The 57,671-nt window shown below is 38.6% G+C and carries 54 protein-coding genes and 6 tRNA genes (2 of these 60 cut by a window edge); 28 read left to right on the forward strand and 32 right to left on the reverse strand.

What is annotated here, in order from left to right; translation table 11 throughout:
* From WBW42_RS03760 to WBW42_RS03780, 5 genes are all read right to left on the reverse strand, one after another.
* Positions 1-119, reverse strand: the beginning of a protein-coding gene (locus WBW42_RS03760; protein WP_005064397.1) for a threonine ammonia-lyase. The gene continues 1,117 nt to the left of window position 1, outside the view; only the first 119 of its 1,236 coding nucleotides appear in the window; it begins with the start codon at positions 117-119; the stop codon falls past the left edge of the window.
* Between the two features lie 203 nt (positions 120-322).
* On the reverse strand, positions 323-1,297 hold the full coding sequence (locus WBW42_RS03765; RefSeq protein WP_032056665.1) for a patatin-like phospholipase family protein: 975 nt from the start codon (positions 1,295-1,297) through the stop codon (positions 323-325).
* Positions 1,298-1,467: 170 nt separating this feature from the next.
* Positions 1,468-2,943, reverse strand: a complete 1,476-nt coding sequence (locus WBW42_RS03770; RefSeq protein ID WP_017482134.1) for an alanine/glycine:cation symporter family protein — start codon at positions 2,941-2,943, stop codon at positions 1,468-1,470.
* Positions 2,944-3,042: 99 nt separating this feature from the next.
* Positions 3,043-3,183, reverse strand: coding sequence for a hypothetical protein (locus WBW42_RS03775; protein WP_014207545.1), 141 nt, complete (start codon positions 3,181-3,183; stop codon positions 3,043-3,045).
* Between the two features lie 183 nt (positions 3,184-3,366).
* Complete coding sequence (locus tag WBW42_RS03780; protein WP_005064392.1) at positions 3,367-3,570, reverse strand: hypothetical protein; 204 nt, start codon at positions 3,568-3,570, stop codon at positions 3,367-3,369.
* Positions 3,571-4,079: 509 nt separating this feature from the next.
* Between WBW42_RS03780 and WBW42_RS03785 the strand changes: the two genes are divergently transcribed.
* Positions 4,080-4,787, forward strand: a complete 708-nt coding sequence (locus tag WBW42_RS03785) for a nitroreductase (RefSeq protein ID WP_032056666.1) — start codon at positions 4,080-4,082, stop codon at positions 4,785-4,787.
* Between the two features lie 25 nt (positions 4,788-4,812).
* Here WBW42_RS03785 and WBW42_RS03790 read toward each other — a convergent pair whose 3' ends face one another.
* Entirely contained in the window at positions 4,813-6,027 is a 1,215-nt protein-coding gene (locus WBW42_RS03790; RefSeq protein WP_014207547.1) for a multidrug effflux MFS transporter, read from the reverse strand.
* A gap of 127 nt (positions 6,028-6,154) precedes the next feature.
* Here WBW42_RS03790 and yccS point away from each other — a divergent pair, with 127 nt between their 5' ends.
* The 4 genes from yccS to WBW42_RS03810 all read left to right on the forward strand — a co-directional run bounded on the left by yccS (position 6,155) and on the right by WBW42_RS03810 (position 12,649).
* Positions 6,155-8,329: a YccS family putative transporter gene (yccS, locus tag WBW42_RS03795; RefSeq protein ID WP_032070540.1), complete on the forward strand. Its 2,175-nt coding sequence runs from the start codon at positions 6,155-6,157 to the stop codon at positions 8,327-8,329.
* 100 nt (positions 8,330-8,429) lie between these two features.
* A complete protein-coding gene (locus tag WBW42_RS03800; RefSeq protein WP_002116136.1) occupies positions 8,430-9,005 on the forward strand; it encodes an SdpI family protein in 576 nt (191 codons plus the stop codon).
* Between the two features lie 155 nt (positions 9,006-9,160).
* Entirely contained in the window at positions 9,161-11,749 is a 2,589-nt protein-coding gene (locus WBW42_RS03805) for a PepSY domain-containing protein (RefSeq protein WP_032056669.1), read from the forward strand.
* 114 nt (positions 11,750-11,863) lie between these two features.
* On the forward strand, positions 11,864-12,649 hold the full coding sequence (locus tag WBW42_RS03810; RefSeq protein WP_032056670.1) for a YdcF family protein: 786 nt from the start codon (positions 11,864-11,866) through the stop codon (positions 12,647-12,649).
* 286 nt (positions 12,650-12,935) lie between these two features.
* Here WBW42_RS03810 and WBW42_RS03815 read toward each other — a convergent pair.
* The 8 genes from WBW42_RS03815 to WBW42_RS03850 all read right to left on the reverse strand — a co-directional run bounded on the left by WBW42_RS03815 (position 12,936) and on the right by WBW42_RS03850 (position 14,947).
* A tRNA-Val gene (locus WBW42_RS03815) sits at positions 12,936-13,011 on the reverse strand.
* Between the two features lie 66 nt (positions 13,012-13,077).
* A tRNA-Asp gene (locus WBW42_RS03820) sits at positions 13,078-13,154 on the reverse strand.
* 36 nt (positions 13,155-13,190) lie between these two features.
* Positions 13,191-13,266 (reverse strand) — tRNA-Val (locus WBW42_RS03825).
* 89 nt (positions 13,267-13,355) lie between these two features.
* Positions 13,356-13,432 (reverse strand) — tRNA-Asp (locus WBW42_RS03830).
* A 47-nt stretch (positions 13,433-13,479) separates the two neighbouring features.
* A tRNA-Asp gene (locus WBW42_RS03835) sits at positions 13,480-13,556 on the reverse strand.
* 24 nt (positions 13,557-13,580) lie between these two features.
* Positions 13,581-13,656: transfer RNA gene (locus WBW42_RS03840), tRNA-Val, on the reverse strand.
* A gap of 206 nt (positions 13,657-13,862) precedes the next feature.
* Positions 13,863-14,366 (reverse strand): cell wall-recycling L,D-carboxypeptidase ElsL, encoded by a 504-nt coding sequence (elsL, locus tag WBW42_RS03845; protein WP_032056671.1) that lies wholly within the window; start codon positions 14,364-14,366, stop codon positions 13,863-13,865.
* Positions 14,367-14,578: 212 nt separating this feature from the next.
* The gene (locus WBW42_RS03850; protein WP_017400240.1) at positions 14,579-14,947 is read right to left on the reverse strand and encodes a YbaN family protein; all 369 of its coding nucleotides are present in this window, start codon (positions 14,945-14,947) and stop codon (positions 14,579-14,581) included.
* Between the two features lie 103 nt (positions 14,948-15,050).
* On the opposite strand from WBW42_RS03850, the gene WBW42_RS03855 reads away from it, so the two are divergent.
* The 3 genes from WBW42_RS03855 to dapE all read left to right on the forward strand — a co-directional run bounded on the left by WBW42_RS03855 (position 15,051) and on the right by dapE (position 17,462).
* Positions 15,051-15,932, forward strand: a complete 882-nt coding sequence (locus tag WBW42_RS03855; RefSeq protein ID WP_032056672.1) for a DUF1853 family protein — start codon at positions 15,051-15,053, stop codon at positions 15,930-15,932.
* A gap of 123 nt (positions 15,933-16,055) precedes the next feature.
* On the forward strand, positions 16,056-16,199 hold the full coding sequence (locus tag WBW42_RS03860; protein WP_014207555.1) for an entericidin A/B family lipoprotein: 144 nt from the start codon (positions 16,056-16,058) through the stop codon (positions 16,197-16,199).
* A gap of 126 nt (positions 16,200-16,325) precedes the next feature.
* Positions 16,326-17,462, forward strand: coding sequence for a succinyl-diaminopimelate desuccinylase (gene dapE / locus WBW42_RS03865; protein WP_032056673.1), 1,137 nt, complete (start codon positions 16,326-16,328; stop codon positions 17,460-17,462).
* Between the two features lie 34 nt (positions 17,463-17,496).
* Here the strand turns inward: dapE and WBW42_RS03870 are convergent, their stop codons facing one another.
* The 6 genes from WBW42_RS03870 to pilG form a co-directional block, all read right to left on the reverse strand.
* Positions 17,497-17,964: a hypothetical protein gene (locus tag WBW42_RS03870; protein WP_002116250.1), complete on the reverse strand. Its 468-nt coding sequence runs from the start codon at positions 17,962-17,964 to the stop codon at positions 17,497-17,499.
* Positions 17,964-22,469: a hybrid sensor histidine kinase/response regulator gene (locus WBW42_RS03875; RefSeq protein WP_032070562.1), complete on the reverse strand. Its 4,506-nt coding sequence runs from the start codon at positions 22,467-22,469 to the stop codon at positions 17,964-17,966. The genes WBW42_RS03870 and WBW42_RS03875 overlap by 1 nt, the downstream gene beginning before the upstream one ends.
* Before the next feature lie 147 nt (positions 22,470-22,616).
* Positions 22,617-24,695, reverse strand: a complete 2,079-nt coding sequence (locus WBW42_RS03880) for a methyl-accepting chemotaxis protein (protein WP_005072794.1) — start codon at positions 24,693-24,695, stop codon at positions 22,617-22,619.
* 42 nt (positions 24,696-24,737) lie between these two features.
* Positions 24,738-25,274 (reverse strand): chemotaxis protein CheW, encoded by a 537-nt coding sequence (locus WBW42_RS03885; protein ID WP_002116439.1) that lies wholly within the window; start codon positions 25,272-25,274, stop codon positions 24,738-24,740.
* 60 nt (positions 25,275-25,334) lie between these two features.
* On the reverse strand, positions 25,335-25,697 hold the full coding sequence (locus WBW42_RS03890; RefSeq protein ID WP_002116220.1) for a response regulator: 363 nt from the start codon (positions 25,695-25,697) through the stop codon (positions 25,335-25,337).
* Positions 25,698-25,719: 22 nt separating this feature from the next.
* Entirely contained in the window at positions 25,720-26,103 is a 384-nt protein-coding gene (gene pilG / locus WBW42_RS03895) for a twitching motility response regulator PilG (RefSeq protein ID WP_000389061.1), read from the reverse strand.
* Between the two features lie 284 nt (positions 26,104-26,387).
* Between pilG and WBW42_RS03900 the strand changes: the two genes are divergently transcribed.
* The 4 genes from WBW42_RS03900 to WBW42_RS03915 all read left to right on the forward strand — a co-directional run bounded on the left by WBW42_RS03900 (position 26,388) and on the right by WBW42_RS03915 (position 33,095).
* Positions 26,388-27,026 (forward strand): hypothetical protein, encoded by a 639-nt coding sequence (locus WBW42_RS03900; RefSeq protein WP_017400247.1) that lies wholly within the window; start codon positions 26,388-26,390, stop codon positions 27,024-27,026.
* 68 nt (positions 27,027-27,094) lie between these two features.
* On the forward strand, positions 27,095-28,204 hold the full coding sequence (locus WBW42_RS03905; RefSeq protein ID WP_080776822.1) for an efflux RND transporter periplasmic adaptor subunit: 1,110 nt from the start codon (positions 27,095-27,097) through the stop codon (positions 28,202-28,204).
* 15 nt (positions 28,205-28,219) lie between these two features.
* Positions 28,220-31,318 (forward strand): efflux RND transporter permease subunit, encoded by a 3,099-nt coding sequence (locus WBW42_RS03910; RefSeq protein ID WP_284105243.1) that lies wholly within the window; start codon positions 28,220-28,222, stop codon positions 31,316-31,318.
* A gap of 58 nt (positions 31,319-31,376) precedes the next feature.
* Positions 31,377-33,095 (forward strand): proline--tRNA ligase, encoded by a 1,719-nt coding sequence (locus WBW42_RS03915; RefSeq protein WP_032056677.1) that lies wholly within the window; start codon positions 31,377-31,379, stop codon positions 33,093-33,095.
* A 50-nt stretch (positions 33,096-33,145) separates the two neighbouring features.
* Here WBW42_RS03915 and WBW42_RS03920 read toward each other — a convergent pair whose 3' ends face one another.
* From WBW42_RS03920 to WBW42_RS03930, 3 genes are all read right to left on the reverse strand, one after another.
* Positions 33,146-33,487 (reverse strand): YegP family protein, encoded by a 342-nt coding sequence (locus WBW42_RS03920; protein ID WP_002116533.1) that lies wholly within the window; start codon positions 33,485-33,487, stop codon positions 33,146-33,148.
* A gap of 211 nt (positions 33,488-33,698) precedes the next feature.
* Positions 33,699-34,043 carry a zinc ribbon domain-containing protein YjdM gene (locus WBW42_RS03925; protein ID WP_002116259.1) on the reverse strand — a complete coding sequence of 115 codons (345 nt, stop codon included), beginning with the start codon at positions 34,041-34,043 and terminating at the stop codon, positions 33,699-33,701.
* A 91-nt stretch (positions 34,044-34,134) separates the two neighbouring features.
* Positions 34,135-34,491, reverse strand: a complete 357-nt coding sequence (locus WBW42_RS03930; RefSeq protein ID WP_014207564.1) for a DUF488 domain-containing protein — start codon at positions 34,489-34,491, stop codon at positions 34,135-34,137.
* Positions 34,492-34,665: 174 nt separating this feature from the next.
* Between WBW42_RS03930 and rutD the strand changes: the two genes are divergently transcribed.
* The 8 genes from rutD to WBW42_RS03970 all read left to right on the forward strand — a co-directional run bounded on the left by rutD (position 34,666) and on the right by WBW42_RS03970 (position 41,640).
* Positions 34,666-35,472 (forward strand): pyrimidine utilization protein D, encoded by an 807-nt coding sequence (gene rutD, locus WBW42_RS03935; protein ID WP_032056678.1) that lies wholly within the window; start codon positions 34,666-34,668, stop codon positions 35,470-35,472.
* On the forward strand, positions 35,469-36,056 hold the full coding sequence (locus WBW42_RS03940) for a malonic semialdehyde reductase (protein WP_032005458.1): 588 nt from the start codon (positions 35,469-35,471) through the stop codon (positions 36,054-36,056). Before rutD ends, WBW42_RS03940 begins: the two co-directional genes overlap by 4 nt.
* 359 nt (positions 36,057-36,415) lie before the next feature.
* On the forward strand, positions 36,416-37,534 hold the full coding sequence (rutA, locus tag WBW42_RS03945; protein ID WP_004705762.1) for a pyrimidine utilization protein A: 1,119 nt from the start codon (positions 36,416-36,418) through the stop codon (positions 37,532-37,534).
* Complete coding sequence (rutB, locus tag WBW42_RS03950) at positions 37,531-38,283, forward strand: pyrimidine utilization protein B (protein WP_032056679.1); 753 nt, start codon at positions 37,531-37,533, stop codon at positions 38,281-38,283. The genes rutA and rutB overlap by 4 nt, the downstream gene beginning before the upstream one ends.
* A gap of 45 nt (positions 38,284-38,328) precedes the next feature.
* Positions 38,329-38,712: a pyrimidine utilization protein C gene (rutC, locus tag WBW42_RS03955; protein WP_032052667.1), complete on the forward strand. Its 384-nt coding sequence runs from the start codon at positions 38,329-38,331 to the stop codon at positions 38,710-38,712.
* Between the two features lie 66 nt (positions 38,713-38,778).
* Positions 38,779-39,369, forward strand: coding sequence for an NADH-dependent FMN reductase RutF (rutF, locus tag WBW42_RS03960; protein ID WP_078210294.1), 591 nt, complete (start codon positions 38,779-38,781; stop codon positions 39,367-39,369).
* A gap of 30 nt (positions 39,370-39,399) precedes the next feature.
* Positions 39,400-40,752 carry a pyrimidine utilization transport protein G gene (gene rutG, locus WBW42_RS03965; protein ID WP_032056680.1) on the forward strand — a complete coding sequence of 451 codons (1,353 nt, stop codon included), beginning with the start codon at positions 39,400-39,402 and terminating at the stop codon, positions 40,750-40,752.
* Positions 40,753-40,767: 15 nt separating this feature from the next.
* A complete protein-coding gene (locus tag WBW42_RS03970; protein ID WP_080776809.1) occupies positions 40,768-41,640 on the forward strand; it encodes an NAD(P)-dependent oxidoreductase in 873 nt (290 codons plus the stop codon).
* A 45-nt stretch (positions 41,641-41,685) separates the two neighbouring features.
* Here WBW42_RS03970 and WBW42_RS03975 read toward each other — a convergent pair whose 3' ends face one another.
* A complete protein-coding gene (locus WBW42_RS03975) occupies positions 41,686-42,138 on the reverse strand; it encodes an SRPBCC family protein (protein WP_014207573.1) in 453 nt (150 codons plus the stop codon).
* 38 nt (positions 42,139-42,176) lie between these two features.
* On the opposite strand from WBW42_RS03975, the gene WBW42_RS03980 reads away from it, so the two are divergent.
* The 4 genes from WBW42_RS03980 to WBW42_RS03995 all read left to right on the forward strand — a co-directional run bounded on the left by WBW42_RS03980 (position 42,177) and on the right by WBW42_RS03995 (position 44,941).
* Positions 42,177-42,293: a hypothetical protein gene (locus WBW42_RS03980; RefSeq protein WP_002116161.1), complete on the forward strand. Its 117-nt coding sequence runs from the start codon at positions 42,177-42,179 to the stop codon at positions 42,291-42,293.
* Positions 42,294-42,352: 59 nt separating this feature from the next.
* Positions 42,353-43,075, forward strand: a complete 723-nt coding sequence (ygfZ, locus tag WBW42_RS03985) for a CAF17-like 4Fe-4S cluster assembly/insertion protein YgfZ (protein ID WP_032056682.1) — start codon at positions 42,353-42,355, stop codon at positions 43,073-43,075.
* A gap of 146 nt (positions 43,076-43,221) precedes the next feature.
* Positions 43,222-43,932, forward strand: coding sequence for a DsbC family protein (locus tag WBW42_RS03990; protein WP_014207575.1), 711 nt, complete (start codon positions 43,222-43,224; stop codon positions 43,930-43,932).
* Between the two features lie 184 nt (positions 43,933-44,116).
* Positions 44,117-44,941: a tetratricopeptide repeat protein gene (locus WBW42_RS03995; protein ID WP_032056683.1), complete on the forward strand. Its 825-nt coding sequence runs from the start codon at positions 44,117-44,119 to the stop codon at positions 44,939-44,941.
* A 31-nt stretch (positions 44,942-44,972) separates the two neighbouring features.
* Here the strand turns inward: WBW42_RS03995 and WBW42_RS04000 are convergent, their stop codons facing one another.
* The 4 genes from WBW42_RS04000 to WBW42_RS04015 all read right to left on the reverse strand — a co-directional run bounded on the left by WBW42_RS04000 (position 44,973) and on the right by WBW42_RS04015 (position 49,902).
* Entirely contained in the window at positions 44,973-45,896 is a 924-nt protein-coding gene (locus tag WBW42_RS04000) for an AEC family transporter (protein WP_032056684.1), read from the reverse strand.
* 56 nt (positions 45,897-45,952) lie between these two features.
* Positions 45,953-47,062 (reverse strand): NADH:flavin oxidoreductase/NADH oxidase, encoded by a 1,110-nt coding sequence (locus tag WBW42_RS04005; protein WP_032056685.1) that lies wholly within the window; start codon positions 47,060-47,062, stop codon positions 45,953-45,955.
* 9 nt (positions 47,063-47,071) lie between these two features.
* Entirely contained in the window at positions 47,072-49,201 is a 2,130-nt protein-coding gene (locus WBW42_RS04010) for a TonB-dependent receptor family protein (protein ID WP_032056686.1), read from the reverse strand.
* A 134-nt stretch (positions 49,202-49,335) separates the two neighbouring features.
* Complete coding sequence (locus tag WBW42_RS04015) at positions 49,336-49,902, reverse strand: DNA-3-methyladenine glycosylase (RefSeq protein WP_032056687.1); 567 nt, start codon at positions 49,900-49,902, stop codon at positions 49,336-49,338.
* A 75-nt stretch (positions 49,903-49,977) separates the two neighbouring features.
* Between WBW42_RS04015 and mutM the strand changes: the two genes are divergently transcribed.
* Both mutM and WBW42_RS04025 read left to right on the forward strand, forming a co-directional pair.
* Positions 49,978-50,802 carry a bifunctional DNA-formamidopyrimidine glycosylase/DNA-(apurinic or apyrimidinic site) lyase gene (mutM, locus tag WBW42_RS04020; RefSeq protein WP_032056688.1) on the forward strand — a complete coding sequence of 275 codons (825 nt, stop codon included), beginning with the start codon at positions 49,978-49,980 and terminating at the stop codon, positions 50,800-50,802.
* A gap of 19 nt (positions 50,803-50,821) precedes the next feature.
* A complete protein-coding gene (locus tag WBW42_RS04025) occupies positions 50,822-51,112 on the forward strand; it encodes a peptidylprolyl isomerase (protein WP_032056689.1) in 291 nt (96 codons plus the stop codon).
* 88 nt (positions 51,113-51,200) lie between these two features.
* Here WBW42_RS04025 and WBW42_RS04030 read toward each other — a convergent pair whose 3' ends face one another.
* The 4 genes from WBW42_RS04030 to typA all read right to left on the reverse strand — a co-directional run bounded on the left by WBW42_RS04030 (position 51,201) and on the right by typA (position 55,579).
* Entirely contained in the window at positions 51,201-52,382 is a 1,182-nt protein-coding gene (locus tag WBW42_RS04030; RefSeq protein ID WP_032056690.1) for a maltoporin, read from the reverse strand.
* 197 nt (positions 52,383-52,579) lie between these two features.
* Positions 52,580-52,921 (reverse strand): gamma-glutamylcyclotransferase family protein, encoded by a 342-nt coding sequence (locus tag WBW42_RS04035; RefSeq protein ID WP_032036936.1) that lies wholly within the window; start codon positions 52,919-52,921, stop codon positions 52,580-52,582.
* 135 nt (positions 52,922-53,056) lie between these two features.
* Positions 53,057-53,488: a large conductance mechanosensitive channel protein MscL gene (mscL, locus tag WBW42_RS04040; RefSeq protein WP_002116334.1), complete on the reverse strand. Its 432-nt coding sequence runs from the start codon at positions 53,486-53,488 to the stop codon at positions 53,057-53,059.
* Between the two features lie 255 nt (positions 53,489-53,743).
* Positions 53,744-55,579 (reverse strand): translational GTPase TypA, encoded by a 1,836-nt coding sequence (gene typA, locus WBW42_RS04045; protein ID WP_002116501.1) that lies wholly within the window; start codon positions 55,577-55,579, stop codon positions 53,744-53,746.
* A 178-nt stretch (positions 55,580-55,757) separates the two neighbouring features.
* Here typA and WBW42_RS04050 point away from each other — a divergent pair, with 178 nt between their 5' ends.
* On the forward strand, positions 55,758-57,116 hold the full coding sequence (locus WBW42_RS04050) for a uracil-xanthine permease family protein (protein ID WP_032056691.1): 1,359 nt from the start codon (positions 55,758-55,760) through the stop codon (positions 57,114-57,116).
* 64 nt (positions 57,117-57,180) lie between these two features.
* Positions 57,181-57,671: the 5' portion of a methyltransferase gene (locus tag WBW42_RS04055; RefSeq protein WP_002116028.1), read on the forward strand. 523 nt of this gene lie beyond the right edge of the window; 491 of the gene's 1,014 nt are visible here — the first part of the coding sequence; its start codon is at positions 57,181-57,183; its stop codon lies beyond the right edge, outside the window.

Here is a 57,671-nt window from a genome sequence, read left to right on the forward strand (position 1 = left end):
TTAGAAATGGTCTCTGAGAAAACAAAGGGAGTTTTTACAACTAAACCCTCCAAACGCTCTGCGGCAGCATGAACATCATCTAATGTTGGAAAGCCATTTTTAACCTGTTGCTGTATCATTTATCCAGTCAGCCTCAATACACTACAAATCAATTATTTTTAAAAAACGGCAACAATATTTCATATTAACCATTAGAGTTTTCAGCATATCCAACATATCTCTAATATACAAAAAATTTTATTCCAAAAATTGAAGGTTTAGACTTCCATAAAAAAATCCCTATGTGGGCTTTTTTTATAATTTTCAGAATATTAACGTTTATTTATTGGCTTTGAGCACTCAAGCCTTCCGTAGACATATTTTGTTCAGCTATTTTTTCATCAATAGCAAACTGAATATCAGAAAGCTTGGCATTAGCTGCATCTATACCAGATTTCATAGTAGCTTCACGGCCTTTGACATCAAAAATATGTGCTTTTTCTCTTAAATCTGGCTGAATAACAACATCTGCATATTGCAATTCTTCTGCTGCCAAACGCCCTTGCATGATATTAATATTCTGATTAAATAGTCCCCAGACATTCGAAGTTTCTGTGTAAATAGGTTGAGCTAGAATATCAACTGCAATAATGACATCAGCACCTAAATCACGAGCCACTTCAACTGGCACAGGACTCACCAACCCACCATCTACATATTCAGATTTACCAATTTTAGTCGGCACAAACATACTCGGAATCGAAGCAGAGGCTCTTACGGCTTGACCGGTATTGCCGTAGTTAAATACGGTCTTAGTGCCATGCTTTAGTTCAGTTGCCACCACATACATTGGAATCTTCATTTTTTCGAGTGGCATGTTATTTACTTGCTGGTTAACGTAGTTCTCTACTTTTTTACCATCAAAAAAACCTTTTAATCCGATACTAATATCACGGACGTCACCAGCTTTCATTTTTAAAGCAGTATCACGCAGCTCAGCAGGTGTTTTACCACTCGCATAAATTGCCCCAACAATACTACCGGCACTCGTACCTACAATAAAATCCGGGCGAATACCATGTTGTTCTAAAACTTCAATCACCCCAATATGAGCATAACCTCGTGCTCCACCGCTACCCAATACAAGCGCAACAACAGGACGTTTTTGCATTTTTTTAATTCTTGCAAAAGGTTGATCGACAGGACGAGCATAAGCTTCTGTCATTTGCGGTTTTAGAGCAGCAGACAAGTGTGTGGTGGTCTGGCATCCCGCCAACACCATAGAGAGTCCGAGAACCCACAATTTAAGCTGTTTCATGGCCCATCTTCGTACTATGAGGTTTAAGTTCGGATTGCAATTTTAGTTGCTACTTTCGTGAAAAGCTGTAGTGAATTTATTTAATTTGTCATGTTTAAAATTTAGACTCAAGTATTTTATTTATCGCCTATATGAAAAAGGCCCCTTATGTATAAGAGGCCTTTTGAAACTTACCAGATATCTGAATCAACTTTTTTCTTCAATTCCGGATACTTGTCAATTTTAAACTCAGGCTCTTTAATGCCTCGTTTCAATTGCTCGCGGTAATCTTTTAACAAAGTGCGTGCCATTGGCGTTAATAGTAAAATTGCAATCAAGTTAATGGTTGCCATGATACCCATAAACAAGTCAGCCATTGACCAAACGAGTGGAACACTACCGATTGCACCGAAGTACACCATCACCAATACGAAAATTCGGAAGATGAACATGACTTTCGGGTTGTTATTAATAAACTGTACATTACCTTCTGCATAAGCATAGTTACCTAATACAGCTGAATAACAGAATAAGAATAATAGAACTGCAAGGAAATCAGATCCCCAATGCCCAACTTGAGTTTCTAAGGCACGTTGTGTTAATTCAACACCAACAAAGCCTGCGTCTTGGTATACGCCAGAAACTAAGATGATGATTGCAGTACTCGTACATACAATGAACGTATCTACGAATACACCAAGCATTTGTACTAAACCTTGGTTTACAGGGTGTTTTACATCAGATGCAGCAGCTGCGTTTGGCGCAGACCCCATACCTGCTTCGTTTGAGAACAAACCACGTTTAATACCTTGCATCATTGCCATTGACACTGCCGCACCGAAGAAACCACCTGCCGCAGCATTGAAGTGGAAAGCTTCAGTCACAATCAGCTTTAAAATATCAGGCAAAATTGCATAGTTGCTTAATGCGATATATAGAGCAACGGCTAGATAAAGACCTGCTTTTAAAGGTACAAACATCTCTGCAAATTTAGCGATACGTTTAATACCACCAAAAATTGCCAATGCAACCATAACAACAAGCGCAAGGCCAACCCATGAAATTTCTAGATCAACACCACCTAAATGAGCAATAAGATTAGCTTTGTCCCAACCCCAAGCATGTGAAGAAGCATTCGCAATCGCATTAATTTGGACTGAGTTGAATACGAAACCGTAGGTAAAGATGAGTGCTAGTGCGAAAACCACACCAAAGGTTTTACTGCGTAAGCCTTGGGTAATATAGTAAGCTGGTCCACCGCGGAACTGTTTAGTCTTGTTATCTCGAACTTTAAAAAGCTGAGCAAGTGTAGACTCAATAAAAGCAGAGCTCATACCAAGTACAGCAGTTACCCACATCCAGAACACAGCGCCAGGGCCACCAATTGCAATCGCAATTGCCACACCTGCAATGTTACCCACCCCAACACGGCTCGCAAGACCCGTTACAAAAGCTTGGAAAGGTGTAAGTCCATGCTCATCTTCGCCTTCTGTACGGCTGCTTTTCATGACACGGATACTTTGCAAGAACATGCGGATCTGCACTGCCCCTGTTAAGACCGTATAAAAAATACCGACAGCCAGCAAGAAAATAACCAGAAAATCCCATAAAGGATCATTAAAAAATTGTACCCACGACATCAGTGTGGCATTGAGTTGTTCATTCATACTCGGTCCGCTTACGTTCTTGCTAATGTGCTAATAGCACAAGCCAAAATACTGCAATAAACAAAAAAGCCCCTCAAAATAGGGACTTCTTCAGTACATTTAAGGAAAAACTTTTAATGTCACTTGAATAGCAATTAACGTCACAAGTTTAAGCAACATAATGCCCAGCACTAAGCCTTTGAAGGTCGCATGAGAGAAAGCACCCTTCAGATAAAATGAATTCATCGCACCACTGAACATATTCCCATTTGGGTGAACAGAATGCATCGACTCGGCTACAAACTTGGAAACTAACAAATGACCACCGCTAAATCAGCTCGTTTAATGATTCCCATCAATTAATCGAGTTATAAAAATCTGGATTTAAGCCAATAAGCATATTTACATATACTTGAGAGCGAATGTCTAAAATGGATATGAATTTCAAAGACTGTAACGAGCCATCGCCATAACGCGGCTATCTGCGCCCTTTTCCCTCTGATTGGAGAAGAGTGCATTTAGATCTGTACCAAGCTGTTGTATTTCTTGTGGCTCAGTAGTTGCGTGAGTTACGTTCATTTTCATGGTTGCAATGGTAATCGCCAATCCTTGTTTCATGAACTGCTTGTTGATGAGCGGTAAACTCATGTAAAGCTCCTTATTCCTCGTGTATTTCTCCATTTCTACATTCAAATCCTTTTTGTAAAGGGATTTTGTATGCAGCCATTTCTTTCCTAACATGAGTATGGAGAAATCATACCTGCGTAAAAAAGTCGGTATTATGCAGAAATTTAAAATTTTGTGTATGTTTTTCATTAAAAATTTATGTTATTTCTGATTATTTTTTATCCAAAACCATCTGTTTTGTACTGTTTTTAAACATATTATACTTTTTTTCAATTGAGTGATTTTTAATCCAACTGATGCTATAAATTTATTTTTATAGTCAAAAACATCATACTTTTTTGTCTATTTAGATCTAAAATGGCATATTCACATTAGAGTTAATTAGACATTATATCCAAACTAAACACATCATCATATCTTTAAGGATATCCCTTTTCTAATATTTTTTGCTTATAAATGAAGTACTTTCAAAACATGAAATTAAACTTCAAAAAAGTATTAAGTATTTAAGAAAAGATATAGGAGTACGCATGAATCTGGAACAAGTTCGTCTCGTTGATGAAGCTATCACTTCTCGACATTCTGTCCGCGCTTTTTTAAATACTCCAATTGAGCCAGAAGTCATTAAAGATATATTACGAGTCGCAAGTCGAGCACCTTCTGGAACGAACACCCAACCATGGAAAGTCTATGTGGTCACAGGTAAAAAGCGTGATGAAATGGTTGAACGTGTCTGTGCTGCACAAATTGAAGTTTCAAAAAATCCTGAACTAGCAGAACAATATAAAGAAACTTTTGCCTATTACCCTGAAAAATGGATATCCCCTTTTATTGACCGCCGCCGCGAGAATGGCTGGGGACTCTACGGTTTACTCGAAATCAAAAAGGGCGAAAAAGAAAAAATGGCTGAACAGCAGCTACGTAATTTTAAATTGTTTGATGCACCAGTCGCCCTTTTCTTTACCGTAAATAAAACGATGGGAATCGGCTCTAAAATGGATATCGCAATGATGATCCAAAACGTGATGGTCGCTGCCAAGGCACGTGGTTTAGATACATGCCCACAAGCAGCTTGGAATCATTTTCACCCTATTGTTTTAGATATAGTAGGTGCATCAGATGACGAAGAACTGGTATGTGCAATTGCATTAGGTCATGCCGATCCTAACCACATTGTAAATACCTTTATTACACCTAGAGAACCTGTTGAAAATTTCACAGTTTTTCTAGACGAATAAGCTATAAGTGGCCATTCTCTAAAAGCTATGAGAATGGCTTGGTTTTGACCTGTTGTGTCGCTTTCAATACGACAATAAAACCACTTAGTGTAAATAACACCATCATTACGCCCATATTGAGCGATGCGGACCAAATCAGGAAGTTAAGAAGCACGCCACCTAAAAGGCCACAAGCGAATTGCATACTTCCCATAATTGCACTTGCTGTCCCAGCGCGAGCACCTTGTTTGGACATTGCTAACGCCATAGCATTTGGGCCTGTTAAACCAATGCCTGAAATAGCTAAAAATAACCCTACCATAACAAGCCATAAAGGCGCTGCAGGGATTAAACCAGCAATAAATACAATGATGGCTCCAGTCACTTGCACAAGGGAACCCGATTTTAAGCGTTTGGTAATTTCAACACGTGTTGTTAAATGCTTGTTTAAAGAAGACATCAACATGATGCCAAAAGCATTTAGTCCAAATACGTAAGCAAACTCTTGCTGATTAAGTCCGTACTGGTCCATAAACACTGCAGGTGCTGAACTGATATAGCAAAATAATGCAGCCCCCGTTAAACAGCCTGCAAACATAGGTAAGCGGAAACTCGCATCTTTGAAAATAGCTCCATATAAAGTCACCACTTGATAGAGTGATAGCTTAAGCCTTTTATCATTTGCCAAAGTTTCTTTAAAAAAGAAATGTACGCACAGCCAACACAGCGCACCCACAATTGAAAGCGCAATAAAAATAGCCTGCCACGGAAACCAAATTAAAATCCATGCTCCGATCATAGGAGCCAAAATTGGTGCAAGTCCCATGACAATCATCATGCTTGAGAAAGCTTGTGCAGAGCCTTGAACGTCCAATTTATCGCGTATTGCTGCACGAGCCATGACTACGCCAACACAACCACCTAAAGCTTGTAAAATACGGGCCGCAATTAAGCTCCATTCATTAGTAGCCATTACACAAAATAAGCTTGCGACTGCATAAAGCGCGAGGCCAAAGTAAAGTGGTTTCTTTCTACCGATACGATCGCTTAAAGGACCATAAACCAACTGCCCAATGGCTAAACCAAAAAAATAAGCTGGTAGTGTATTTGCCACCATTTGCGTACTTACCCCAAAATCATGGGCCATTTGTGGTAACGCAGGTAAGTACATATCAATGGATAACGGCCCTAAAGCCGTAAGTAAAGCGAGCAACATAATCCAGCCAATAGAGTATTGACGCTGGGCTGTTTGTTCAGACATAACGATATTTCATTTTTCACTCATTTGCATACAGACAAGCTTACACTGTCTATCGTATGATTTGTGCAACATTGGTGTAGAAATACACAAATCCTTTATCACTCAGGTTGATCAGCAAGGACTTCATTTGAAATCTTGGTTTAAACGCCTAAAAAGAGCGACTTATAACACAACATTTATGTATAACGTGCGAATGCTGATAGCCTTTTCAGGAACTGCTTTCGTGCCTTATTTTTTAGGCTATCAATTAGCAACTATTCCACTCACTTTAGGTGTAGTCGCAGCAGGTTTGAGTGATATTGATGATCGCTTTTCCGTGCGAATCATGAACCTAATTTATACTTATATTGGGTTCTTCGTTACCGCAGCTTCTGTACAACTACTTTTCCCCTACCCAATGGCTTTTGCTTTAGGGTTGATTGCTTCATGTATTGGCTGGATTTTACTAGGTTCATTAGGACGTCGTTACGCCACTATTTCTTATGGCTGTTTGGTTGTTTCGGTCTATACCATGTTGGGTGTTCACCTTTTTGATCACTGGTATATTCAACCTGCTCTTTTAGTTGCAGGTGCTGCTTGGTATGGCGTCATTGCTACTATTAGCTTTTTACTATTTCCGGTTCGCCAACTTCAAGATAAACTCGCAGCGTCTTATGCATCTCTAGGTGATTTTCTATTTGCAAAATCAAATTTATTTGATGTAGATATGACTCCTGCCAGCTATCAGCAAAGTATGATTGAGCTGTCATTAGAAAATGGTAAGTTAATTACGATTTTTAACGACTTAAAAACAGCTTTATTGACTCGTTTAAAAGGTGACCGTGGGCAAAAAGATACACGCCGAAGCTTACATTATTATTTTGTCGCTCAAGACATTCATGAGCGTGCTGACTCAGCCCATATCGACTATCAAAAGTTAGCCAAAATTTTTCAGCACAGTGATATTTTATTTAGATTTCAACGAATTTTGGCGGTTCAAGGCAAAGCTTGCCAAGAGTTAAACGAATGTATTTTACAACGCAAACCTTATAATCATAACAAACGCTTCAAGCAGAGTTTTGAGAACTTAAGACTATCTTTAGAGAAACTAAGACGTGATCAGCATTATGATCTGTTATGGGTAAATGCTCTCTTCGCTTTATACCAAAATTTAAAATCTATCGACTCTCAGTTACTCAACTTAGAAACGGAACAACACATTCAGTCTGATAAAGTTAAACAAGCAGAGAACCAGCTTAAAGATGATGATTTACAAGGATGGAACGATATTGTCATCCGAATAAAGCAAAATCTAACTCCTGAATCTGTACTTTTCCGCCATGCAATTCGCGTCTCAATTGTTCTTTTTATTGGGTATGTGCTGATTCAAATGACCAATATCGAGTACGGCTATTGGATTATGCTTACAGCCCTATTTGTAAGCCAACCTAACTTCAACGCAACCAAACGTCGCTTACGCTTACGAATTGTCGGAACATTAGTCGGAATTATTGTTGGTCTTACCATTGTATTTCTCGTGCCTTCCGTCGAAGGACAACTATTAATGTTGATCTTGAGCGGGGTACTGTTTTTTGAGTTACGCAGTAAGCAATATGCTCAAGCAACCGCATTTATTACAATTTTGGCATTAATTAACTTTAATCTAGATGGCTCGGCAATGGCTGCTGCTATTCCGCGATTTGTAGATACTTTAATTGGATGTGCCCTAGCTTGGTTTGGGGTGACATTTATTTGGCCTGACTGGAAATTCCGACGCTTACCTCGCAACATCAGACGTTCATTACAAGCTCAATGCAATTATTTAGCTGAAGTTGTTAAACAATATCATGAAGGCCGCAATCATGCGTTGAATTACCGTATTGTAAGACGAGCTGCTCATAATACAGATGCCGAGGTTGCTTCACTTATTTCAACTTTAGCAACAGAGCCAGACTTTGACCCTACCCGTAAGTCGGATATCTTTGAATTTTTATGTTTAAACCATACATTTTTAAGTTATATCGCCGCACTTGGAGCACATCGAGAAAGCATTCAAGATCAAGCTGTTCTTAAACTCTTAGACCAAGCGCTAGATGATATTCAGGGTGCATTATTAAGAGATGAGATGCCTGATCTTACAGCACAAAATATGCTCCAGACGATACGTCAACGTTTGAGTCAAAATAATGAAGAGGACCAGAAATCACTCATTATTTTACAGCAGCTATCACTCATGCTTGGTGTATTGAACCGTTTTAGTATGCTAAAACAACGCCTAAGTCATGATCTTGATAATGATGCCAGCGAGCTTGCATCGTTATAAATTTGAGTCGGAAATTAGTATGAAATTGGCATAATATCCTTTCCTGACTTATGCCAATTAATGCTAAACTTAAAACAGTTTACAATTTGTTATTTGCACTATGACCGCGAAAACTTTATACGCTTATACGCTTCAGCCTGTTCCCTATGATGTGTCAGAAGCTGAACAACGTAATGCACAGCTTCTTATCTGGCGCAGCACCAATAAAATCAGCACAAAAATTTGGGCAATTATGGGTGTCGTTTTAGCCCTAGCTATATTAGGTCTTATTTTTATTAAGAACTACTCTACTGTTTTTTGCTGGGTTGCTATTGTCGCTGTTGTACTTTACTACCTAGGTCGTAAATACGGATTAGAGTGGTACGTTAAACGCAAAATGAATGAATTTCCGGTACAGGAAATCAAAGGTATTCGTTTAGGTGTGCAGCCTCATGGTATTGTGATGCGTCAACAAATGGGCTTACAAGAAGGCGTAGGTACTATTGGATGGAAAAATATCTACGAATGGTACAATACACCTGATTTTATTTTGGTCAATTTCAAAGTAAAAGATCCAAAAGGCCAAGAACAACAAGGTGCTTATATCCTACCTAAGCGCATGGATTCGAAAAACTTCTCGTTCAACACAATTCGCACACACTTAAAAGAATCTGTAGGCGAACCAAAAACCTTGTAATTCTAGATTTTATAAAAAGCCTCCTTAGGGAGGTTTTTTATTAAGCTAAAAATAAATGATAATGAAAATTAATATTATCTCCAAAATCCATATTATCTCCCCAATCTTCGGCTATACTTCGTTACAAGATCTCCATCATATTTACATTTTCGACCATGTTTAAAAAAATTTTATTTCAAATTCATTGGTTTCTGGGTATCACTGCTGGCCTCATCTTATCCATTATGGGTGTTACAGGGGCAATTTATTCTTATGACCAACAAATTTTAAAATGGGTGAATTCTGATAGTTATGTTGTTCAAGCTGAAAACACTCCAAAATTAACTCCTGCTCAGCTTTACCAGCATTTCAATACAACCCAACCTGAAATCAAAATTAATAGCATTACGATCGCCAAGGACCCCACCTCTTCTTCTGTGGTGAATATTGAAAAAGAAGGTGAACGCCGTGGCTATAATATGATGGTGAACCCTTATAACGCTGAGATTCTTCCAGATGTTAAAGGCCGAAAGTTGTTGTTACTCATACAACAAATTCATCGTAATTTAACAGCAGGTGAAGTTGGTAAACAAATTACTGGTGCCTGCGCACTCATGCTAATTTACTTCGTACTCAGTGGGTTATATTTACGTTGGCCTAAAAAGCACTCTGCTCGTCAATGGCTTGCTGTTAAACCGAAACTCAAAGGCCGGAATTTTATTTGGGATCTACATGCTGTTGTCGGCACATGGGTCATTGTTTTTTATCTTCTTTTCGCATGTACAGGCCTATATTGGTCTTATGATTGGTGGCGTAGTGGCATGTTCAAAGTGATGGGAGTTGAACAACCTAAACGACAAGATCATGGCGCTGCTCCTCAAAATCAAAATCGTGGAATGCAGCAAGGTAAACAATCTGACCGTAATAATGATAAAAAATCAGAGCCTCAATTAGATAATACTCAACTCATTACAGCACTTAATCAAACATGGAGTGGCTTCAATAGTCAGGTTGGACGTGATTATTCGACTCTAACATTAAGCTTACCGAAAAAAGATGATGGAAAAATTGAGTTAACCTTTGTCGATGCTACCCCACAACACGAACGGGCACGTAACCAAGCCATCTATAATTATCAAACTGGCAACATCGAAAAGATGGAGCTTTACGAAGACAAAAAGCTTAATCAAAAGATTATGAGCAGCATGTTACCCGTACACCGCGGTAGCTTCTTTGGACCAATTTATCAATTCGTTGCGATGCTTGCTTCTCTAGCAATGCCTTTGTTCTTGGTTACTGGGTGGATGCTGTATCTTAAACGCCGTAAACAGAAAAAATTAACACAGGCGGCTCGTCAGTCTTTAGCAGGACAATACATTGATCCAAATGCAAAGCCTTGGCTTATTACTTATGCAACTCAAACAGGCGTAGCTGAACAACTCGCTTGGAGCACGGCAACAAGTTTACAAGAAGCTCATCAACCTGTTCAGGTAAAACCTGTACAGCAACTAACACAAACTGATTTAGAGCAACATCAACAGGTTTTATTCGTGATCAGTACTTATGGTACTGGTGATGCTCCTGATCTTGCTACAAGCTTTGCTAAAAAACTTTTAAAATTGAATGTGGATCTTAAGCACATCAACTATGCTGTTCTAGCGCTGGGCTCTAAAGAATATCCAGACACTTATTGTAGTTTTGGCCATGCAGTAGATGCTTGGCTTAAAGCAAATGGTGCCCATGCTCTCTTCAATACAATTGAAGTTGATAATGCAAACCCATCGGATATTCAAAATTGGAATCAATCTCTCGCTAAAGCAACCAAATTAGATTTACATGCTGTAAATCTGGAAAAAGTATTTGATAGTTGGACATTGCAGCAACGTGATTTACTCAATCCAAATAGCTTAGGTCAGCCTGCTTATAATATTGAACTTAAAGCAAATCATGAAGCGATATGGCAAGCGGGTGATATTGCTGAAATCCAGCCTGGTAATAGTCCTGAGCGCATTCATGCTTTTTTGCAAAAGCATCATATTCTTAAAAATTCAAAAGTTGATTCATTGCAGATTTCAATCGAAAAAGCACTTTGGAATAAAGATTTAACTGGTGAAATTGAACCATTTGCCAATTTGGATCATTTATTAGAGCAGCTCCCAACACTACCAACGCGAGAGTATTCGATTGCGAGTATTCCTTCTCAGCAAGTCCTTCGTTTGGTTGTACGCCAACAATATGATGCGTCTGGCAACTTAGGTTTAGGTTCAGGTTGGCTTACTCAATATACGCAAGTTAATAATGAAATTGCCTTGCGTATTCGTACCAATGAATCATTCCATCTTATTGATGACAACCGCCCTATTATTTGTATTGGTAACGGAACAGGTATTGCTGGCTTAATGAGCCTATTACACACCCGTACGCGTCATGATTACACTGAAAACTGGTTAATTTTTGGTGAACGTCAAAGAGCATGTGATTTCTTCTATGCATCAACTATTGAAGCATGGAAAACCACAGGAATGTTAAAACGCCTCGATTTAGCATTTTCCAGAGATCAAGAACAACGCATGTATGTTCAAGATGTAATCCGTCAGAATGCAGCAGAATTAGTAAGCTGGGTAGAACGCGGTGCTGTTCTGTATGTATGCGGTAGTATTGATGGTATGGCAAGTGGAGTCGATCAAGCACTTATCGAAATTCTAGGTGAAGAACAGGTAGATGATTTAAGACAACAAGGCCGTTACCGCCGTGATGTTTATTAAAGATCAATAAAAACTAAAACCGAGTAATAGCTTAAATGCTTTACTCGGTTTTTTATTGCATTCAGAATGATTTTGCATACACTGTCTGCAATTTAAATTGCAACTCTAAGCACAATGCAAGTCAGTAAGTGGATCCGTATTTTCCTAGCAATCATTGGTTCGATTTTATTTCTAGATGGATTAGTTCTAATTTGTCTCAATAAAATTAATGTAGGAACCGTTATTCCTTTAATTCTAGGTGCTTTCTTCTGCCTATATTCCTTATTTTATTATCATTTAGAACGCTTTTTCTTCTATCACTATCGCTTACACACACTTTGGCGTTTTGGATGGTTATGCTTCTGGATATGGTTAATTGGCTTAGGCTATTTCTTTAGCTTTATTAAAGAAAATAAAGATACTTCAAATAATATTCCTCCAGTAAAAGCAATTATTGTCTTAGGAAGCGGTGTTGAGAATGGTCAGCCATCCACAATTCTTGCAAAACGTTTAGATACGGCCGCCCCTCTAGCCCTAAAACAGCAGCAAGCACAGATTGTTCTAACAGGTGGTCTTGATTTTTCAGAAAAAGAAAGCGAAGCATTGGTTATGTCTCGTTATCTTGAACAAAAGTATCATATCGCAAGAGATCAAATGATCCTTGAAGATAAAAGTACCAGCACAGAGCTTAACTTAAAAAATAGTAAACCCTTATTAGAACAGCACCACATTACCTTAGACCAGCCAATCGCTATTGTGACAAGTGATTTTCATATTCCTCGAGCAATAGCAATTGCAAAAAAACAGGGCTATACCCAAGTTTATGGGGTAGCGGCCGAGACACCATTAGCTACTCGCTACAATGCATGGTTACGTGAATATTTCGCGTATACGAGTGGATGGCTTTTAAACGAATATTAAAAATAATTTAATAAAAAACTGCTATTTAAAAAATAGCAGTTTTTTTATTTGTGAAAATATTAGTGATCTGTACAAATACAAAGTTGATCTAAGCTGAAGATCATAAATTGCAGGTTAGATTCATATCTTTAGCCACTAATAAAGAAATTTAATAAGGAGGAGGAAGCCCATCAACAGCAAGAGTAAAAAAACACTAATGCTAAAAAATTAAGAACTAGCGATCAATAAAAAGAATAACTTAAAGATATTATGAATTTAGGAGATTTTAAATTTCTGATAGAAATTATGGTGGGCGCTGACGGGATCGAACCGCCGACATTCTGCTTGTAAGGCAGACGCTCTACCAACTGAGCTAAGCGCCCTTAATGAGAAAAGATAGCGAATGTATCTTTATACTCTACATTCTCTAGACAAGGGAATCAAGAGAATGGCGCAGCGGACGGGGCTCGAACCCGCGACCCCCGGCGTGACAGGCCGGTATTCTAACCAACTGAACTACCGCTGCACTACAATACTTTAAAATAAAGTATGGTCACATATATGGTGGGCGCTGACGGGATCGAACCGCCGACATTCTGCTTGTAAGGCAGACGCTCTACCAACTGAGCTAAGCGCCCCAAGAAGAAAAAACTAATAAATTATTAATTTTTCGATTTAAAATTTTTACATCTTAAATCATCTTCCAAACACAACCCGAACTGAAAAGTGGCGCAGCGGACGGGGCTCGAACCCGCGACCCCCGGCGTGACAGGCCGGTATTCTAACCAACTGAACTACCGCTGCACTTTCACAATATCGCAATTGTGGGGTAAACGATGTTAAGTCTTAAGTGGCGCAGCGGACGGGGCTCGAACCCGCGACCCCCGGCGTGACAGGCCGGTATTCTAACCAACTGAACTACCGCTGCACTTGAGAGCTTAACGTAAAGGCTTGGTGGGCGCTGACGGGATCGAACCGCCGACATTCTGCTTGTAAGGCAGACGCTCTACCAACTGAGCTAAGCGCCCTTAACGTCTTCATCGTTTGTGAGGTGCATTATAGAGAATCTTTAACAGGTGTCAAACGCTTTTCGACAACTTTTCAAAAAAATGCGAATGAATGATTAAAAATAAGTCATTATTAAGTAAAAAACAATTTTTTGTATTTTATTTAAGCACTTATTTTAATATTTTGATCATTCAGCTAATTAAATAAGAATTTTTAAAATCTTATTTTAGGTTAAAGATTGCTCAGACAAATAAACCAATGCATCTTCAGCGACTAAATCAAACAACTCAATGATTTCTTCATTACGCATTCGAATACATCCATGTGACATGGGAACACCCATCGGTTCTTTATCAGGTGTGCCATGAATATAGATATAACGCTGCATGGTGTCGTGGCCATCACCTTTATTAAAGCCTTCTTCTAAGCCATCTAACCAAAGAATGCGTGACAATATCCAATCTCGTTCAGGGAATTGTGCTGCAAGTTCACTACTATAGACCTCCCCTGTGGGCTTACGTGCAATAAAAACCGCATTTTGAGGAGATTGTGCACCAATTTTTTTTGCAACCCTATGCCATCCACGTGGAGTCCTACCAGTATTCTCTTGCTCACCGATTCCGTTCTTTCCGGTAGAAATGACATAAAACTTATTATGTTTAGGCAAAGTTAATGTTTGATTTACTAAATCGATGAGGACATCTGCATCTTCGAGCTTAAATTGAGACATTGAACTTATTCTCTTATATCAACTCAAATACTTTGAGTTTAAGTAAAAATTTATATGAAGAACTTGTCTTGCGCCAAAATTAAAAGATTATCAATCTTCTCTTATCTACGCGCGGTTTCACCGCTTGTCTTGAGCCAAAATTAAAAGATTATCAATCTTCTCTTATCTACGCGCAGTTTCACTGCTTGTCTTGCGCCAAAATTAAAAGATTATCAATCTTTTAATTTTGGCTCAGGGCGTAGCCATAACCAAACTGCAACGATGAACATGGTAGTATCAGTAAAAACCTTGACCCAAAGCGGTGCTGAAGTAAATAGCATTATAAGGCCACTGATTGCCATCATTATGCTTGCAATCCATTTGGCTTTACGTGGTACTGTACCATTGGCTCGCCAATCACGTAATGTTGGGCCGTATTTGGGATGGTTTAATAACCAATCATCCATTTGTGGCCATCCCTTTGAAGCTGCCCATGCAGCCAGAATCAAAAACACTGTTGTGGGCATACCTGGTAAAATTGCTCCAATAATGCCTAGCGTGATAAAAATCACGACCAAAGAGCGCCAGAACAATGTTCGCATATATAAACCTTAACCTGCTGTTAGCTTTAGTATAAAGTGTTTTTCTAATATTGTTTGTTGATCCCGTATGAAATTAGGATGAATTACTTCGAGTATTAAATATATGAATATTGCCTCAGTGAAAACTTCCTATTTCGAACCATGGCTTCAATTTCAACATCCTATAGTGCGACAGCTGGCTTTTTGTATTGCTAGTCCAAATTTACTTTGCCAATTACCAAAAAGTTTTTCTATACAACACGACTTTAAGCTGCACCCAACCGAAATATGGGAAGAGCATTTCCAAAATTATTTACCACGTTTAAAAGAGCTCGATCAGTCACCAGAGCCTTTAATCCAGTTTTTATCTCAACTTAAAAGTACACGCTTAGGCTTACGCTTTGAGAATTTACTTTGGTTCTGGCTACAAGAGGATAATTATCATCCTTACCAACTCTTAGGTCACAGTATTCAAAAAATTGATGGAGCAAAAACTTTAGGTGAACTGGATTTTTTAATTTTAAATAAAGAAAATCAACAAATTGAACATTGGGAGGTCGCGTTAAAATACTATTTGGGCGAGGCAGACTTACATTTAGAGCAATGGATTGGATTAAACCGTCAAGATACTTTAAGCAAGAAGCTTTATCATTTTACGAATAAGCAATTCCAATTTTGTGAGGCATTAAATTTTAGGATTCAACAACGTTTTGCGGTTTTAAAAGGACAACTCTACCTACCACTTCAGTTAAATTCTCAAAAGTCGCTACCAGACTGGATAAATTTAAAGCGTCGTCTGGGATATTGGGGGACTACCATTCCCCATTCTTCTTTTTATCGATTGGAAAGACACGAATGGTTGTGTCCAAATAAAGAGCAGACTTCAAATCCAGCACATTGGTGGACAGACGGTCTATATTGTAAAAATAGTGAAGAGGTTTTGTTTTATATGTTTAGACATCCTTCGTACTTAAACATTAAGCCTCACCTGCAAAAATTAAGCTAATTAACAATAAGTTTTAAGCTTCTAGAAACATTTTATAACGTTTTTACTATTAAACAGTCATGTTTCTTTTTCCGTTTGTTTTTTAATCTAAATTTACTTCATTATTAAATTTAAACGGAGAAAATGATGAAAAAAGTTTTAGCTGCGTCTGTAATGGTTGCTGTTATTTTAACAGGGTGTAATACGTTTAAAGGTTTTGGGCAAGATGTTTCTAAAGCAGGTGATGCTGTAACAAATACTGCTGAAAAAACACAAGATAAAATGTAAGTTAGAGTTGTTACTTCAAAAACCTTATCATTCCGATAAGGTTTTTTTATTTTTACGTACCCATCCCTTAGAGATTCGCCTATTATATCGGACTATATTTCACCTGATCAGCACGCAATTTTCGGTATGAACCATTCAGACACTCTCTCGCTTAGCTTAGAACTGTTACAACAACCTTCTGTTACTCCTATTGATCATACATGCCAAACCATCATGGCAGACCGTTTAGCCAAAATTGGTTTTCATATTGAACCAATGCGTTTTGGTGAAGTTGACAATCTTTGGGCGCGTCGCGGAACTGAAGAACCTGTATTTTGTTTTGCCGGTCATACTGACGTAGTTCCGACAGGTAAGTTAGAAGCATGGAATTCAGATCCGTTTGTACCTGAAATTCGCGATGGAAAATTATATGGTCGTGGTTCGGCCGATATGAAAACAGCACTTGCAGCTATGGTCGTTGCATCTGAACGTTTTGTCACAAAACATCCTGATCACAAGGGTTCGATTGCTTTTCTAATTACTTCTGATGAAGAAGGACCTGCTATTAACGGTACGGTTAAAGTGATTGAGACTCTTGAAAAACGTAACGAAAAGATGACATGGTGTTTGGTAGGCGAACCTTCTAGTACTCATAAATTGGGTGATATTGTTAAAAATGGTCGTCGTGGTTCACTTAATGCCGTATTAAAAGTTCAAGGTAAGCAAGGTCATGTGGCTTACCCACATTTGGCGCGCAATCCAATTCATGAAGCATCACCAGCTTTAGCAGAACTGTGCCAAACTGTTTGGGATAATGGAAATGAATATTTCCCAGCAACATCATTTCAGATTTCAAATATTCATGCTGGCACTGGCGCAACAAATGTCATTCCTGGTGCACTAGAAGTTACTTTTAACTTCCGTTATTCAACAGAAGTAACAGCAGAACAACTTAAACAACGTGTGCATGAGATTTTAGATAAACACGGTTTACAGTACGAAATCGTTTGGAATCTTTCTGGTTTACCATTCCTAACACCTGTGGGTGAACTCGTTAATGCAGCGCAAACTGCTATTTTGAACGTAACGGGTACTGAAACTGAGCTTTCAACGAGTGGTGGGACTTCTGATGGTCGTTTTATTGCTCCAACAGGCGCACAGGTATTGGAATTAGGTGTTCTAAACGCAACAATTCATCAGATTAACGAACATGTTGATGTACAAGACCTTGATCCACTAACTGATATTTATGAGCAAATTTTGGAAAATTTATTAGCTAAGTAAAAGTTAAAAAGGAACTCAAAATGAGTTCCTTTTTTTATAGATGAAATGAATTTTGAATATATTGCAAATTAGGAACATGGTAGCGTTGATTGTCCATACGAATATATTTAAATACAGTTGGGTGCTGTAAAGACTCTTGTATATCGTCATTTTCATCTACGACTTCAGAAATACGCAGGCGAACTGAAACTGGCATCGATTTACACACAAGTGCAAAACGTTGACTAATGTCTTCGCTTTCAATGACTAAAGCTACTGCTCGAGAATCTATTTCGTTGTGAACCGAATAAACAGGGAGTTTTACATCATGCCATTCAATATGCTTGATACCGTTTTTAACATCCATAGCAGATAACACTATATTTTGCGGCAATAGCATCGGCACTTGCTGATGACACTCGATAATATATGCATCAATAAAACCAGTTGAGACAGTAATTAAATGCTGAAGCTCTTGCTGGTCCATTTCATTAATTAAGGATGTACTTATATTACTTTTCATTAGGCAAGTCTCCCTTCAAATGTCATGAATAACGCATCAATATTGTCAAGTAAGTCTTCTTCTTGGAAAGGTTTACCCATGTATTGGTTCACACCTAAAGTAAATGCTCGTTCACGGTGTTTTTCACCAGTTCGTGATGTAATCATAATCACTGGTATATCTTGATGTAGATCATGATGTCGAACGAGATTAAGTACCTCAAAGCCATCCATTCGTGGCATTTCAATATCAAGTAACATGAGATCTGGTTTAATATTTTCCAATTGCTCAATCGCATCAACCCCATCTTTAGCTGTGACTACATCATAGCCCTGACGTTCAAGTAAGCGAGACGTCACCTTACGTACAGTTACCGAGTCATCTACAATCATGATAAGACGTCGCTCATCAGACTCGCGTTGTCTATAGATAGTTTCATTAAGCGATTTATGTCGGCGAGTAGATTGAATTTGGCGAGCAATATTTTGTCCATCTAAAATTAGACAAACTTGACCATCACCTAAAATAGTTGCTCCTGCAATCGCACCAATGCTAGAGAATTGTTGTCCTATTGGCTTAACTACAATCTGTGCGCGTGAGCCAATCAGTTGGTCAACTAATAAGGCGACGGTTTGTCCATTATTTGCCTTAATCATTAATACTGGTAATGAATACATCATTCCACTTAAGCGCGGAATTGGTTGATTACCAACAAACTCAGATAAATAACGTAATGGATAGCGCTTATTTTCAAATTCAAAGAGCTCTTGTTCACTTCCGAAATATTGTTCTAATGATGCTGGTGAAACTCGTACAATTCGATCAATCTGCGCCAGTGGGATTGCAAATTGCTGATCAGCAACTTTAACCATTAAAGCATCACTAACAGCTACTGTCGTTGGAACACGTATGGTAAAGACAGTTCCCTGCCCGTATACAGAGTCGACACTCACATGGCCACCTAAGGCCTTAATATCACTTTGCACGACATCCAGTCCGACGCCACGGCCTGAAATCTGAGTGACTTGATCGGCTGTACTTAAACCAGGATGGAAAATCAGCTGTAAAATATCTTGATGTTCTAATACTTGCTCTGGATTAATCAAACCAGACATTAACGCCTTTTGACGAACCTTCTCGATATCAATACCTTGCCCATCATCCTTAAATGTAACTACAACATCTGTACCTTGACGATGAATATTGAGTTCAATGCGTCCAGTTTCTGGTTTTTTAGCTTGTTCACGTTGCGCACGGTCTTCTAATCCATGGTCAATTGCATTTCTAAGCATGTGCTCAAGTGGCGTAACCAAACGTTCTAACATTGTCCGGTCCAGCTCGCCTTCTGTATTATTAACAAAAAGCTCCGCTGGTCGATTTAACGTGGTAGAAGTCTGCCTCACAATTCTTTGCAGACGAGGCAATAATCGAGAAAATGGTACTAAGCGTGTTCGCATAAGACCTTCTTGAATTTCAGCCTGAATACGCGATTGCTGTACCAATAAACCTTCAGTGTCTCTGATCTTTTCAGATAATGTATTTTTAAAATCTACTAAATCCGATGCAGACTCGGCAAGAGACTTTGATAACTGATTTAATGAAGAATATTGGTCCATCTCTAAAGGATCAAATTCCGTATAACGTGAGTTCTCAATACCGTGCTTTGCAATAATTTGGGTTTCCAATTCACCTTCCATTCGACGCAACTGATCTGCAAGTCGCTGAATAGCCAATTCCATTTCCGCTAAGGTATGACCAAATTGGCTTAAATCCATTTCAATTCGCGAACGGTTAATCGAATTTTCACCAGACAGATCAATCATTTTTTCAATTAAATCTGCCGAGACTCGAATCATCTCATTATTTTGATCAAGGCGTTGTGCTTGTTCCCACTCACCCATCATTGGCGGTGGTTCTGTACCGTCACCTTGCACAAAACTCATTACAGGTTCCGTGCTGAATAGATCAGTTCTAGTTAACTTACTAGGAATTTGAATTGCTCTTTCAATGAACTGGATATTTTCCAGACTTTGTTGTAAACCATCGAAGTGTTGATAATTTTGTTTAAAAATTGCCTCTTTTAACCAGACAATTGCACTCTCTAATAAGTTGTCATAAATATTTGAGCTGAAATGATGAAGCGCAAATTGTTCAAAAGCATTCTCAAGTTGATAAGCAATCGCTTGCACGGTTTCAAGTCCCAGCATACGGGAACCGCCTTTCAAGCTGTGCACTGCTCTTTGTAGTTGAAGCAAGATACTACGGTTAGTACGTTGCTCGAACCATTGTTTTAATAAGTGATCGGCCATTTCTAATAGTTCGGCCGCTTCCTCCATGAATGTCTGCTCGACAACAGTATTAATATCTTGATCTGGGATACTCTCTGTATGATCGTGATCAGCATAAAGAACTTGTAATTCGGTTTGCTCAACAAGTTGATTATTAGACTTAGCAATCTGCTCAGAAGCAGAAGTTAACTCACTGAGGTTTAACGCCGTATTATTTATCGCTTCTTGTTGTAATACTTCAAAATTTAATTCAGGTATAACATACGTTTCAGGTTCTGTTTTGCTCTCTTTAATATGAGAATCAAATACCTGACCTGCATTTTTAAGTGCTTGAATAGTATGAGAAGCAGCATAATCTAGGTGCTGTTCACGCACTATTTGAAGACGGTCAGCCAAGTCATCTTGAACTAGTCGAATAAAATCAATGAGAGCAGACGAAACTATCAACTGTTTTTGAATTAAACGCTCATAAATACTTTCTAACTCATGTGCAATTAAACCAATATAAGTTGCCTGAATCATATTTGCCCCACCTTTTAAGGTATGCAAATAACGCATCAGATTATTGAGAGCGGCAAAGTTTTCTTGATCATTAACCCAAAGATTAAGATCTGTATCCATTCCCTCAAGCAACTCATCGGCTTCTTCAAGAAAAATATCTAAAAGATCTGGATCAAAATGACGGTTTACATGCTCAGACGAAATAAACTGTCGATCTAGTTGTACACTCTGTCCTATGGTGACCTGATCAGTGAATACATTTTCTATCAGAGGTTCATTCGCCGTTTGTTCAACTTCAGCATTAAACAATGGTTCAAAAACGTCTTGATGAGTTTCTAATGATTCGGAATTAAGATTTGGAATATATTGAGTATATAGTTTTAGCTCATCCAAGACATTTTGGTGTTGCTCGATGATACTTACTCTTTGTCCCGCAGCTAATGCATCAAATAACTGAATTAATTGTTGGTGCGCTTTTTGATAAATTTCAAAAATATAATCTGATTGCAATAAATCAGGTCGATCAAGCAATATGTCGTAGCTTTCTTTCAACTGGTTAGTATATTCATATAAACCAATCATTGCCTGCGACTGAGTATGTTGCAGCAAAACATCTGCTTGTTCACTTAAACGTTCAAGATAATGAGGAAACTCTGTACGTATTCCCTTCTCAAAGTCTAATTCCGCATCAAGTAATTCAGCAACATCTAGCTGTAATAGCTGAGACACTAAACCATGTGGAGGCATGAGTGGGCTCGAATGCTCACCATGCTGCTCCATGTAAGCATCCCAAACCTGATTAAATTTTTGTAGATCAGATTCCAATTGCTCAGTAGAGCAATGTGCAGCCAATAGATCTAAACTATTTCGAATAAACTGACGATAATCACGGAGTAATGAAACTTCTTCTGAATGAGAAGAAAGCTCTTCTTGTAATAGTATTTTAAATAAATGCTCAACTTTGGTACTAGCTTCAAAGATTGGTTCTACATGAGCCATGGCAGAGCTGCCACGTAATGTATGTAACGCACGTATTAGAGCATTATAACTTTCATGCTGATGTATTTCTTTTTCCAAAAACTGATCAATTGTCGCTAAGTGCTCTTCTGCTTCTTCCATAAATAAAATTAAGGTTTCAGCAAGAGTCTGTTCAGTTTCTATAGCAACTTCTGGAGTCAAAATAGTTAAAACTTCTGTAGATTCTGGTTCTAAGTCATTCGCTTCTAAACCAGTTTGAGTTTCAGCAGTAAGAATATCTGATAATAATAAAAGTTCGTCTAACGCGGGTTCTATACTTTGCTGTTGCTGTAATTGTTGTCCCAATAAAATTAGGGGCCTAAAGTCTAGGGTATGATTTTTTTTAGATTTGAAGTCATCTACTAACTTAAAGAAATAGAACTTAAATACCAACTGAACATATTGTTGGATGTCAGGAGTTAATCCGAGACTCTGATTGATTACCCGATTAAGCGTATCTTCCACAGTCCAAGCAAGCTCAGCAGAAGATTTGGCCCCAATCATTCGCCCTGAACCTTTCAATGTATGAAAATGACGGCGGATTTCAGTAAGCGTAGCAACATTTTCAGATTGCATCCATTCGTGAATCAAAGATTGTAATTCAACAAAAATTTCTTCAATTTCTTCGACAAATATTTCAAGAAATTCATCATCTTGTTGAGAGTAGCTATCTTCCGGTAGCATCATTGCTTCAGTTAAAGTTTTTAATATTTCTTTCATAGCAAAGGCTTCTTTTGCTTGTCTCCTAAATGGAGAAAAACGACAGAGTCAACACCAGAAAAATAGCTGTTTCCCCAATATTTATCTGGTGTTGTTAATACTTTTTAGAAGAATAGCGGTACTGAAACAGCTATTCTCATCCCCAATTTAATCAGGTAATTTAAAGTCCGTTACCGATTCACGTAATGACTCTGCCATGTTTGCTAGTTCAGAAACAGAGCGTGCTGTATCAAAGGTTGCAGTTGTCGTTTGTGAAGTAATTTCTTGTACGACTGTCATGGTGGTCGCAATATGGCTGGCAGATGCAGATTGAAGTTTTGCTGCATCAGAAATGCTGGCAATTAAGTTTGCCAAGTCACCCGATACTTTTTGAATTTCATCCAAGGCAATACCCGCGTCTTTTGCCAAGTTTGCACCACGCACAACTTCAGTGGTGGTTTGTTCCATCGAAATAACAGCTTCATTTGTATCAGTCTGAATTGTTTTAACCAGAGTTTCGATCTGTTTAGTTGCCGATGCAGAACGCTCTGCAAGACGCTGTACTTCGTCAGCAACTACGGCGAAACCACGGCCTGCTTCACCAGCCATAGATGCTTGAATTGCTGCGTTTAATGCAAGAATGTTAGTTTGGTCGGCAATATCGTTAATGAGCGATACGATGTTACCAATTTCTTGTGAAGACTCACCCAATCGCTTAATACGTTTAGACGTTTCTTGAATCTGTTCACGGATTGTGTCCATACCTTCAATTGAACGGTTTACCACTTGCGCACCATTAGAGGCAATTTGTACCGAACGCTCTGCTACCTCAGCAGATTCAGATGCATTTGAAGATACTTGGTCAATCGATTGCGCCATTTCATTCATTGCTGTTGATGCACCAGCAATTTCTTGAGCCTGATGCTCAGACGCCTCTGCTAATTGGTTCGTAATACTCTGCGTATCTTGTGTATAGCGAGCAACTTCTTGAGAGGTTTCATGAATACGGGATACAAGGTCACGTAGTTGGTCAATCGCAAAGTTAATCGAGTCGGCAATTGCTCCCGTAAAATCCTCAGATACAGTTGCATATGAACGTAAGTCACCATCTGCAAGATCGGCGATTTCATCAAGTAAACGTAAAATCGCGTTTTGGTTACGGTCATATTCGTCTTGTAATCGAGTAACACGTTGCTTATCCATCACACTACGTAATGTGATCAATTTAAATACAGAGAAGATTAAGCCTGCTAAAGAACTGATTAGCACCGCACCTAACAATAAAGTAAGCCAGTTCTTTCTTGCTACATCAGATAAATGCCCCAAGTTATCTAACATCACATCTGATTTAGAGAAGATCTGAGAAGATGCCTGACGAACATTGACAATCTGGTTACCATTTTTTAATACCGTGGCAGCAGCAGATTTTAAGACTTTGTCATATTCAGATTTAATACTTTCTAATGATTCACGTAAAGCCGGATCAGCAATACGATCAACACCCAATTCAGCATTACCATTAAGTTCAGCATTTAAATACGTACCAAACGTATCAATGTCTACACCAAAATCGCTAGTCGATACATTGCCATCGGTACCACTTAATACCGAGTTAATAGAACGTAAAATACGTTCGGCAATAAATACCTGGTTTTTAGCAATAATTACCTGACTACTTGGCAAACCTTGACGCGCCATTTGGTCAACCATCAAGTTATATTCTGCCTGAATCTCAGGGACGGTTTCGCTAATAGAGATGTTGGTGTCATATAACTGGTTAAGGACTTTTTGATGTGCTGAAATCAAATCGATGTTTTTTGAAAGTTCAGTCCACATAACTTGAACTTTTTGATATTCATCAGTCGATTTACCGTGAATATTTTCAATCTCAAGTAAGTTTTCATTAAAGTCTTTTTGAGACTGCTGTAGCTTGGTGATTGCCTCTTGAGAGCCAGACTCAGTTGCTTCAGTTGCTTGTTTAGAAATCGTTTGAGATAACAAACGCAACTCACCGAGACTTCGAATTAACTGGTTATGACGTGGAACGTTATAGAACAGATAGGCTAGAGAAACTAATGCAAGCACAAAACATAAAAGTGCTGCATATAGGATTGGCTTGGACTTTTCACTTTCCCCAAATAAACTGGCAAACTGCTCAATTTTTGACTGGATTGTTGCAATAAAATTGACACCCGATTTTTCGGACGCAACCCGACTGCTGCCTTTCTTTTTAAGCTTAAAGCCCATAGCTTTTCCCCAGAAAAATACTCTGTTTTCACAGCGTAAAAATTAGTTTATAAATTTTGTCGATGCATTCATGTAATGTGGGTTTTGCAATAAACGACTAAATAAAAAGACATGCCAATGTTGGTTATGTTGATGAAAATAACCTTGGCAATATTCTTTTAGATTTTCCTCTAAGTCTAAGCTTTGAGAAAAAAAGCTTTTTTTATTAAAGTGCTGAATCCCCAAAACCTGATCCACGACCAACCCCACATACTGGTCGCGATGGCTAATACACAATACTTTTTGAGTTGACGAAAATGAACTTCGTTGCCCTAAAATAAAATGCGCCAAATCAGACACTGAAAGTAATCTTCCTCGAATATTTGCCAATCCCTTTACCCAACTTTGGGTATTTGGAACAGGTGTATATTTTGGCGGATAGATTACTTCTGACACTTCCCCAAGTGGTGCGACGAAGTATTGCCCTCTCATTTCAAAAGCAATTCCTGACCATCGCTGTGCTTCATTTTGAACTGAAGCGTAATTCTTATTACCCCGTTTAGACAAACGAAGTAACTCGATAAATCCATTCGCTGCCATACTCGATCCTATAAAACGGGTACAAAATGCCCGTTATTTATGTTTTTATGGATGGATGAGTTAATTTAGAAATTGTTTAATTACATCAATCAATTGATTTTCTTCGATTGGCTTAATCAAATAATCGATTGCACCTTGACGCTTGCCCCATACACGGTCAGTTGCCTGATCTTTAGTACTCACAATAACAACAGGGATATGCTTAGTGTCTTCATCACGAGTAATCTGACGTGTTGCCTGAAAACCATTTACACCCGGCATTACAACATCCATCAATACAAGATCTGGTTGCTCTGCTTTTGCAAGAGTTACACCATCTGCACCATTTGATGCTTCAAGCACGTCATAACCATGTTTGGTTAGGATCTCTTTAAAACGGAAAGTTTCTGTTGGTGAATCATCTACAATGAGAATACGTGCCATTTTTTTGCCCTCAAATTATTGTTTATGAACTTACATGATTACGAATCGCGTTTAACAATTCATCTTTGCTAAAAGGTTTCGTCAAGTATTCATCTGAACCTACCACACGCCCTTTTGCCTGATCAAATAAACCATCTTTACTAGAGAGCATGATAACGGGAATATTCTGATAATTTTGAGAGTTTTTTATCAAAGCACAAGTTTGATAACCATCTAAACGAGGCATCATGATATCGACAAAAACAATATCCGGATTTGCTTCTGCAATTTTGGACAAAGCTTCAAATCCATCCACAGCAGTAATGACTTCACAGCCTTCACGCTGTAATAAGGTTTCTGCTGTACGGCGAATGGTTTTTGAGTCATCAATCACCATTACTTTCAGATTTTGGAATGCATCTTCCATTTAATCTTCCATCCCCATAAAAATAAAATATAAATGCAATTTAACTTAAATTTGTTTTTACACATTTACACGCATTTTTAACATATCTCACCTTCTATTTTCAATGAGGCATTTTTGTCTACTTTCTCATTTATAAACAATAACTTTTAACCTCATCACACTTTAATTAAAATTATCATTTTTTTTATAATGACTATATTTTTATTCAGCTAAATAATAATTAATATAATGAAGATTAAATATTTAAAAATAAGCGACTTAGCTATCTTTTTTGGGGATTTTCAATGAATGACAGGATGAAATATGCCTTTTACAGGAACTGTTTGTCTGTATCTATAGGCATTATTTCCTTCGGATCACTCTTTTTCTTACCCTCTAGTGTTGCTATTGCCGACACACCTAAAGCGGTTTGGTATCGTTATTATGACCAACATGGTATTGCCAATATTAGTACATCGGTCACACCTGCTCATATTCGTTATGGTTATGAAGCTCTAGATCGTAATATGCAAGTAATAAAAAGAAACCACTCTTATAATGCTGAAGCTGATTTAAATCAATCGAGTCAACGGGCATTATTGGCGCGACATAAAGAACAAGATATCAAATTAAAAAAAGCTTATAGCAATAGTAAGACAGCTTCGATTAAAAGAGATCAGGCATTAGTGTCTATAAAAAAGCAAATTAATTATCAGCAGGAACAACTTAATCAATTACAACAAGACAAAATTTTATTTAAGCGTCAGGAAATGGAGTATTTCAGAAAAGGAGAACCGATTCCTGAGCGTCATAAGGCTTTGATTGAAAACAATCTAAATAATATTAATCGGGTTAAACAAACACTTGAAACACTTTCCAAGACCTATAACCGAACCAACAATGAGTATGAAAATATTATCGATCGTTTAAAAAAGCTTGAATAACTGCAAAGGTTTATCAAGAATAGGGGCAAAATAAAATTTGAATTATAGGATGATGCTGTATGCACACAATGCATCTCACCCCTTCTACTTTTTTTAAACTGAGTATTATTAGTTTATGTTTAATTTTAGCTGCATGTAATCAGCAAGAAACAACTCAAACCTCAGCCTCAGCTCTTGTAAAAATTGAGCTTATTCCTCAAGATCTTATTGCAGTTAAAGAAGGAGCTCTTGATTCTCAAACTGCATTTACAGGAACTATTCGTGCGGTTCAGCAAAGTTCCATTCAGGCGCAAGTAAGCGCAACAGCGACGAATGTCACTGCAAATGTCGGCCAACAGGTACAAAAAGGTCAAGTTCTGGTGAGATTGAATAATCAGGACAATGTTGCACGATTAGCGCAAGCACGCGCCAACCTTGCATCAGCTCAGTCACAAGCTGAACTTGCTCGTAATTTGATGAACCGAAAACAAAGATTATTTAATCAGGGTTTTATTGCTCGTGTCGAGTTTGAACAAAGTCAGGTTGACTATAAAGGCCAGCTTGAAAGTGTAAAAGCACAACAAGCCAATGTTGATATTGCTAAAAAAGCGGATCAAGACGGAATTATTACTAGTCCAATTTCAGGTGTGATTACTAAACGCCAAGTTGAACCCGGTCAAACTGTTTCAGTTGGACAAACACTATTTGAAATCGTAAATCCCGATCAACTTGAAATACAAGCCAAGTTGCCAATTGAACAGCAATCTGCGCTTAAGATCGGTAGCAACATTCAATATCAAATTCAGGGCAATTCTAAACAATTAAATGCAACGCTAACTCGCATTTCACCTGTTGCAGATCAAGATAGTCGACAAATTGAGTTTTTTGCTGCTCCTAAAGAAAAAATTGACTCGTTAAGTATTGGAGCTTTCATTAATGGAAACATTTTGCGCAATGACACTCATCAAGGCCAAACTATTCCTTTAGATAGTATTCAAAATATACAACATGATCCGTTTGTATGGGTGATACGCAATCACACCATTCAAAAAGTTAAAATTCGGGTGGTTGAACAGCGTTATAACGACAATATTGCTTTAGTCGAAGGTTTACAAAGCACAGATCTAGTCAGCCGTATTCAATTTGAAGATTCCGACATTAATAAAAAAGTGACGGTTACAACCGACAAAAATAAATAAGGTAGCAAATAGCGTATGTGGTTTACTCGAATCAGTGTGAAATACCCCGTTTTTACCATTATGATGATGCTTAGCTTAATGGTACTCGGGTTGGCATCTTGGAAACGTATGACTGTCGAAGAGTTTCCGAATATAGATTTCCCATTCGTAGTAGTCACTACACAATATGCGGGTGCATCACCAGAAGCGGTTGAGTCAGATATAACAAAAAAACTTGAAGATCAAATTAATACTATTTCAGGAATTAAACAGATTACCTCACGCTCAAGTGAAGGCCTTTCAATGGTGATTGCCGAGTTTAATCTTGATACTTCTTCAGCGATCGCGGCACAAGATGTTCGTGACAAAATTGCACCCGCCACAGCGCAGTTCCGTGATGAAATTGATACACCGATTGTGCAACGCTATGACCCCTCTTCTAGCCCAATCATGTCAGTCGTATTTGAATCAAACAGCATGAGTTTGGCGCAATTAAGTTCGTATGTAGATAAAAAAATCGTACCTCAGCTTAAAACGGTTTCGGGTGTCGGTAATGTGAATTTATTGGGCGATGCTAAACGGCAAATACGAATAAAGGTTATTCCTGCACAATTGCAAAGCTACGGCATTGGTATTGATCAGGTCCTTAACACGCTAAAAAATGAAAATATTGAAGTGCCTGCAGGTACCTTACAGCAAAAAAATTCTGAACTGGTCGTACAGATTCAATCGAAAGTTATCCATCCTCTTGCATTCGGTGATTTGGTGATTGCCAATAAAAATGGTTCACCCATTTTTTTAAAGCAAGTGGCAACTGTTGAGAACACGCAAGCCGAACTACAATCGAGTGCCTTCTATAATGGAAGAACTGCGGTCTCAGTCGATATCTTAAAAAGTTCCGATGCCAATGTCATTAAAGTCGTCGATCAGACTTATCAAACGTTAGAGAAATTAAAAGATCAAATGCCTGCGGGCTTAAATTACAAAGTCGTAGCTGATAGCTCTAAAGGTATTCGCGCTTCAATCAAAGATGTTGTTCGAACCATTATTGAAGGTGCTGCTTTAGCAGTTCTCATCGTTTTACTCTTCTTAGGCTCTTTCCGCTCTACAGTTATTACCGGTTTAACCTTACCGATTACTTTGCTCGGAACCTTAACTTTTATTTGGGCTTTCGGGTTTAGCATTAACATGATGACGCTGTTAGCTTTATCACTCAGTATTGGTTTACTCATTGATGATGCAATTGTAGTTCGGGAAAATATCGTCAGACATACTGAACTTGGCAAAGACCATGTGACCGCTGCTCTTGAAGGGACAAAAGAAATTGGTTTAGCAGTACTCGCAACCACGCTTACTATTGTGGCAGTCTTTCTACCCGTAGCCTTTATGGGTGGTCTGATTGGACGCTTCTTTTATCAATTTGGTGTAACGGTCAGTACGGCTGTTTTAATTTCAATGTTTATTAGCTTTACACTCGATCCAATGCTTTCAGCTCACTGGAAAGATCCTGTAAAGAAAAAAGATAATTGGCTACAACGTTTTTTTAACCATATTTCTAATTTGCTAGATCGGCTTACTCATGTTTATGAAAAGCTATTAAAGCTTGCTCTACGCTTCCGTTTCATTACAGTCATTGTTGCAATCGCTTCATTATTTGCTGCATTAGGGCTATCGAAACTGATTGGAACCGAATTTGTACCTACACCAGATAAAGGTGAAGTCCGTATCCAGTTCGAAACCCCTGTAGATTCTTCTTTAGAATATACCCAAGCCAAATTACATCAGGTCGATCAAATTATTAGACAATTCCCTGATGTGGTTTCTACTTATGGCGTGGTTAACAGTGAAGTAGACTCTGGTAAAAACCATGCTGGTTTAGGGGTGACCTTAAAACCGAAACAAGAACGTAGCTCAGATCTGAATACACTCAACAATGAGTTCCGTGATCGTTTGCAAACTGTAGCGGGTATTCGAGTAACTTCTGTTGCCGCAGCACAAGACTCTGTCTCTGGCGGACAAAAGCCAATCATGATTTCTATTAAAGGATCTGACCTAAATGAACTACAAAAAATTTCAGATCGCTTTATCGCTGAAATGGAAAAAATTAAAGGCGTAGTTGATTTAGAAAGCTCATTGAAAGAACCTAAACCGACTTTAGGTGTTCATATTAATCGCGTGCTAGCAAGTGATTTGGGCTTATCTGTTTCCCAAATTGCGAATGCCATTCGACCATTAATTGCGGGCGATAATGTCACCACTTGGGAAGATCGTGACGGCGAAACTTATGATGTGAATTTACGTTTAAATGAAAATAAACGTATGCTTCCGCAAGATGTGCAAAATTTATATATCAACTCTAATAAAACCAATGCAGCTGGACAAAATATATTAGTTCCATTGAGTGCCGTCGCAACGACCGAAGAAAAACTTGGGGCTTCGCAAATTAACAGACGTGATCTTGAACGTGAGGTTCTTATTGAGGCAAATACCTCTGGTCGCCCGAGCGGAGATATTGGTCAAGACATCGACAAAATGCAAAAGGCATTTAAGTTACCTGCGGGCTATACATTCGATACTCAAGGAGCAAACGCCGATATGGCTGAATCTGCGGGATACGCATTAACAGCCATTACCCTATCGATTGTATTTATTTATATCGTGTTAGGTTCTCAGTTCAATAGCTTTATTCATCCCGCAGCAATTATGGCCTCTTTACCTTTGTCATTGATTGGTGTTTTTCTTGCCCTATTCTTGTTCCAAAGCACCCTAAATCTGTTTTCGATTATTGGTATTATCATGCTGATGGGGCTTGTCACTAAAAATGCGATATTGCTGATCGATTTTATTAAGAAAGCGATGGATCAGGGTGTGAGCCGTTATGACGCTATTTTACAAGCTGGTAAGACCCGTTTACGTCCAATTTTGATGACCACAAGTGCTATGGTGATGGGGATGGTTCCCTTAGCTTTAGGTCTCGGCGAAGGCGGTGAGCAAAGCGCACCAATGGCTCATGCGGTTATTGGTGGTGTGATAACCTCTACTCTGTTGACTCTTGTGGTTGTACCCGTCATTTTCACTTATCTGGATGACTTGAAAAACTTTATGCTGCGTCAAACACGACGATTCATGTCATAATGCAGCGATTATCGTATAATCTGCGTTTTTATAACGCTTAACTTTTAGGACTTTTTCCATGCGCGCAAGCCGCTTTTTATTTGCAACGTTGAGAGAAACCCCAAATGATGCTGAAGTGATTTCACACCAGCTCATGTTACGTGCGGGGATGATTCGTAAATTGGCATCTGGTTTATATACATGGCTGCCGACGGGAACACGTGTGCTTAAAAAAGTAGATGCGATTGTTCGTGAAGAAATGAACCGTTCAGGCGCAATGGAAGTATTCATGCCCGTGACTCAACCTGCAAGTCTTTGGGAAGAATCAGGTCGATATGAACAATATGGCCCTGAGTTATTACGTTTTAAAGATCGTCATACGAACCCATTTGTACTTGGGCCAACGCATGAAGAAGTTATTACAGATATGGCGCGTAACGAATTAAAAAGTTATAAGCAGCTTCCTGTAAATTTTTATCAAATTCAAACCAAATTCCGTGATGAAATTCGTCCACGTTTTGGTGTAATGCGTTCACGTGAGTTCATCATGAAAGATGCTTATTCTTTCCATGCAACTCAAGAATCATTACAAGAAACTTATGATGTGATGTACGACACTTATAGCCGTATTTTCACTCGCTTAGGTTTAGATTTCCGTCCAGTACAAGCTGATACAGGTTCTATTGGTGGTTCAGCTTCACACGAATTCCACGTATTGGCGGCTAGTGGTGAAGATGACATCGCATTTTCAACTGAATCTGATTATGCAGCAAACGTTGAAATGGCTGAGGCTGTTTTGGTGGGTGAACGCGCAGCACCGACACAAGAATTTAAATTGGTTGAAACGCCAAACCAAAAAACGATTGATGATGTCTGCCAATTCTTAAATGCTGATCCAAAGCAATCTGTTAAAGCATTATTGGTTCAAGGCGTTGCTGATGAAAAAGGTAATGTTCCTGTCGTTGCTCTATTTGTACGTGGCGACCACGAACTTAATGAGATTAAAGCTGAGAAACATCCTTTAGTTGCTGCACCTCTTACTTTTGCAACTGAAGAACAACTTCAAGCATTTGGTTTAACTGCTGGCTTTACAGGTCCACAAGGTTTAGTCGAAAAAGGCTTAACCGTAATTGTTGACCGTGCTGCATCGGTTCTTTCTGACTTCGTTGCGGGTGCAAATGAAGCGGACAAACATGCGGTTGGCGTAAACTGGGAACGTGATGCGCAAATTAGCGAAGTTTTTGACTTACGTAATGTGGTTGAAGGCGATCCATCTCCAGATGGCAAAGGCACACTACAAATTAAACGTGGTATCGAAGTAGGTCATATTTTCCAGCTAGGTACTAAATACTCTGAAGCTTTAGGCTGTAAAGTTCTAGGTGAAGATGGCAAACCATTTACAGTAACTATGGGATGCTACGGTATTGGTGTAACGCGTGTTGTTGCAGCTGCAATTGAACAAAACTACGACGACAAAGGTATTATCTGGCCTCAAGCCATTGCACCATTTGAAATTGCAATTGTTCCAATGAATGCGCACAAATCACCACGTACTCTTGAAGCAGCAGAGTCTCTTTATGCAGAACTTCAAGCTCAAGGTTTTGATGTGTTACTTGATGATCGTAACGAACGCCCAGGCGTTAAATTCTCTGACCTTGAATTAATGGGTATTCCACACCGTATTGTGATTGGTGAAAAAGGTCTTGATGCTGGGACTTTTGAATATAAAGGCCGCCGAGATGCTGAAGCTAGCAATTTAACTAAAGAAGAGCTTTTAGCTAAGTTAGCGCGTTCATAAATACTAAATAAAAAAGCAGCTTTTCGAAGCTGCTTTTTTTTAACTCAATTTTATGCCTGAACGGTTAAGTCTTTGATATTGGTTGATGAACCATTGTTTTTAACCGACTCAATTCCTTTATCTCGTGAAGCTTCACTTGCATAGAACTGACTCGTGCCAATAATTTGATGATTTGCAGCTTTTAAATTGAAATAAGGTTTCCCATTCTTTGCAGTTAAACGCTCATATCGGGCGTCATCACCACTATTTTTCTGAATTGATTCAATACCATTTACAGCAGAGGCTTTTGCCTTATATAGCTCACTATTTAAAATAGGTTCACCATTTCCTGCCTTCAAAATAAAACGATATTGACCATCACTCGCTTGTGAAATTTCGTACCATCCTGCCATAAAAACCTCATTTTTTTGTTGGTGTGGGTATGACTTTCGTTATTATTCTGGACGAAAGTTATTTGTTATTAATGACAATATAAAGGCGTAAATATTCCTTGAACAGTCCATTTTTTATACTTTTTCGTAATAAAATTATAATGATGTTAGGAATTTAAAAAGCAGAGATATAGACATATATCTCTGCTGAAATGTAATAATAATTAACAGTTTAAGCTTTTTTTACAAATTCAGATTTTAGCTTCATCTGACCAATACCATCAATTTTGCAATCAATATTGTGGCCATCACTTGCATCTGGAACTAAACGAATCGTTTTTACCTTTGTCCCTACTTTAACGACTGAAGATGAACCTTTAATTTTTAAGTCTTTAATTACAGTGACGCTATCACCATCTGCCAAGACATTTCCATTTGCATCTTTAATAATTTCTTGTTCTTCAGTTGCTGATGCTTCTCCTTCTTTCCACTCATGTGAACATTCAGGACAAATCAATAAGTCGCCATCTTGGTAAGTATATTCTGATTGGCATTTTGGGCAGTTTGGCAAAGACATGAAAAAAATCTCAAAAAGTATATTATGCGAGATATGACTCATTTTTTAAAGTTTTAAATAAGAGACTTTTACCAAAAAAAAATTTATATATTCATTTTAAGTTTTTACTTAATAAATATTCTTTCAAAATAATTGCGTGATTGTTTTCAACATCTTTGGCTGAATATAAAAGTGTGATCGTATTCTTCAATGCGATTTGTTGTAGCTCTTGAACTGCGGAATTGGTCTCAAGCTCTTTTAAATAGCGCTGTTTAAACTCTTGCCAATGATCTGGTGTTGCAGCATGAAACCATTTTCTAAGCTCGGTCGATGGTGCTATTTCTTTTAGCCACAAATCTAAGTGGGCATTCTCCTTACTAATTCCCCTACTCCATAAACGGTCAACCAATATTCGCTTTCCATCACTAGGCTCAGCATTTTCATAAATTCTTTTAATATGTATATCCATTTCTGACACCTACTCAGCTCAATCTAAATATCATTGGCTTAATCATCACATTGATTTGCCTTCCTCTACAATCTAAATCTTTTGCGCTAAATATTGTCTCAATTTGCCATTACTGATTAATTCAGGCATATAAATTGCTTTTGAATTTTTCATTATTTTATCAAATGGTAAAAAATGAAATATTATATTTATCCGTGTTCATCTCAAAAAGACGCCCCTTATTTGATTTTCTCATCTGGCTTAGGTGGTCATGCTAGTTTTTGGAGCCCACAACTTGAATCGTTGAGTACGCATTTCAACATCGTGACTTATGACCAAGAAGGCTGTCACCAAGACAGTGCTTTATTACCTGCACACTACCATATGTGTGACATGGCAAATCAAGTACTACATTTATTAGAACATCTTCAAATTCATGAGTTTCATATGATCGGGCATGCTTTGGGTGGCATCATCGGAATGGAACTCGCAAAGCAACTACAATCTAGCTCAATTACCATGCTCAGCCTGACACTGATTAATGCGTGGGATGAGCTAGATGCCCATACACAAAAATGTTTTGATGCCCGTATCGCATTATTAGCGTCAGCAGGTGCTGAAGCCTATGTGCATGCACAGGCATTATTTTTGTATCCTCCAGCATGGATTTCTCAGAATCATAGCCACATTAAAAGTACCGAAGATATTCAGCTCCAAGGTTTTCCGCCCAAGACAAATGTATTTGCACGACTCAAAGCATTGATGCGCTTTCAATTACAATCAGAGCACGTACAAGCACTACAAGACACTGCAATTCATATCGTTGCCAATCAAGATGATTTTTTAGTTCCAGCACATAAATCACAAGATCTTTTTACCAAACTTGGTCATGGTCAACTCTGCATTTTACCCTCTGGTGCCCATGCTTCCACAGTGATCGAATCTCAACAACTAAATCAAACTTTCATTCAATTTTTCCATAGCATTAAGGCCTTATCATGAATGCAAAAACATTAAATATGTTAGATCAACTCTTTTTAGAAGCTAGAACCCACAGCACGTGGTTAGATAAAGCCGTCAGCCCCGAGCAAATTCAACAAATTTATGATCTGGTCAAAATGGCACCGACTTCTGCCAACTGTAGTCCTGCTCGTTTTGTATTTTTAACAACACCTGAAGCTAAACAAAAACTCAAGCCAGCATTGTCGTCTGGCAATGTAGAAAAGACGATAACAGCTCCTGTCACTGTTTTGGTTGCAACCGATGCAAGATTTTATGACAAACTGCCAGAACTATTTCCGTATGCCGATGCAAAATCATGGTTTACATCAAGTGATGCCGTAGCACATGAAACTGCCTTTCGTAATAGTTCATTGCAAGCTGCATATTTAATTATGGCATGCCGTAGTTTAGGTTTAGATACGGGTCCAATGTCTGGTTTTGATGCGAAACAAGTTGATGAGCTATTTTTTGCAGGGACAAATCATCATATTAATCTCATCATTAACATCGGCTATGGCGACCCTCAGAAAGTTTATACACGCCTTCCTCGTTTAAATTTTGAAGAGGCTTGTCGAGTGGAATGAGTTAAGTCCATAACACCCTCTTCAATCTCAAAAGAGAAATACTTTAGTCCTACACGGCGACTTCAATGTCGCCTTTTTTTGTTCTGCTGTTTTATAAAATTGGATGTAATACACACTCCAAAAGTAAAATTGATCAAATGATGCACAATGAAGAAAGTTAGTTCCTCCTTGGTGCACAATCGCATTATTTTTTACCATTTGATAAAAATTATACCAAACAATAAACTCAATACATTGATAAATATATAAATATTAAAGTTGGCACGCGCTATGCATTATTAAAAATACAAACAAATACTGAAAATTATATCGTTTATAGCTTTCAGTTCGACTTCCTAAACTCACGATGGGGAATCAAGATGAAGATCGGCGTTTTTTGTCCAATTGGAAATAATGGCTGGCTGCTTTCAGAAAATGCACCGCAATATAAACCTACCTTTGAATTAAACAAACAAATTGTACAGCGTGCTGAACACTACGGTTTTGACTTTGCCCTTTCCATGATTAAGTTACGTGGTTTTGGCGGAAAAACTGAGTTTTGGGACTATAACCTGGAAACATTTACCCTCATGGCAGGTCTCGCCGCTGTCACCAGTAAAATCCAAATTTATGCAACCGCTGCAACACTAGTCATGCCTCCTGCAATTGTGGCACGTATGGCATCGACCATAGATTCGATTTCCAACGGTCGCTTTGGACTAAACGTCGTGACGGGATGGCAAATGCCTGAATATTCCCAAATGGGTATGTGGCCTGGCGATGAATATTTTGCTAAGCGCTATGACTACTTATCTGAGTATGTCGAAGTTTTGCGTGAACTTTGGGCAACCGGAAAATCAGACCTAAAAGGCGAGTTCTTCCAGATGAATGATTGTCAGGTCAAACCACAGCCTCAAGCTGATATGAAAATTATCTGTGCAGGACAGTCTGATGCTGGTTTAGCTTTTTCCGCAAAATATGCCGATTACAACTTTGTTTTTGGAAAAGGTTTAAACACACCGACAGCCTATGCCGAAATTAATGATCGTTTAAAAGCTCAAACTGACAAAACTGGACGGAATGTACAGACCTATGTGTTGTTTATGGTAATTGCAGCCGAAACAGATGCTGCTGCAATGCAGAAATGGCAACACTATAACGATGGTGCGGACATGGAAGCTATTCGTTGGCTACAAGACCAAGGTGCAAAAGATAAAGTGTCTGGCACTGACACCAATATTCGTCACATGGCCTCTAGTGTTTCTCCAGTCAATATCAATATGGGCACCATTGTTGGCTCTTTTAAAAATGTCGCAAAAATGCTTGATCAAATTTCCGAGATTGAAGGTACAGAAGGAATTTTGTTGACCTTTGATGACTTTGTACAAGGTGTAGAAGATTTTGGTCAACGCATTCAACCGCTCATGAAATGTCGTGAAAGTGTCGTTACCGAACTGGCAGAGCAAGCCGAACCAACTGTTTTGGAGAAAAGCGCATGAATGAAATGTCTAATATTGTGTGTGCAGAATTCACGGCACAGATTGGTACAGGCAAAGTATTAAAAGCCGAACCTGAACATATTCAACTAGCAGCAGAACAAACTGCGCTTGTTGTCATTGATATGCAAAATGCCTACACCTCTTTAGGTGGGTATTTAGATTTAGCAGGTTTTGATGTTTCAAAGACTAAACCTGTAGTCGAAAATATTAAAAAGGCGATCGATGCTGCACATAGTGCAGGGATTCAGGTCATCTATTTCCAAAATGGTTGGGATAAAAACTACGTTGAGGCTGGTGGTTTAGGCTCACCAAATTTTCATAAATCCAATGCCTTAAAAACCATGCGTAAACGCCCCGAGTTACAAGGCCAACTTTTATCTAAAGGCGGTTGGGACTTTGCTTTAATTGATGAGTTAAAACCTCTTCCACAAGACATCATTATTGAAAAGCCACGTTATAGCGGTTTCTTTAACACCGCTCTCGACAGCATTTTACGTGCTCGTGGCATTCGTAATTTGGTCTTTGTAGGTATTGCCACCAATGTCTGTGTCGAGTCGACCTTACGTGATGGTTTCTTTTTGGAATATTTCGGTGTTGCACTTAAAGATGCTTGCTATCAAGCCGGACCTCAAGAGGCTCACGACGCAGCGCTATATAACATTAAAACTTTTTTTGGCTGGGTATCTGACACCAATAGCTTTATTGAAACCTTTGATTCGGCATCAACATTGCTACAGCAATCTGCCTAATTCATGCATTTAATTTTATCTAAATTTTTTGATTTGGAGCATCTTATGTCTAAACAAGTTGTTATTCCTGAAGGAACAGCGGCACCACTTGCACCCTATGTTCCTGCAACCAAAGCAGACAATATTGTGTATGTCTCAGGCACATTGGCTTTTGATGAAAATAATAATGTGGTCTGTATTGGTGATGCCGCAGGACAGACTCGCCATATTTTAGAAACGATCAAAAAAGTGATTGAAACTGCAGGTGGCACCATGGATGACGTAACGTTCAATTCCATTTTCATTAAAGATTGGGCCGACTATAGCGCAGTAAATACGGTATATGCAGAATATTTTCCGGGTGACAAACCTGCTCGCTTTTGTATCCAGTGCGGCTTGGTGAAACCTGATGCCTTAATTGAAATTGCATCGATTGCCCATGTGGGATAAACGATGTCACTGATAAAAACCTTCAGCATCATAACTGATGTGATGTTTTAGCCTCGATTCATTGTAATGATCATGCATTGGGGTTGGAGAGCAATCATGCAAAAAAGAGAAGAGAAACAGGTTTTAACTCCATCTGCTATTCAGCAGGCTCAAACATGCTCAACACACTTAGAAGTAGATCAGCATACTTTTAGACAAGGCATGGCAAATCTTGGAGCAGCAGTGAATGTCATCACGACAGATGGACCTGCGGGACAGGCTGGCTTTACAGCCTCCGCTGTATGTAGCGTAACCGATACACCACCGACACTATTGGTTTGTCTCAATCGCTCAGCATCTGTGTTTAATACTTTTAAACAAAACGAGGTGCTTTGTGTCAATACTTTAGCTGCCCATCAAAGTACGCTATCTACAATATTCGGCGGAAAAACACCAATGCCAGAACGCTTTGCTCATGGGGAATGGAGCAAGCTACTCACTGGTTCTCCGATTTTGAATGAGGCCTTGGTGTCATTTGATTGTGAAATTGTACAAAGCATGAGTATCGGTAGTCATGACGTCTTGTTTTGTGCAGTCAAAGCAATGAAACACCAAAGTGGACTTAATGCACTTATGTACTTCAACCGCAGTTATTGCGAATTACAAACAGCATGCTAATGCAGATAAAAATGAAAAAGAGGATCTGTTATGCGAACAAAAGAATCTTGGTTTCCTAAATTTAAGCCGCACACAGGTAATTTAGAAACTCCCGTACAAATTGATGAATATCTCCCTCCCGGTAAAAGTATTGTTTTGGGGTTACAACATGCTTTTGCTATGTTCGGAGCAACTGTTTTAGCTCCGTTACTCATGGGCTTTGATCCGAACCTCACCATTTTTATTACTGGTATTGGCACCATCTTGTTCTTTTTAATTACAGGTGGGCGTATGCCTAGCTATCTCGGATCAAGCTTCGCGTTTATTGGCGCAGTCGCTGCCGCCACAGGCTATGCAGGGGTTGGATCAAATCCCAATTTAGCTGTGGCGCTTGGCGGTACAATCATTTGCGGTTTGGTTTATGCATGCATCGGTTTAATTGTGATGAAAACTGGAACTGCATGGATTGAAAAACTCATGCCACCCGTGGTCACTGGTGCAATTGTCATGATTATTGGTTTAAACCTTGCACCTGTAACAATTAAAAGCGTTTCGACAAATAGCTTTGACACGTGGATGGCTGTCATTACCATTTTATGCATTAGTGCTGTTGCTGTTTTTACAAGAGGTATGATTCGCCGCCTTCTATTACTCATCGGGCTCATCAGTGCTTATTTTATTTATTTTCTACTCACCAATATCTTAGGGTTAGGCAAACCCATCGATTTTAATGCAATCAGTCAAGCTGCATGGTTTGGCCTACCCACTTTTCACTCACCTGTTTTTAATGCCAAAGCTATTTTATTGATTGCACCTGTTGCGCTTATTTTAGTCGCTGAAAACTTGGGACATTTTAAAGCGGTTTCTGCCATGACAGAACGTAATTTATCGCCATATATGGGGCGTGCTTTTTTTGCAGATGGTATCTGTACAAGTTTATCAGCTTCTGTTGGTGGTACAGGCATGACGACTTATGCTGAAAATATTGGAGTAATGGCTGTAACTAAAGTCTATTCAACGACTATTTTTGTGGTTGCGGGACTATTTGCAATTCTACTCGGTCTATCTCCTAAATTTGGAGCAATCATTAGTACCATCCCTGTCGCTTTATTAGGCGGTGCATCCATTGTTGTCTTTGGTTTAATTACTGTGGCTGGAGCAAAAATTTGGATCGATAACAAAGTTGATTTCACCAAAAATAGTACTTTAATTATTGCAGCAGTCAGCCTGATTATGGGTGCTGGTAATTTAAGCCTACATATTGGGCCATTTGACCTAGGGGGTATTGGAACTGCGACACTTGCAGCAATTGTGCTTAACCTATTACTCAACAGAACGGAAAAATCTGAAAGTCAATCTATTGAAAAATCAGTAGAACCGCTTAATTCTGTCCCACATCTCTAATTCTGGAGAAACTCCTTGATTCAAAGTGTTTCATTTATCGGTTTAGGTGCAATGGGATGGCACATGGCTTCCCATTTAACCCAAGTATGTAGCCAAGTCTATGTTTGGAATCGTACTTTTGCTAAAGCAAAGCAACATGAACAAACCTTTGGTACGGAGGCTGTAGACCTGACACAAGCTCTACAAGCAGATATTATCTTTTCATGCCTACCGACTAGCCAAGATGTAGAAAATTTAATTGCGAATTCTCAACTAAAACAAGGCTGTATTTGGGTGGATTGCACTAGCGGTGTGCCAGAGACTGCAAGAAAACTCAGCCAACAGCTCAAATTAAGTGGAGTTGATTATTTAGATGCACCAGTTTCAGGACAAACGATTGGGGCTGAACGAGGAACTCTCACGGTAATGGTCGGAGGTAACGAGTCTGCTTTTAAAAGAGCAAAACCAATCATTCAAGCCTTTGCTAATTTAGTTGAATATGTCGGCGAAAGTGGTGCTGCCTTTGCAGTAAAGGCCATTAATAATACGTTAATGGCAACACATCTTTGGGCGTTGGCAGAGGGATTAAGTATCCTTAAATCCCAAGGCGTAAATTTACACTCCGCAATGAACTGCATTAACCACTCTAGCGGCAAAAGTAATGTTTCAGAACACATCATGATGCAACGCGTTTTAAACCGCAAATTTGAAAAAACTTTTGCATTAGATTTATTACAAAAGGATATTGGAATTGCACTAAATCTCGTTACTCAAAATAATTTGGAACTCCCAGCTTTTAATCTTATTCAGCAACAGTTTAATCAGGTTTCCAAACCCGATGCACAACAAGTTGATTTTTCAGCCATAGTTAAGCTATTGGAACAACAAAACCAATTTGAACTATGTTAAGAGTAGGTCATACGACCTACTCTTTTATAAGAAAGTAGAGTGACTTTATTGATCTGGAATTTCAGCTTCAATCAATAAGGTAAGCAAAGATAGGGATTCTTGCCACCCTAAATAACAAGCTTCTACAGGAATAACTTCCGGTATTCCTTCTTGCGTAATATGCACTTCTGTACCTACCAATACGCTTTTTAATGTAATAGTAACCTGCATAGTCCCAGGTAAATTTGGGTCATCGAATTGATCGTTGTAGCGAATTAGTTCATTTGGAACTAATTCCACATATGTTCCGCCAAAAGCATGGGTTGAACCTGTTGAAAAATTGGTAAAACTCATTTTGTATGAGCCACCAACATTTGCATCAAAACTATGAACTTTCGCAGTAAAACCATGGGGCGGTAACCACTTGACTAAAGCATCTGGATCTAAAAATGCACGGTAAACTCGCTCGGCTGGAGCCTTAAACACGCGATGAAATTTCACTGTTCCTGTTGCCATCATATTCTCCTTATTTTAATTTCCTTAAAATTATTGAAATTATGGCTATTAGCTTAAACCTTCCGATTTATCCGAACGTATATTTTTGGTGTTTTTTTAAACAAAAAAGCCAGCTTCAGGACAAACTCAAATTACGAAAACTATGGCTGATTTTTTAGTAAAAATGGAGCAAAATAGTCAGCAATCATAAAGAAACATATTGAATTTGAGATTAATCATGAGTCTGCTCGCTTTCTCCTCATATGCTTTAAACGGTGTAGATGCACAAAAGTTTTTACAAGGCCAAGTTACTGTAGATACTGAACGTTTAGCTGAAAATGAAACTCGCTATACAGCGATTTGTGATCTTAAAGGCCGTATTCACTTTGGCTTATGGCTAAAGAAGATGAATCCTGAAAGTTTTGAAATTGTAGTTACTCAAGATCAAGCTGAAGAGTTTGCCAAGCATATTAAAAAGTATGGTGCCTTTTCAAAAATGACCTTAAGTGAACAAGGCACTGTGTTCCCAAAAGTTGAGGATCATCAAACTGAATTCACTACTGCTGAAACTGATATTTCCAAATGGCAAAAACAAGCCATTATGACTGGTCAAGCTTGGATTACACAGGCTACTGAACATGAATTCCAACCACAGGAATTACGTTTACATCAACGTGAAGGCGTCAATTACGACAAAGGCTGTTACCTAGGTCAGGAAATTGTGGCGCGTCTTTGGTTTAAAGCAAAACCAAAACACTGGTTACATCTGGTTCAGGGTACAGGTGAAGCGCCTGCTTCAGCAACTCAATTAAATAATGATGTTGAAGTCGTCAATAGTATTGCAAATGATGAAGGCTATCTTGCTTTAGTTGTAGCTAAACCTGCTGCTCTTCAAGAGTTAGGGATTCAAGTTCTTGAGTTACCAGAAGCTTTAAGTGGCGACGTAGCAAGACCACAATAATAACTTTTATTAGTTCAAACTGCCCACTGCTAAGTTAGTGGGCTTTTTTATAGATACAAAACACTAATGATTTCATTAGATTAGAACGTCAATTTTTTAAGCTTTATATGCCATCATTAGCCCTATTGAAATTAAAGAGAAAAAAGATGAAAACTAAACTTGCTACACTCATGTTGAGTCTGGCTATTTTCGGTTCTGCTCATGCTGATGTTAAAACACTTGAACAAAATCTTAAGACGAATTATCCCGATTTGCCTGTAAAAGGTGTTTATCAATCGCCTGTACAGGGCATTTATGAAGTCTATACAAGCGGCCGCATTGTTTATACTAATCAAGATGCGAAGTACTTTTTTGTTGGTAATTTAGTCGACATCAAACAACAAAAAAACATGACTGAAGAACGTATTGCCGAATTGGGCAAGATTGACGTTAAAAGTTTGCCATTAAATCAGGCGATTAAATATGTAAAAGGTAAAGGCGAACGTACGCTCTATGTCTTTAGTGACCCAGATTGCCCATATTGCCAGCGCCTAGAACAAAATATGGTTGGGGTTGATAACGTAACCGTATATGTGTTCCTTTATCCTCTTACTAGTTTGCATCCAAATGCTGAAAAAGTTTCAAATCAAATCTGGTGTTCAAAAAATCCGGCAGAAGCTTGGACAAACTATATGCTTAATCGCAAATTGCCGACTAATAGCAAAAGTTGCTCAAGCCCAATTCAGAAAAATATCGCTTTAGGTCAAAAATTAAATATTGATGGAACACCTACCCTGTTCTTGCAAGATGGCCAAAGACTCTCTGGTGTACCAAGTGATGCCAAACAAATTGAAGCATTACTCCAGACTGCAAAATAACAATATTACCCACTCCGTTATATGAATGTGAGTGGGTATTTTTTCTCCACAATTTGCCCAAAGTGCAGTGCTTTATATACAAATCGGCTGTTTACTTTCATCAATCAATATTTATGATGAGAAATTGAGACTCTTTCATGCATCAATGGAATGATGTAGCTACGAAGTAAAAGGTTAAAAAGAAATGAAGAAATTACTAATCGCAAGCCTAATCACCCTTTCAAGTGCATCAATTTTTGCAGCTGATAACACAGCGACTGCTGCTAAAACCGATGTTTTCAAACAAGCTGAACAACTCTACGCAGCAAAAAATTATTCTGCTGCATTTCAGGAAATGCAACGCTTATCTCAATCAGGTAATGCCCAAGCCATCTATAACTTAGGCTATATGACTCAAATGGGCCAAGGTACAGCAAAAGATTCTTCTAAAGCTATTAAATATTATGAAGATGCCTCTAATAAAGGTTATGCTCAAGCGAGTTACACGCTTGCACAAATTTATGAGACTGGTGAATTAGGGGTTGCCAAAGACAGCAACAAATTCAGTCAATATATTCAAAAGGCATCGGCTCAAGGTTCTGATGATGCAACTGTGAAAATTGCGACAATTTTATTTGCACAGAAAAAACCGCAGTCACATCAAATTGCCCTTCAAAAATTGGCACCTTTAATTCGAAAAGGTAACTACCCTGCTATTCAGGTCAAAGCACTCTATGACATTAGCCAAGGGGTTGAAAATAAAAATCCTTTAATGAAACGCCAAGGTATCGAAGCTTTACAGTCAATTGCGCAAAAAGGTTATGCGCCTGCGTCGATGGCTTTAGCAACCATGATGGCGAATGGCAATATCATTCCGCAAAACCTACCGCAGGCTAAAAAGATCTTTACTGAACTTGCCAATCAAAATGTGCCTAACGCTAAAGAATCGTTAGCTTCGGTTGATAAGATTATTGCAGAAAAGAGCAAACAGGCTGCAAATGCTCCCGCACAGCCAGCACCGAAAAAATAATAAATGATGAGCCCCTTATGGGGCTTTTCTTTTACCACCACAGAGCAATAAGACAGCTCACCCCAATAAAACCAACAATTGTACTAATCATAAGCGGTGTTAACGCTTTTTCATTTAAGCCATAGGCTTGTCCAAAAATTCCAAAAGCAATCGGCATTGGTAAAGCAGCGATTAATGTTCCTGCGTAAAGCATTTCACGGCTTACATTTGGGGTTATTAAAAAAAGTGCAAAAATAACAGATGGCATTAGCACAACTTTAAATGTCGCTAACAAAACGCTTTCTATATTTATCGTTGTTATTCCAATACCTACTAAACTTCCGCCAATTGCAAACAAGGCCAAAGGCGAAGCTGTACGCCCAAGTAACTCTAGAGACTGATCAAGCGTCGCAGGAAGGTTAACATCTAAAAGAATGCACCCCATCCCAACCAAAATCGCGATAATGACAGGATTCTTGAGTAAGTTTAAAAATGTCTGTTTTAAAAGCGGTAAAAGATTTTGTTGTTGATGTAAACCAGCTTCGGCCAAAATGAGCATCAGCGCCACAATCAATAAATTCTCAATGATGAGTGTTAAAGAAATATAGATCGCAGCGTGATTACCTATCAACATGGTTAGAATAGCTGTTCCCATAAATCCAGTATTCGACATAGATGCCCCCATCGATATGACGGCGCTATGGGTTAAGCTATTTTTAAAATATTTTCTATAGAGAATAAAAGCAAAGAAAAATAAAATTAAAGACCCGCCACCATAAGCAAGAAAATAAGCTGGGTGCCAAATGTCTTGTAAGTTTTTATTTGCTAATGAGTGAATTAAAAAAGCTGGTAAGGAAATTTTAATTACGAATGCGCTAAGAGCCCTGATCTGTTCAGGTGTTACCAATTTGATGAGGACACAAACATAGCCCATCAATAGCAATATCAAGATAGGTAAAATAACCTGAAAAACCACTGACCGTCCTCACTTAGCGAAAGAAAAATGGGCAAAGATGACTTTGCCCAATACAATTAAAAAGAGTTAAAAAGCTGCTTTAATCCATGTGGTTGGCAACGTAAATACTGAGGCGCAATTTTAACTTCTGCCCCTAAAGCCGCTGCTGCATGCCAAGGCCATCTTGGGTCATATAACATTGCACGAGCAAGACCAATAGCATCAGCTTGCTGGTTTTCCAAAATTTGTTCAGCATGTTCTGGCTCAGTAATTAGCCCTACAGCAATGACCGGAATAGACACATGCTTTTTAACTTGTTCAGCAAATGGAACTTGGTAACCAGCCCCAATCGTAATAGATTGATGCTCGTGCAAACCACCACTAGACACATGCACATAGGCTGCGCCCAATTGCTCTAAAGCTTTTGATAAACCAACCGTAGATTCAACATCCCAGTGCTCGATACTCTCTAACCAATCGGTTGCAGACAGTCTAACACCAACAGGATAACCTTCTGGTACAGCGAGTTTAATTGCCTGAAGAACCTCAAGAGTCATACGCATACGGTTTTCTAAAGAACCGCCATATTCATCAGTACGCTGATTGGCAATTGGCGATAAGAATTGATGTAGTAAATAACCATGCGCAGCATGAACTTCAATCAACTTAAACCCAGCTTCTACAGCACGTTTTGCAGCCGCTGCAAAGTCTTGCTGAACTTGTTTAATCTCAGCAATAGTCAAAGCATGGGGCGCTGCATCATGAACAGAAAAGGTACTTTCACTTGGAGCAACCGTTTGCCAACCATGAGGCTGATTTTTTGCAATCTGACCTTTACCTAACCACGGTTTTTCAGTAGATGCTTTACGCCCTGCATGAGCTAACTGAATTCCAAATGGCATCGGTGAAAGTGTATGAACCTTAGCTAACAACGCTTTGATTTGGTCACGTTGCTGATCATTCCAAAGCCCAAGATCAGCATAGCTAATCCGACCTTCAGGTTGTACAGCAGTCGCCTCTACAATACAAAGGCCCGCACCAGACAATGCATAATTTGCCCATTGCTGTTCATGCCAATAGGTAATTTCACCGTCATCTGTTGCCGAATACTGGCACATCGGAGCAATTACAATTCTATTGACCAGTTGTAGTGAACCAAAGTTAACCGTTTCAAATAATTTTGCCATTTTTAATTCCTAGAATTGCTTAATTACACGTAAACCTGCACTCCAGTTACGTCCATCCGCTGGTTCAAAGTAACGTCCATTACCATCATTTACGATCACTGAACCTGCATAGTTTTTATCAAATAGGTTATCTACACGGGCAAAGCTATTCACTTTCCAGTCACCCATTACCCAGGCATAACCCACATTAGCTGAGGTTACACTGTAGCTTGGTGCTGCGTCACTGTTGGTATCATTCACGTATACTTTATCCATATACTGTACATCTACACCGCCATATAGACCGTGTGATGGCTGCCAAGCTAAAGAAGCATAAGCTTGGTTTTTAGCAATTCCAGGAATAGCATTGCCTGATGGGATTTGAGCAATACTTCCTAAAGCTGGAATATCAGCATCAAAAGTTGCATCTAAATATGTATAGCTAGCAGTCGCTGTTAAATCTCGCCACAACTTTTTATTCCATGCAAACTCTACGCCCTCACGTAAGGTTTTATCTGCATTACGAAAGCTTGATCGGCCATTTGAGTTTCCTGCTGAAACGATGTCATCTTTGGTTTTAGTTTGGAAAACCGCCAAAGTGAAATCACCGAATTGATTTTGTGACTTTAAGCCTGTTTCATAGGTATCGCTTGTAGATGCTGTTAAATCAAAATTAAAACCACTTTCTCCATCTGGACGATATGCCATTTCAGTAAAAGTTGGCGTTTCAAATCCTTTGGCATAACTCACATAGGCCATGAGTTCAGGTAAAATTTGCCAGCTTAAAGCAGCCGAAGGCAAAACTTTACTGTAATCAGTCTTACCACTATCGTCGCCATTACTTAAATAGTTATCTTTAGATTTGTAATGGACATTGCTATAGCGTACGCCTGTATCTAAACGCCACGCTGGTAAGAACTGCCATGACGCTTGTAAATAGGGATCGATATTCCACAAAGTATTATCTTCATCACGGCGCAAATTACCTTTGACACCATAAGAAGGCTGTCCGTTTACTAAATTAAAGTTTTCAAAACCTTTACGATCTTCATCCATTGCATCGAGTGCAACACCGACACTTAGCGTGGTATTAGGAAGTAACTCTTTGCCCGTCCAACGGAAGTCAGCGCCATAATAATCACGTTCAAAATCAATCACCCCGCCTGCATGATTGATGCTGGCATCTTGTGTTGATTTAGGTATAGATTGATATTGAGTAACTTGGCGATTACCTAAATATACCATGGCATAGAGTTCATTTTTATCATTAATCGGTTTAGACCATGTCACCCCCGTTTGAGTTTGTTCAATATCTTTACGGACATTAAATTGCTTTAAAAATGGAACTTGTTGCTTTGGATTAGCATTCCACTGGTCATGCGTTAAACCCTGCGGGTCGTCTGCATGAATTTTGACATAGTTGGTTATCCAGTTGATTTTGCTACCATCATCAAGATCCCAACTGAGCTTTGCATTATTTAGTACTTTTTCTGCACCGCTATGTTCTCGGTAACCATCAGTATCGAAATACGATGAACTAATAACATAGCTTGGTTCATTCGCACCCTTTGCTCCACCTTGTAGCACGAGCCCTGCTCGGCTTTTATCGTGACTGCCTCCCGAATAGCTCAGCTCAATTGAATCTTTGCCTTGCCCTTCTTTAGTAGAAGTTAAAATTGTCCCACCCGATGAGTTTCCATAAAGTGAAGAAAAAGGTCCTGTTAGAACTTCGACATGGTCCAGACTACTTAAATCGATATTAGACGTTTGGCCTTGTCCATCCGGCATTGTTGCAGGAATACCGTCCACATATAGGCGAATGCCTCGAACACCAAAAGTAGAACGTGCACCAAAACCACGCATAGATAACTGTAAATCTTGTGCATAATTTTCACGATTGCGAAGCTGTAAACTCGGTATACCCTTTACAACTTCGGTTAAATTTACTTGTGAAGAAGTATCGACTTGAGGTGCATCTATCCGGAAAACCGAAGCTGGTGTCTGTAAATAGGTTGTATCTGTACGAGTTGCTTCCACATGTAATGTTGGCAATACAGTTACGTCTTGTGTTAAATCTTCTGCCCAAACAAGTGGGCTAGAAATACAGCCCATACTCATCAAAATACAGTAATGAAGTCGGTCTAAGCGTAATAAGGACATGCTTATTTCCTTTATTTATATTGTAGTTATGATAACAAAAAGCGGTGTCTTGTCTGGATATTGAATTCGATCTGCATTGTTGTAAATCTGGAACACTCTTCCTCGATATCTAAAAACTGATTTCCAGATTAAAATTATCGACTCAAAGATGGATGATCTTTCCAGCAATATCGTTCAGGCCAATGTTTTGCTTCTTCGGCATAATCAATTCCAATCCGTGGTGTTAAAACAACTTCTGGTTGCGTTGATGCTGCTTCAACCCACAGTCCAGACTCCTCTCCCAAGATTTGTCCCTTTAAAGATCGATCAATCCCTAAATAGCGTGTCAATTTGCCGGGCCCAGCTAAAAGCTTATATTCTTTTTTGGTTGAAGCACCATTTAAAAATGCAGAACGAATCATTACCCCTTCAGGCACACCTTCTGTCTGAGTAATAAGATTGAGCATTTCATACATGCCATAAATTAAATAGACGTAAATTGTGCCACCAGGGCAATACATTACCTCTGTTCGAGCGGTGCGTTTGTTATTGTAACTATGGCAAGCTTTATCACGAACGCCCAAATAAGCTTCAGTTTCACTAATTGTACAGCGGATCACTTGGCCATCAGGTTGTTGCTTACACAATACGCAGCCGATTAAATCATAAGCTACTTCTGAGGTTTCTCGTTGAAACCAGCTTAATGGTAAAATATCTGACATAGTAATCTCTGAAATATTACATACCACACGTTATACTTGATTAATCCAGTATATCTGTTAATTCTGCGAGTTGGCATGCCTGAGTTACCCGAAGTCGAAACCACCAAAACCAGTTTATTTCCATTATTGAATCAAAAAGTTCTAAGTGTTGAAGTACGCAATCCTAGCTTACGCTGGCCTATACCAGATGATGTTCAGAAACTTGTTGGGCAACGTCTCATTGGGTTAAATCGACGTTCAAAATATATTTTGGCAGAGTTTGAACAAGATCAAATGCTTTGGCATTTAGGCATGTCAGGAAGCTTTCGTCTAACCGAGCCAAATGACGAACTGAGAAAGCATGACCATCTGATTATTCAATTTGAAGATCAGCAATTACGTTACCATGACCCTCGCCGTTTTGGTTGTATTCTTTGGCTTAATCCCGAGACTCAAGGCAAACTCATAGATACTTTAGGACCTGAACCTTTAAGTACTGACTTTCATGCAGAATATTTAGCTTCAAAACTCAAAAATAAATCTGTCGGCATAAAAATTGCACTCATGGATAATCATGTAGTCGTCGGTGTAGGCAATATTTATGCAACTGAAAGTTTGTTTAATGTTGGTATTCACCCAGCACAGCCTGCTGGTGACTTAAGCATGCAACAAATTGAGAAACTTGTTGTCGAGATTAAGCGCATTTTAAAGTCGGCAATTGATTTAGGTGGCTCGACATTACGAGACTACAGCAATGCCATGGGAGAAAATGGTTATTTTCAGCAAACATTGCTCGCGTATGGTCGTGCTGGAGAAATGTGTGTTAACTGTGAAACCACATTAGAAAACTTAAAACTTGGTCAGCGTGCCAGCGTATTTTGCCCACAGTGCCAACCGCTTAAAAAGCTGAGAAAGCCTTAATTTTTTGGAGGAAGACAACATGCAAACAGCAATTGTCCGACATATTTTAGTTAAAGATAAAGACTTAGCTGAGCAGCTAAAAAAGAAGCTTCAAAGTGGCGCTGACTTTGCCAAACTTGCCAAGCAATACTCTACCTGTAATTCGGCAAAACGTGGTGGTGAACTTGGTGAAATCAAAAAAGGGCAATTGGTACCCGTCATCGACAAAGTTGTTTTTACAGCTGCTGAACGTGTGTTACAAGGTCCGATCAAAAGTCAGTTTGGCTATCATCTTTTAGAAGTTAAATTCAGAATGGGTAGCTTAAGATAAGCCCCCTCACAAGTTAATTTAAATTCATAAACAATAGCCCAGTTACTCAATAAAAGAGGCCATTACCGACCTCTTTTATTTTTTAAATTTACCACCAATATTCTAGTTGCATGCCAAAATTTGACCCATGTCCTGTGTTATAAAAATCACTATCAGGATATAAACGATCTCTCAAATTTTGTTCATCCTTGTTCCAAAAAGCATAGGTGTAATACAACCGAAGTTCAGGTCTGTCGTAATATCCTGTCTCTTTTAGTGACCAAGTTGGTGCAATAGTCAATTTTGTTAGGCTTCGATTTTGATCATTGTTATCTATCCGGTCATAGCCAATTTCAGTCGATATTTTAAAATGGTCTTGTACAACATAAGCCATTCTGGAGCCTATGGAAAACCATTCACTATCATTCTGATTCTTAAATTTATCTTTTTGATATATAAATTGAGCCTGTCCATTGAAAACTTTATTTTCAGATTCCCAATCTAAAACTTCAATGAATCTTAAAGAAGAATTATCTCGGTCCAACTCAGGGTTGCCAGTATAACTTAACCCCATACCTGTCCCTTCGCCATATTGCAAAGCAACTGTATTCTTACCATTTAAGACATCGGAAGTTATATTCTGCAATGTTAAGGCCCAACCTGTATGATCTGCATCAATAATAGATAAGCCTGTATTCAGTTTATTTGTATCGTTTAGTTGAATGTCTTTTAGGGTAAAGTCATGTCTATTAATATATTTCTTTTGAAATATATTATCTTTTCTAGAAAAAACATAACTTAATGACAGGTCATTAATTTTATAATTATCGATCCCGAACCCTGTTCCGCTTTGGTTCCAATAAAATAAATCAGACATATGAATATCATTTCGATTATAAAATCTTCTGCCTAACCAAAGATTTGCTCCATTTAAATAAGAAATATTTTTCCAATCTAGATAGATTTGATTTAGCCGCGTATAGCCATCGTCACCACTAAAACTTAAACTTTGACCATACTGATTATAAAATTGAAGCATTCCATTGATACTAATCTCAGAATTATCATTCAATTTTAGAAGATTCTGTTTGGCAAATAGCTCCGCATATTGTTCACATTCATTTCCAAGACGATATTTTGAAGGTGCGCCAGTGAGCTGAAAACATTCTTGTAATTCCCCGCTCTCTGTAACTCCTATACCTGTACGTACATATCCTCCAATTTCAGTAGCGAAAGTAATTTGCGATATGGCATAAAACGTAGTTCCAATAATCCAAGGAGACTTCTTCATTTAAAATTCCTTTTTAAGTGTGAGTTTTCCACACTCACTTATATTCCAAGCAAGGTTGGATAAAAGAACTAATGATTATTAGAAAGAAAACGAAGACTATGTGTGATTTGAAAAGGCTCAAACAAGAGCCTCTATATATTATTTTTTAAATTAGATCTAAAAGAGAAAAATTGAGTTCGTGAAGTCAGCTTTTGTATTTAAATATTTTTAGCATGAGCATTCATTTGATATGTCCAAGCTTTAACAGTTTCCCCTGATTCAAGCATTACATCTACTATAACTCGTTCATATTGAAAGCCTTCAAAATCATCAAGCATCTGCCAGTTTTCAGCAAGTTTTTCTGTGCTAAATAGATAGCCTTCTACCCACTCCGCCTGAGGATCTAACACAATTGCTTTTAAGCCTTGATCTGGTCCCCAATCTAAAATATGTATGATTCCTCTTACCGAAGCTTTGGTCCACGTTCCCCCAATCTGTTCGAGAATATGTGCATTTGCTTTATTTGGACATAATGTTCCATACACAAAAAGCTGATTCATTAATTTATATACCTTTTACAATATGCTGAGTTGAAATTCTCTCTACTGGCAATGTTACCAATAGTTTTAGTACAACATAAAATACTAAGTAATAAAAAACGGTACTCAAGGCACCGTTTTTTATTTCAAATCTTATTAAGCTTGCTTTTTTAACTCATCACGAATTTCACGCAACAATTGAATGTCTTCTGGAGTTGCAGCTGGAGCCTCTGGCTCTTCTTTATTACGGCGAAGTTTATTTAATAATTTCACCATTAAGAACACAACCCACGCCAGAATAATAAAGTTAATTAAAATGGTGAGGAAATTACCATAAGTTAAAACATTAATACCTGCTTTTTGCAAAGCATCTAAAGATTGCAAGTTATTAGGGTTTGCACCTAATACAATGAATTTTTGTGAAAAATCAACACCACCACCAGTAATTACAGTGATAAGTGGCATGATAATATCTTTCACTAAAGAGTCCACGATTTTGCCAAAAGCACCACCAATAATCACACCAATGGCTAAATCCATCATATTGCCTTTAACGGCAAATTCTTTAAATTCTTGAATAATACTCATCTAAACATCTCCAGATGTCGGGGGCAGAAACACGTCATATTTTTCTTTTTCATTGGCATCTTATCGAATTAGATAGTTCTCGCCATGATATTGATAATTTAATATTTTTATCAAAAAAAGAAAGCTATTTCACACTTTAACAACATATTCGTTTACAAGAAAAATATGATTTTAAGCTTACTTTAATTTCAAATATAACGATTAAAAAAACCGCTAAATTAATTTAGCGGTTTCTTCTTTTTCAATTAAGAAAAATTATTTATCACGATTACGTTTACGTTCATTTTCAGTTAAATAACGCTTACGGATACGGATTGATTTAGGTGTTACTTCAACTAATTCGTCGTCTTCAATGAATTCAAGCGCTTGTTCAAGCGTATATTCAATTGCAGGTACTAAAGTTAAAGCATCATCTGTACCAGATGCACGAACGTTAGTTAATTGTTTCGCTTTAGTCGGGTTTACAACCATATCGTCTGAACGAGAGTTAATACCCACGATCATACCTTCGTAAACTTCTAACTGTGGTTTAGCGAATAAACGACCACGGTCTTGTAAACTGAACAATGCATAGCCCAAGCAAGTACCTTGAACCATAGAGATCAATACACCGTTTTGACGTTTCGCAACAGTACCTTGTTTAACAGGACCATAATGCGAGAAGCTTGAAGTCATGATCCCTGTACCAGAAGTCATGGTCAAGAATTCAGAACGGAAACCGATCAAACCACGTGAAGGTACAGTTGCTTCAATACGGATACGGCCTTTACCGTCAACTTCCATATTGGTCATCTCGCCTTTACGGTGACCCATTTGTTCCATTACAGCACCTTGATGCTGTTCTTCAACGTCAAAAGTTACGTTTTCATAAGGCTCTTGTCTTTCACCATCAATTTCTTTGATGATTACTTGTGGACGAGATACGCCCATTTCGAAACCTTCACGACGCATGTTTTCAATTAAAACTGAAAGATGAAGTTCACCACGGCCAGATACTTTGAAACGGTCTGGACTGTCAGTGTCTTCAACACGTAAAGCTACGTTATGAATTAATTCGCGATCAAGACGTTCACGGATATTACGTGAAGTTACGAACTTACCTTCTTTACCAGCAAACGGAGAGTTGTTTACTTGGAAAGTCATAGATACTGTAGGTTCATCTACAGATAAAGCTGGTAATGCTTCAACATTTTTCGGATCACAAATCGTGTCAGAAATGTTAAGTGCGTCGATACCAGTAATACATACGATATCACCAGCAGATGCTGACTCAACATCAATACGCTCTAAACCATGGTAACCCATGATTTTTAAGATACGACCGTTACGTGTATTGCCTTCTTTGTCAATTACAGTAACAGGAGTATTTAATTTTACTGAACCACGTTGAATACGACCAACACCGATAACACCTACGAAGCTGTTATAGTCAAGTGATGAAATCTGCATTTGGAATGGACCATCAACGTCAACTGCTGGTGGTTCAACGATGTCTACAATCGTTTCGAACAACGGAGTCATGTCTTCTGCAAGTTCTTCTGGAGCAGGACCCGCTACACCACGTAAACCTGATGCATAAACGATTGGGAAATCTAATTGCTCATCAGTTGCACCAAGGTTATCAAATAAATCAAATACTTGATCAATAACCCAATCTGGACGTGCACTTGGTTTGTCAACTTTGTTAATAATAACAATTGGTTTTAAACCACGAGCAAAGGCTTTTTGTGTCACAAAGCGAGTTTGTGGCATTGGGCCTTCTTGAGAGTCAACTAAAAGTAATACGCAGTCAACCATCGACATAACACGTTCTACTTCACCACCGAAGTCGGCGTGTCCCGGGGTATCCACGATGTTGATACGGTAAGTTGTATCAGTACGTTTATCTAACCAAGTAATAGAAGTGTTCTTTGCAAGAATGGTAATACCACGTTCACTTTCAAGCGCATTTGAGTCCATGACACGCTCAATCTCGCCTGCTCGTTCACCGAGAGCACCAGATTGCTGAAGTAGTTTATCGACAAGTGTGGTTTTCCCGTGGTCGACGTGCGCAATAATTGCGATATTACGGAGATTTTTGATATCTGACATGAAAATTCGAAACGCCTGAAATTTGAGGGCAAATTATACAGAAAAACACTACTCTTGAGTAGTGACAGTTTATTGACATTGACAAAAAAATTTTCCAATAGCCTGTATTTCGTTTTGTAAAGATAGGTATCTCGATTAGAATAGCGCCAATTTGCGAAATTGCGGCGTACCTACACCCATGTCCAATCAACACTCTCAAGACCATCTTGACCTTGTTTATGGCTTAGATGATCGACCAAAACCTTTGATCGCTTTTTTAGCAGCTTTCCAGCATTTGCTTGCGATTATTGTACCAATTGTTACACCAGGGCTTTTAATTTGTTTAGCTTTAGGCGTATCACGCACCGAAACTAACATGATTTTATCTATGTCTTTGGTGATTTCGGGTATTGCTACATTTCTTCAATGTAAAAAAGTCGGCCCGTTTGGTGCAGGTCTTCTGATTGTACAAGGCACAAGCTTTAACTTTATTGGACCAATTATTGGTATTGGTAGTGCAATGGTTGCCGCAGGAACTCCTGTAAACCAAGTTATGGCTGCAATTTTTGGTGTAGTAATTGCTGGCTCCTTTATTGAAATGGGTGTTTCGCAAATTCTTCCATGGGTAAAAAGATTAATTACTCCCTTGGTGACTGGTATTGTTGTTCTATTAATTGGCTTAACGCTTATTAAGGAAGGCTTGATTAGTATGGGTGGTGGCTACCAAGCCATGCAAGACCATACTTTTGCAAGTGCAGACAACCTTATTATGTCATGTACCGTACTTGCTATTATTATTGTGCTAAACCGCATTCGGGTGGTTTGGATTAAAAGTTCAGCAATCTTAATTGCTTTAGTAATTGGTTACATTCTTGCAGGATTTATGGGTTACCTAGATTTCTCAGGTATTAAAGATGTGCCTCTTGTACAGATTCCAACGCCAATGCACTTTGGTTTAAGCTTTTCTTGGGGCTTATTCATTCCAATGGCTTTTATCTATTTAGTTACATCTTTAGAAGCGATTGGTGACGTGACTGCAACCAGTAAACTTTCAAACCAACCCGTTAATGGTCCAGAATGGATGAAACGCATTAAAGGCGGTGTTTTAGTAAATGGTGCAAACTCTTTATTAGCTGGATTATTTAATACTTTCCCAAGTTCTGTTTTTGCTCAAAATAATGGTGTAATCCAACTCACTGGGGTTGCAAGTCGTTATGTGGGTATCTGGATTGCTGCTTTACTTATTTTATTGGGCTTATTTCCAGCAGTAGCTGGTGTAATACAAGCAGTTCCTCAAGCAGTTTTAGGTGGTGCTGTGATGGTCATGTTCGGTGCGGTTGCTGCATCAGGCATTAACATTCTTTCATCGATTCACCTTGATCGCAGAGCACTTTTGATTATCGCAATTTCACTTGCATTAGGTTTGGGTGTTGCTCAAGTTCCTCAAATTTTGGAACACCTACCAGAATTATTTAAAAATATTTTTAGCTCTGGCGTAGCGACGGGTGGTATAGCAGCATTAATTTTAAATGTTGTACTTCCTGAAACACATAAATAACTATTTTTTTAATTTTGATTACTGCCCAGTTTCCACTGGGCATTCTTCTTCATGAGAGATGTACATGGATCCTAGAAGTGAAGTGATATTAAGACAGCAAGACTATTTAAAAGGTAGAATCTTGTTCATTAATGCACCGAATGATGCCTTAGTTAGTCAACTACCAGCTGATATTGATGCGTCAGTCTGGACATGGAACCATGCTGACTACCAGAGCTTTATAAATAGTGGAACAAATGCGCATTTCTCAGTTGAGTTTCCATTACAAGAATTCGATCAAGCTGTCATTTTTGTTCCCAAATCTAAAGAACTGTTAAATTACATATTGCATGTCGTAATGAGCAATCTTAAAACTGCTCAATCTGTTTTTTTAGTAGGTGAAAAAAAAGGTGGTGTTGAACGCGCTGCCAAACAATTACAAAGCTTCGGCAAAGTACTTAAACTTGATAGTGCACGTCACTGTCAGCTATGGCACTTAAAGATTGAAAAAACAGAACAGCTTAAACCTCTCGAAAGTTGGCTTAAAACTTACACTGTTCATGTTAATGAACAAGA

This window comes from Acinetobacter sp. LT1 (assembly GCF_059800965.1).

Coding starts and splice junctions, on each gene's coding strand:
- WBW42_RS03765 (WP_032056665.1), bottom strand. CDS start 1,297: ATGAAACAGCTTAAATTGTGGGTTCTCGGACTCTCTATGGTGTTGGCG.
- WBW42_RS03770 (WP_017482134.1), bottom strand. CDS start 2,943: ATGAATGAACAACTCAATGCCACACTGATGTCGTGGGTACAATTTTTT.
- WBW42_RS03775 (WP_014207545.1), bottom strand. CDS start 3,183: ATGTTCAGTGGTGCGATGAATTCATTTTATCTGAAGGGTGCTTTCTCT.
- WBW42_RS03780 (WP_005064392.1), bottom strand. CDS start 3,570: ATGAGTTTACCGCTCATCAACAAGCAGTTCATGAAACAAGGATTGGCG.
- WBW42_RS03785 (WP_032056666.1), top strand. CDS start 4,080: ATGAATCTGGAACAAGTTCGTCTCGTTGATGAAGCTATCACTTCTCGA.
- WBW42_RS03790 (WP_014207547.1), bottom strand. CDS start 6,027: ATGTCTGAACAAACAGCCCAGCGTCAATACTCTATTGGCTGGATTATG.
- WBW42_RS03800 (WP_002116136.1), top strand. CDS start 8,430: ATGACCGCGAAAACTTTATACGCTTATACGCTTCAGCCTGTTCCCTAT.
- WBW42_RS03805 (WP_032056669.1), top strand. CDS start 9,161: ATGTTTAAAAAAATTTTATTTCAAATTCATTGGTTTCTGGGTATCACT.
- WBW42_RS03810 (WP_032056670.1), top strand. CDS start 11,864: ATGCAAGTCAGTAAGTGGATCCGTATTTTCCTAGCAATCATTGGTTCG.
- elsL (WP_032056671.1), bottom strand. CDS start 14,366: ATGTCTCAATTTAAGCTCGAAGATGCAGATGTCCTCATCGATTTAGTA.
- WBW42_RS03850 (WP_017400240.1), bottom strand. CDS start 14,947: ATGCGAACATTGTTCTGGCGCTCTTTGGTCGTGATTTTTATCACGCTA.
- WBW42_RS03855 (WP_032056672.1), top strand. CDS start 15,051: ATGAATATTGCCTCAGTGAAAACTTCCTATTTCGAACCATGGCTTCAA.
- WBW42_RS03860 (WP_014207555.1), top strand. CDS start 16,056: ATGATGAAAAAAGTTTTAGCTGCGTCTGTAATGGTTGCTGTTATTTTA.
- dapE (WP_032056673.1), top strand. CDS start 16,326: ATGAACCATTCAGACACTCTCTCGCTTAGCTTAGAACTGTTACAACAA.
- WBW42_RS03870 (WP_002116250.1), bottom strand. CDS start 17,964: ATGAAAAGTAATATAAGTACATCCTTAATTAATGAAATGGACCAGCAA.
- WBW42_RS03875 (WP_032070562.1), bottom strand. CDS start 22,469: ATGAAAGAAATATTAAAAACTTTAACTGAAGCAATGATGCTACCGGAA.
- WBW42_RS03880 (WP_005072794.1), bottom strand. CDS start 24,695: ATGGGCTTTAAGCTTAAAAAGAAAGGCAGCAGTCGGGTTGCGTCCGAA.
- WBW42_RS03885 (WP_002116439.1), bottom strand. CDS start 25,274: ATGGCAGCGAATGGATTTATCGAGTTACTTCGTTTGTCTAAACGGGGT.
- WBW42_RS03890 (WP_002116220.1), bottom strand. CDS start 25,697: ATGGCACGTATTCTCATTGTAGATGATTCACCAACAGAAACTTTCCGT.
- pilG (WP_000389061.1), bottom strand. CDS start 26,103: ATGGAAGATGCATTCCAAAATCTGAAAGTAATGGTGATTGATGACTCA.
- WBW42_RS03900 (WP_017400247.1), top strand. CDS start 26,388: ATGAATGACAGGATGAAATATGCCTTTTACAGGAACTGTTTGTCTGTA.
- WBW42_RS03905 (WP_080776822.1), top strand. CDS start 27,095: ATGCATCTCACCCCTTCTACTTTTTTTAAACTGAGTATTATTAGTTTA.
- WBW42_RS03910 (WP_284105243.1), top strand. CDS start 28,220: ATGTGGTTTACTCGAATCAGTGTGAAATACCCCGTTTTTACCATTATG.
- WBW42_RS03915 (WP_032056677.1), top strand. CDS start 31,377: ATGCGCGCAAGCCGCTTTTTATTTGCAACGTTGAGAGAAACCCCAAAT.
- WBW42_RS03920 (WP_002116533.1), bottom strand. CDS start 33,487: ATGGCAGGATGGTACGAAATTTCACAAGCGAGTGATGGTCAATATCGT.
- WBW42_RS03925 (WP_002116259.1), bottom strand. CDS start 34,043: ATGTCTTTGCCAAACTGCCCAAAATGCCAATCAGAATATACTTACCAA.
- WBW42_RS03930 (WP_014207564.1), bottom strand. CDS start 34,491: ATGGATATACATATTAAAAGAATTTATGAAAATGCTGAGCCTAGTGAT.
- rutD (WP_032056678.1), top strand. CDS start 34,666: ATGAAATATTATATTTATCCGTGTTCATCTCAAAAAGACGCCCCTTAT.
- WBW42_RS03940 (WP_032005458.1), top strand. CDS start 35,469: ATGAATGCAAAAACATTAAATATGTTAGATCAACTCTTTTTAGAAGCT.
- rutA (WP_004705762.1), top strand. CDS start 36,416: ATGAAGATCGGCGTTTTTTGTCCAATTGGAAATAATGGCTGGCTGCTT.
- rutB (WP_032056679.1), top strand. CDS start 37,531: ATGAATGAAATGTCTAATATTGTGTGTGCAGAATTCACGGCACAGATT.
- rutC (WP_032052667.1), top strand. CDS start 38,329: ATGTCTAAACAAGTTGTTATTCCTGAAGGAACAGCGGCACCACTTGCA.
- rutF (WP_078210294.1), top strand. CDS start 38,779: ATGATCATGCATTGGGGTTGGAGAGCAATCATGCAAAAAAGAGAAGAG.
- rutG (WP_032056680.1), top strand. CDS start 39,400: ATGCGAACAAAAGAATCTTGGTTTCCTAAATTTAAGCCGCACACAGGT.
- WBW42_RS03975 (WP_014207573.1), bottom strand. CDS start 42,138: ATGATGGCAACAGGAACAGTGAAATTTCATCGCGTGTTTAAGGCTCCA.
- WBW42_RS03980 (WP_002116161.1), top strand. CDS start 42,177: ATGGCTATTAGCTTAAACCTTCCGATTTATCCGAACGTATATTTTTGG.
- ygfZ (WP_032056682.1), top strand. CDS start 42,353: ATGAGTCTGCTCGCTTTCTCCTCATATGCTTTAAACGGTGTAGATGCA.
- WBW42_RS03990 (WP_014207575.1), top strand. CDS start 43,222: ATGAAAACTAAACTTGCTACACTCATGTTGAGTCTGGCTATTTTCGGT.
- WBW42_RS03995 (WP_032056683.1), top strand. CDS start 44,117: ATGAAGAAATTACTAATCGCAAGCCTAATCACCCTTTCAAGTGCATCA.
- WBW42_RS04005 (WP_032056685.1), bottom strand. CDS start 47,062: ATGGCAAAATTATTTGAAACGGTTAACTTTGGTTCACTACAACTGGTC.
- WBW42_RS04010 (WP_032056686.1), bottom strand. CDS start 49,201: ATGTCCTTATTACGCTTAGACCGACTTCATTACTGTATTTTGATGAGT.
- WBW42_RS04015 (WP_032056687.1), bottom strand. CDS start 49,902: ATGTCAGATATTTTACCATTAAGCTGGTTTCAACGAGAAACCTCAGAA.
- mutM (WP_032056688.1), top strand. CDS start 49,978: ATGCCTGAGTTACCCGAAGTCGAAACCACCAAAACCAGTTTATTTCCA.
- WBW42_RS04025 (WP_032056689.1), top strand. CDS start 50,822: ATGCAAACAGCAATTGTCCGACATATTTTAGTTAAAGATAAAGACTTA.
- WBW42_RS04030 (WP_032056690.1), bottom strand. CDS start 52,382: ATGAAGAAGTCTCCTTGGATTATTGGAACTACGTTTTATGCCATATCG.
- WBW42_RS04035 (WP_032036936.1), bottom strand. CDS start 52,921: ATGAATCAGCTTTTTGTGTATGGAACATTATGTCCAAATAAAGCAAAT.
- mscL (WP_002116334.1), bottom strand. CDS start 53,488: ATGAGTATTATTCAAGAATTTAAAGAATTTGCCGTTAAAGGCAATATG.
- typA (WP_002116501.1), bottom strand. CDS start 55,579: ATGTCAGATATCAAAAATCTCCGTAATATCGCAATTATTGCGCACGTC.
- WBW42_RS04050 (WP_032056691.1), top strand. CDS start 55,758: ATGTCCAATCAACACTCTCAAGACCATCTTGACCTTGTTTATGGCTTA.